Raw genomic sequence first — 57,671 nt, 5'->3', positions numbered from 1 at the left:
CCGGGCGCCAGCGTATGCACGCGGTCGCCATCGTCAGCCGCCATGCCGATCATGCGTGCCGCCACCTCGGCCGCGGCCTTGCTCATGGTGTAGCTGAAGAAATCGGGATTGAGGTTGCCGAGCTTCTGATCCGTCACCTGCACCACGCGGCGACCGCCGCTGGCACGGGCGGAGCGGAGAAAGACCTGCGCCAGTATCGCCGGTGCGGCGGCGTTGACGAGCATCGCCCGGCGGTTGGTTTCGGGATCGAGATCGTCAACCGTATCGGCGGCAAAAACCGAGGCGCAATTCACGAGGCAGCGCCAGTCATCCAGCCGCTCGGCGAGATCGCGGACCATCGCCGCCGCGGCATCGAGGTCGGCCAGATCGCATCCCACGCTCTCGGCATCGGGGAGTTCTTCGGCCAGCTTCCGGGCGACATTGCCCGAAGTCTTGTAATGCACGACGACGCGCCAGCCCGCTTCGGCGAACCGCCGGCAGATGGCGGCACCGATGCGCCTGGCACCGCCGGTTACGAGAACGGCTTTCGTCATGGGGGCGCAGAATAGGGCGTGCGCCGCCCCGCGCAACCACCTGCCTTCGTCTAGCTTCGATCGGGAACGTTGTCGCGCAGGTCGGCCAGCCAGACATCGGCCACCGCGTCGCTCGGCGCGCGCCAGTCTCCGCGTGGAGAGAGCGCGCCGCCCGCGCTGACCTTCGGGCCATTGGGCAGCGCGCTGCGCTTGAACTGGCTGAAACCGAAGAACCGCTGGCAGAACTTCTCCAGCCAACCGGCGATCGTCGGGAGATCGTAGGCGTTCTTCGCCCGGTCCGGGAATTCGTGAGGCCAGCTACCTTCGTTCGCATCGCGCCATGCGTGCCAGGCGAGGAAGGCGACGTGGCTCGGCGGCTGGCCGAAGCGGACGATGTGGTGAAGGAAGAAATCGTTGAGCTCGTAGGGGCCGATCAGGGATTCGGTGCTCTGGATTTCGCCGTCTTCGCCGGCCGGCACGAGTTCGGGGCTGATTTCCGTCGCCAGCACCCTTTCGAGCGCACCGTCCACCCTGCCGTCGAACTGGTCGGTGCGCGTGGCCCAGCGGATGAGGTATTGAATAAGCGTCTTGGGAACGCCCGCATTGACGGCGTAATGGCTCATCTGATCACCGACGCCGTAGGTGCACCAGCCGAGCGCCAGCTCGCTGAGATCGCCGGTTCCGATCACGAAGCCGTGGTGGTGCCCCGCAAGACGAAACAGGTAATCGGTTCGCAGACCTGCCTGCACGTTTTCGAACGTCGTATCGTAGACCGGGTCGCCGTCCGCGAACGGATGGCCCATGTCCTTCAGCATGGTTTCGGCGGCGGGGCGGATGTCGATTTCCTCCGCCGTAACACCGAACGCCTCCATCAGCGCCCAGGCATTCCCCTTCGTCCCTTCGGACGTACCGAAGCCGGGCATGGTATAGCCGCGAATGGTGGTCGGGGGCAGGCCGAGCCGTTCGCACGCCTTGGCCGCCACGATCAGGGCATGGGTCGAATCCAGTCCCCCCGATATGCCGATGACGAGCGACTTGCTGCCGGTCGCCTGCATCCGCCGCATCAGGGCATCGACCTGGATGTTGAACGCCTCGTAGGCATCCTGGTCCAGCTTGTCCTGCCGGTTGGGCACGAATGGAAAGCGCCGGATCTTGCGGCGCAGGCCGATATCGCCGGCCTCGTATCGGTGATCGAAACCGATCGTGCGGAACCTGTCTTCGGGCCGCCCGGCATCCTCCACCGCGTCGTTGAAAGTCTGCATCCGCATCCGGTCGTTCAGGATGCGGCGCGTATCGATATCGGTAACGCACAGTTCCGGCTCGAGATCGAAGCGCACGCTTTCCGCCATGAGATCGCCCAGTTCGTAGATCATGCCCTGACCATCCCAGGCGAGGTCCGTCGTGCTTTCTCCGTGTCCGCTTGCCGAATAGGCATAGGCACAGACGGAACGCGACGAACTGGCGCGGCTCAGCAGATGGCGTTCGTCCGACTTGCCGATCGTGATGTTGCTGGCCGACAGGTTCAGGAGGATCGTCGCCCCCGCGAGCGCGGCCATCGTGCCGGGCTGGATGGGGCTCCAGAAATCCTCGCAAATCTCGATTCCGAAGACGAAACCGGGCAGATTGCTGGCAGAGAACAGCAGGTCCGTGCCGAAGGGGATTTCCGCGCCGTTCACCTTCAGCCAAAGGTCGCGGCAGTTGTTGCCGCGCGCGAACCAGCGTTTCTCGTAGAACTCGCGGTAATTGGGCAGATAGCTCTTCGGAACGGCTCCCAGCACTTCGCCGTCGGCGATAACCAGGGCGCAGTTGTAGATGCGTCCGTTCCGGCGCAACGGTGCGCCGATGACGAGGACGGGGACAAGGTCGGCAGTCGCGGCGCGGATTGTCTCGACTTCGCGTTCCACGGCGTCGAGCAGGGCGGACTGCATGACCAGGTCGTCCAGCGCGTAGGATGACAGACACATCTCGGGGTAGAGGACGAGATCGACCGATTGCTCGTGCGCGGCCTTCGCCTGTTCGATGATCGCGCGGGAATTGAACGCCACGTCGGCGGTGCGAACGCGCGGCGTGGCGGTGGCGACGCGCACGAAACCGTGCGTGTGCATGTCGAAGAACGGATGCTCCCGATAGCTCATGCGCGCATGGCGCTTTCCAGCAGGTCCAGTGCCGTCTTCAGGGCCGCTATCCGAACGCCTTCGCGCCCGATGGAACCGAAATGCTTTTCCACGTGGATCGTCTCCTCGCCCTGAACGGCACATCCGAAATGCACCAGCCCCACCTCGTTTTCTTCGCCTGCCGGGCCGGCAAAACCCGTGACAGCAAGCGCCACCCTGGCCCGCGAGCGCCGCAGCGCGCCCTGCGTCATGGCGATCGCAACTTCCTTGCTGACCGCTCCGCAACTGTCGATCTGCTCACGCTCAAGACCCAGCAGATCGCACTTCGCCTCCTCCGAATAGGTCACGAAACCGCGTTCGAAAATGTGGCTGCACCCCTCTATGTCGGTCAGCAGGGCGGCGAGCAGGCCGCCCGTACAGCTTTCGGCGGTTACGATCGGCCGGTCAACGTCGCATGCCAGTTTCAGGACGTTTCTCGCCTGCTCCTGCAAGCGCGTAGGTATGGCTGGCTGAAGGGTGTCGGCCATATTTATCGGTTCTCCTCAGGGAGTTCGACAACGTGGCTTCCCGCCCTCGCGTTCCTGAATCATGCGCTGCACAGACGCAAAGGCACCGCCACTCCCTGCGAAGCGGCGGTGCCCTTTCAGTGATGGCCGCGCGCATCAGGAAGCGGCGGCACGCCCGAAGCGTTCGGCTGGTCCTAGCGGCAGCGGGCCGAGCCGCGGTCGATCTCGCGACCCAGTACACCGCCCAGCGCCGCGCCCAGCAGGGTGCCGACCGTACGGTCACCCCGCGTATCGATGGTCCGGCCGAGCAGCGCGCCGCCGGCGGCACCGATGATGAGTCCGGTCGTGCCGTTCTCGCGCTGGCAGTAGTACCGTCCGTCGCGGCCCTGCCACACACGGTCGTTGCGGCTCACCCGGCGCGGTTCGTAATAACGACCGTACTGGTCGTAGGCCCCGCGGCGGTCGCGGCGGTCGCGATAGCGGTCGCGCCGATCGCGGCGATCATAGCGCGATTCGTACCGGTCGTAACCGCGGTCGTTCTGGGCATGATAACCGTGCGCCGGCGCCCAGGCGGGCGGTCCGCCCTGCGCCATGGCGGGGACGGCAGGAACCGCCAGCGTGGTTGCGGCGGCGAGAGCGAGCATTGTCTTTTTCATGGCGAGTACCTTTCTTTCGATTCGACTCTCTGAATGTCGATGACCCTGTTTTGGTTCATAATACCTAGCCACTTCCTGAACGACGTGACGTCGTGCCGTCAGAGAGACGAAAGGTTGGGTGGGTGCGACGGACGGTGACGCAGCTTTGCGAAAGCACCCGCCGGATGCGGGGAAACAAAATCTATGCCGGTCGCCGGACCGTCAGGGCGATCCACTCGCGCTTCGTGCCGTCCGCGCCTTCGCCAGGCCACGTGCATTCGTTCTCGATGAGGAAGCCCGCCTTGCGGTAAACCGTGCAGATCCATTCGGCTTCGGGGAAATTGTGCCATCGCCCGATCAGGTCGCGGTCCTCGCCGGCACCAAGCTTGAAGCTGGCGAAATGCAGTCCGCCGGGACGAAGTGCGCGTTCGATGCGAAGGAGAATACCGGGCAGATCCGCGCGTGCGACGTGCAGCAGGCACGCGTGAGCCCAAACGGCGTCGTAGCGTTCGCGCGCGACGAGCTGGTCGAACCGCATGACGCGGCCCTCGATGCCGAAGCGTTCCTTCATCTTGCGCAGCATGCCGGGCGTGGCGTCCGTTGCATCCACGACGAACCCTCGCTGTGCCATTCGCGCCGCGTCGCGGCCCGCGCCGCACCCCAGTTCGAGGATGCACGCCTCGGGCGTCAGCCGGTCGAGGAACGGATCGAGGTGCCGGCTGTGCGACTGGCCGGAGTTCAGCGTGAAGCGCGAGGCATTGTGCGCGTAGTAGGCGAGGGTGGCGGGGTCGCTCACTCGCCCGGGAACGCTAGGCCTGCGCCGCCCCGGCCCCCGCCGCGGCTTGCGCCTCGCGGTCGCGCTCTGCACGGCTCTTCTTCTGGGCCGCGGTCTTCAGCTGACCGCAGGCCGCCTCGATATCGCGGCCGCGCGGCGTGCGGACGGGCGCGGATATGCCGCCTTCGAACACGATGTCGGAAAAGCGCCTGATCCGCTCGGGCGGGGAACATTCGTAGGCCGCCCCGGGCCAGGGGTTGAACGGAATGAGATTGACCTTCGCCGGCAGCTTGTAGTGCCTGAGCAGACGAACGAGCTCGCGCGCATCCTCGTCGCTGTCGTTCTTGTCCTTGAGCATCACGTATTCGAAGGTGATGCGCCGCGCATTGGACGCGCCGGGATAGTCGGCGCAGGCCTGCAGCAGCTCCTCGAGCCCGTATTTGCGGTTGATCGGCACGATCTCGTCGCGCACCTCCTTGCTTACGGCGTGGAGGCTTACGGCCAGGTTCACGCCGATCTCCTCGCCGCAGCGCGCCATCGCCGGGACGACGCCGCTGGTGGACAGCGTGATTCGCCGCTTGGACAGGGCCAGGCCGTCGCCGTCCATGACCAGTTGCAGCGCACCCTTCACGTTGTCGAAATTGTAAAGCGGCTCGCCCATGCCCATCATCACGATATTGGTCAGCAGCCGGCCGTCCGCGGTGTAGTCGCCCTCGCTCTCCTCGCCCAGATCGTCCATCCGCCCCTTGGGCCATTCGCCCAGCGCATCGCGCGCCAGCATGACCTGGCCGACAATCTCGCCCGGCGTCAGGTTGCGCACAAGGCGCATGGTGCCGGTGTGACAGAAGCGACAGTTGAGGGTGCAGCCGACCTGGCTCGACACGCACAGCGTTCCTCGATCCGCGTCGGGGATGAAGACCATCTCGAACTCGTGGCCGTCCGCCGTGCGCAACAGCCATTTGCGGGTTCCGTCCGAGGAATGTTGGGCCTCCACGACATCCGGCCGCCCGATCACGAAGCGCTCCGCGAGCCACGGGCGCATGGTCTTGGCGATATCGGTCATCGCCTCGAAATCGGTCACTCCGCGATGGTAGAGCCAGTGAAACACCTGCTTGGCGCGCAGCTTCGCCTGGCGCGGGTCCAGACCGGCCTCGGCAAGGAGCTCCGCGATGCGGGGCTTGGGCAGACCGATCAGATCGACGCGTCCGTCCGCTCGCGGGGTAATGTCGCGCGCGACGGGAACCGGGTCGATCTGCCCGGCGATCGGCATGAGTGTCGTATCGGCCATGAGGTCTATGCATATAGAGCCGGCGCAGCCGATATGCCAGCCGCCCGAAGCAGGACGTCACCCGCCGTGCGCCCGTCGAACCGCTGAACGGCCGGTGAACTCGACTACATTTGTCGATCCTGGTCGGCGTTCCCTCGTTTCGTCGATGCTGCAACGCCGTTCGTCGATCATTATGTGACTGAAATGCAACACGATTGTCGTTGTGCAGCGTTCATGAAACGAAGCCCGTCCCGCGCCATTCCAGCAGTCCACCGGCCGCGGTTCGAGAACCCGGCTGGCGATAACGAAAACGGAGTGACACAATGAAAAAGACGTTTGCCTTCATACTCGCGACGGCCTCCGCCTCGGCGCTCGCGGCACCTGCCATGGCGCAGGACAATTCGGCCTTCACCGGCCCCCGCATCGAAGGCGTGGTCGGCTACGATATCAGCAAGGCCGGCAGCGATGTGGACAACGAACTGAACGACGAGGACGACCAGTCCATCGACGGCTTCATGTACGGCGTGGGCGTGGGCTACGACTTCGCGGTCGGCGGCGCGGTGCTCGGTGTCGAGGCTGAACTCAGCGATTCCACCGCCGAAACCGAGGTCAATGACGGCGATCTCGAGGATCTGGGCTTCAACGCCAATCTCGATACGGGCCGCGACATCTATCTCGGTGCGCGCGCCGGCATCCTCGTCAACCCTCGCACGCTCGCCTACGTGAAGGGCGGCTACACCAATGCCCGCTACAATTTGCAGGCGAGCGACGGGCAGACCGACATCGGCACCGATCTCGACCTCGATGGCTACCGCGTGGGCGCGGGCGTCGAATACGCGACGTCGGAGCGTTCGTTCGTGAAGCTCGAATACCGCTACTCCAACTACAGCGAGGGCGAGTTCGATTTCCAGGATAACGGCTTCTTCGAGGACGATACCGGCGAGAGCGGTCGGTTCGACGCCGATCTCGACCGCCACCAGATCGTGCTGGGTGCCGGGTTCCGGTTCTGATCCTTGCGCAACCGAACGAACGGGGCCGGCGGAAGCGATTCCGCCGGCCTTTTCGTTCGCTCTGCTAACGCCGCGCCCGCGCGCAGCCGACGCTTGCCGCATCCATCGCGGTCGCCGCACCATTCAGGCTGTAGCGATCGGCAAAGCGATTGCCGCGCGTGTCCCTGGCGCTGACGGTCATCGAAGCGGCGGCACGCATGGCGGTGAGGATGGCCGCGTCCTCTTGCGGTCCTGCCGCCCAGACATCGCCTCCGTTGCCGGTCAGGACGAAGCGCTCTTTGCCAACGGCAAGGCTAACCCGTGCCCCTTGCGCCGGCGTGCGGCTCATCCGGATGAAAAGCTGCCCGCGGATCTGCCGTGCGGGCCAGGTTGCGATGCTGGCGAATCCGGCTCGTTCGCGCGAACGGGCGTTCGGTTCTGCAGCGGCAATGGCATAGCAGCGCGGAACCTGCGGATCGCGGAACGCCCCCCACTGGCCGAACACCCCGAGACTGTCCTTCGCCAGCCCCGGCGCGGCGGCAAGGGCAAATGCTAAGGGAAGCGTCGCGGCAAGATAGCGGGCCATCGCCATCCTAATCGTCTGCGCCGCGCGCTGTCACGCTATCTTCGTCGGGGTAGGCGATGGCGAGCACTTCCCATCCCTTCTGCCCGGCGGGCAGGCGGACGGTGCGCAGATCGCCGACGCCTGCGCCGCGCAACGCCCGCGCGATGGGGCTGGACCAGCCGATCCGGCCCGTGCCGGCATCCTGCTCCTTGTCGCCCACGATGGTAACGGTCCGCTGTAAATCGTCCTCGTCCGCGATGGTGACGGTCGCGCCGAAGAATATGCGGGTCTTGTCGGGCTGGCGTACGGGATCGACGACCTGCGCATGTTTCATGACCTTGGCGAGATAGCCCAGTTCGCGGTCGATCTCGCGCATGCGCTTGCGCCCGTAGAGGTAATCGCCGTTCTCGCTCCGGTCGCCATTGCCCGCCGCCCAGCTCACGATCTCGACGATCTCGGGCCGTTCGGTGCCGAGCAGGTGATCGTAGCGCGCCCTCAGGGCCGCGAGGCCCGCGGGAGTGATCGGGCTGGTGTTGCTGGTTGAGGGCATGGGCTTGTCATACCGGAATATCCGGTCGAGGCCACCGCCAAGCCGTCACGACCGCATCACGCTACGTAATCGCCCGCCTGGCCTGCAAACTCCGCATTAACCATGGCCAGGTAGGCGGGCGGGCGGCCCATAAGGGGGCATTGAGAAGGACTGCATGATGACATTTAGGTTTACATTGGTCGCGGGTGCGCTGGCTGCGTTATCTACGCCCACGTTGGCCCAGGATCGCACGGATCAATCCGGATTTCGCATCGAAGCCATTGCCGGCTTCGACACCGTGACCACCGGAGTGGAAAATACCGACGAATATGACGATAGCGGAAAGGGATTCCTGTACGGCGCTGCTGCCGGTTACGATGTGGTTGTCGGCGGTGCGGTGATCGGGCTGGACGCTGAGATTGCCGAATCCTCGGTTGATAGTGGGATCACCTACACCGATGGCATGGACGTAGCAGCCGTGGCCCTCGACGCGTCCGAAGATATATTTCTCGGTGCGCGGGTAGGGGCGAATATCGGCGGAACCGGTCTTCTCTACGTCAAGGGCGGTTATTCGATGGCCAACACCGAACTTACCGCGCGGGGAATTGTCGACGGGGAGCGGTACGACGAAAAGGTCGATATCGACTTCGAAGGCTTTCGCGTAGGCGGGGGATTTCAGGTCAACTTCTCACGAAATCTCTTCGGCAAGGTCGAGTATCGCTATACGTCCTATGGCGACGCGTCGGTCGAGTATGACGGCGTCAGCGAAGACGTCGATGAGGTGTTCGACTACGTCAACCTCGAACGCCATCAGGGCGTCGTCGGTCTAGGCGTGCGCTTCTGACACCTTTCGTCGCAGAGAGGGGGCACGTCATTCGGCATGTCCCCTCTCCATGCTTTAACGGGCGACTAGCGCAGGAAGTCCGTCACCTGGCGAGGCCGGGTGTAGCTCGCCTGCTCGGGATAGAGCGCTTCGTACACGACCGCGTTCTCGATCACGCGCTGGACGTAGTTCTTCGTCTCGTAGAAGCCGATCTGCTCGATCCATTTGAGCCAGTCGACCTCGCCGGTCCGCGGATCTCCGTTTTCGCGCAGCCACTTGTTCACGTTGCCCGGGCCGGCGTTGTAGGCGGCGATGGCGAGCGGGTAGCTGCCGTCGTAGTAGGCGATCAGGCGTTCGATGTGGTTCGAACCGAGCTGCATCGAATAGGCGGGATCGTCGATCAGGCGCTGGGCCGAATAGGGCAGGCCGGCACGCCGCGCCTCTTCCTGCGCCGTACCCGGCATGAACTGCATCAGGCCGCGCGCGCCGGCATGGCTGATCGCATTCTCGGCAAACTGGCTTTCCTGCCGGGCGAGCGCGTGGACCATCGTCCAGTTGGCCCCGGGCGGGGTTTCCAGCCGCGGATAGCCGATGCGGGTGAAGCCAATATGCCCGTCCTCCATCGCCGCGTCGGCGAGGTTCACCGCCAGATCGCGACGCCCGATCCGGCGGGCAAGATCGGCGACGAGCAGGTGTTCGCCAACCGTCTCGGCCTGATCGGCGATAGCGCGGTAGAAGCGGATGCCGGTTGACCAGGGCGCATCGCGCGCCACTTCGGACACGGCGGCGGTGATGGGAGCGCTGGCAAAGGCCTGCCTCTCGGCCTCGGTCGGCTGACCCTGCGGAGCGCCGTCGAGCGCCGGCAACGGACGGCCGAGGCGGGTGAGTGCCATCTGCCCGTAGAACCTGTCCGCATATTGCGCGGCCATCTCGTAATAGCGGCGCGCCTGTTCCTCATCGCCTGCCTGCCGATAGGCTTCGCCGGCCCAGAAGAAGCCCTTGGACCGGGTCGGCGGCGTGCGCGCGGCCGCGCCGTAACGATAGAACAGCGGGGCGGCGGCGGCGGCATCGCCAAGCTGCCACAGCGCGTTCGTGCCCCCCAGCCACATCAGCGAGGTGTAATCGTCGCGCAGGCGATATTCCTTGGCCGAGACATCCTCGTTGGCGCCGAAGGCCTGGTCGATCCGCTGCGCGATCCGGACGGAATCGCGGGTGCCGGCCGAACGGGCGAGGTTGAGCATCTCCGTCGTCCAGGCGGTCTGATCGAAGGGGGTGGTCGCGAGCGCGGGGCCGTCGACGATCATCCGCACCGCTTCGCCGGTCCGGCCCTCCTGTCGCAGTTCGCGGCTGCGATTGTAGAGATAGCCCGGATCGGCGGCCGCGGCCGGATCGTTCGTCGCGCCGTCGCCGCCCTGCAGGATGGCGAGGCGGCTGGCGAAGACGCCGCGCTTCGATGGCGAGACGCGCGGCATCTGCCGGGCCGCCGCCTCCGCGTCGCGCTGCCACAGCAGGGCGTTCATCCGCGCGTCGTGATCGTCCTGGTCGAAGCTGTCGCCGAAGCTGGCCGACAGGGCGGCCTCCGCGGTCGGGCTCATCTCGCCGCCGCGCCAGGCCTCGATGGCGTAACGCCGCGCCTGATCGGGGTTCGGCCCCATGAGCGCGAGCGCATAGTGCGCGCGGGCGTAGTTCGTCACCGGCTCGTGATCGGCGAAGAATGCCATCAGCAAATCGGGGGAGGTGAACTCCTCGCGCAGGCGCTGCTCGGCGCGGGCGCGCAGGGTGGTTTCATCCGGATAGCCGGGATTGGCGATCAGGAAATCGGCATAGGTCCGGAAGGGCAACTGCGCCGACGTATCGCCGAACAGTGTCTCCCAGGTGGAAATCCGGCGCGCGACATTGCTGTCATACGATGCGGCGAGCTGCGCGCGGTTGGTGTCCCACTCCGCCGCCTCCTGAGCGCTGGCGGCGGCGGGAATGGCTGCCGTCGAGGCGGCGAGAAGGGCGAAGAGGGAAAGTCGAACCATGCTGGACATCGTGCCCGCCCCCTCCTTATCAGACGCTGAATACATTCTTCCTCCGTCCGGGCCGGCGATCCGCCTTTGCCCAAGTATTTCAGAGACAACGCGGGAGCGGCACAAATGTTCAAAGGTTCGATCCCTGCTCTCGCCACGCCCTTCGCCGGCGACGCGGTGGACGAGGAGGCCTATCGCCGGTTCGTCGAATGGCAGATCGCCAGCGGATCGACCGGTCTCGTGCCGTGCGGGACGACGGGCGAATCGGCGACGCTCGACAATGACGAGCATCACAAGGTCATCGCCATCTGTGCCGAAGTCGCAGCCGGGCGGGTGCCGGTGATCGCCGGGGCGGGCAGCAACGACACGCAGACCGCCCTGTGGCATATCAAGGAAGCGCAGATCGCCGGTGCCGACGCGCTGCTGCTGGTCGCGCCCTATTACAATCGTCCCAGCCAGGACGGGCTGCTCGCTCATTTCAGCTACCTGGCGGAGCGGGCCGACCTGCCCATCGTGCTCTACAACGTCCCCGGCCGCACCGTGACGGACATCGCGCCCGAGACGGTAATCGAGCTTCATCGCCGCTTTCCGGAGAGGATCGTCGCCATCAAGGATGCGAGCGGCGATCTGTCGCGCGTCGTCACGCATCGCATGGGCGCGCCCGGGTTGTGCCAGCTGTCGGGCGACGATCCGCTGGCGCTGGCGGGATACGTGCTCGGCCAGTCGGGCTGCATCTCGGTGACGGCGAATGTCGCGCCGGAACTGTGCGCCCGGTTCCATCAGGCGGCGGGCGAGGGCGACTTCGATCGCGCCCGCGACCTGAACGAGGTGCTCTACCCGCTGCACCGCGCGATGTTCGCCGACGCCAGCCCGGCACCGGTGAAATACGCGCTCGGCAAACGTCACGACTGGTTCGCCCCCGACACGAGATTACCGATCGCACCGTGCTCCGGCACGGCGAAGAAGGCGGTGGATGCAGCAATGGAAAAGGCAGGAATAGCATGAACAAGATGGTTCGTTCGACGTTCGCGGCATCGCTGGCCGCTCTCGCGCTGGCCGGCTGCGCCACCACGCAGTCTGCGCCGCCCTCGATCGACGAGCTGGCGCGCGATTACCTGGCGGTGCAGCTTGCCATCGGGGAAAAGGATCCCGGCTATGTCGATGCCTATTACGGGCCGGAAGACCTCGCGGTCGCGGCCGAGGCGCAGGACGATGAGACGACGCTGCCCGGGCTCCAGGCACGGGTGATCGCGCTCGACTCCACGCTTGCCATGCTGAACCCTGCACCCGACACGGAGGAAGCGAGCCGCGTGCGCTATCTGCGCGCGATGCTGGCGAGCGCCAAGGTTCGCCTGAGGATGCTGCGCGGCGAGGAGATCCCGTTCCAGGACGAGGCCGAGGGACTGTTCGGCGTGCGTCCCGAACTCGCCAATCTCTCGACGCTCGATCCCGTGCTCGAGCGGATCGAGGCGCTGGTCCCCGGCGATGCGAGCGACGGCACGCTGGCCGAACGCGTCACCGCCTTCCGCGACCGGTTCGTGATCCCCGAGGACCGGTTGCAGGCCGTCATCGATACCGCCGTCGCCGAGTGCCGCGCACGCACCCTGCCGCACATCCCGCTGCCCGAAAGCGAGAGCTTCGATCTCAGCCTCGTTACCGACAAGCCGTGGGGCGGGTTCAATTACTATCAGGGCGATTATCACTCGGTCATCGAGATCAACACCGATCTGCCCACCCGCCTCGACCGGGCGGTGGATGTGGGCTGTCACGAAGCCTATCCCGGCCACCACGTCTACTCGACCCTGATCGAACGTGACCGCGTCAACGAACTGGGCGAGATCGAATACACCCTGCTGCCGCTCTATTCTCCGCGCGCGATCATCTCGGAAGGCAGTGCCGAATACGGGCGCAAGCTGGCCTTCCCGGGCGACAGCCAGCTGGAATTCGAGCGCGACACGCTGGCCCCGCTCGCCGGCATAGATACCGCCGACCTTGCCGCCTATTACGAATTGCGCGAAGCGACCGAAGACCTGTCGCCTGCGTATTACACCATCGCCGCCGGCTATCTCGACGGCACGCTGACGCGGGAACAGGCGATCGAACTGTCGATGAAGTATCGCCTGCTCGATCGCGCCCGCGCCGAACAGTCGTTGCGCTTCATGGATACCTATCGCAGCTACGTCATCAATTACGGGCTGGGGCAGGATATCATCGGCAACGCGGTGGAGGCGGGCGATGCGGACATGCCGACCCGCTGGCAGCGCTTCATCGGCATCCTCAACACGCCGACCCTGCCCGAAGACCTGATGGAATAGCCGGACGCCGGGAGGATTGCGCCGCGCCGCCGTCCTCCCTACATCGCGCCTCCTCATGGCCCGTCCCAAACCCGCAACCTTCGACAAGCAGAAGATCGTCGCCGAGAACCGCAAGGCGCGGTTCAACTATTCGATCGAGGAGACGTTCGAAGCCGGCCTTGCCCTGCAGGGGACAGAGGTGAAGGCGCTGCGCGGAGGGGAAGGGTCCATCGCGGAAAGCTATGCCGAGGTGCGCGACGGGGAGGTCTGGCTCATCAACGCCAACATCCCCGAGTTCAGCCACGGCAACCGCAACAACCACGAACCCAAGCGGCCGCGAAAGCTGCTGCTGCACACGCGCGAGATCGACAAGCTGTTCGGAGCGGTCGAGCGTAAGGGCATGACACTCGTTCCGCTGAGCGTCTACTTCAACGGGCGCGGGCGGGCGAAGGTCGAACTGGCGCTCGCCAAGGGAAAGCAGGCGCATGACAAGCGCGCCACGATCAAGGATCGCGACTGGAAACGCGACAAGGCCCGGCTGTTGCGCGAGCGCGGATAAGTCTCTCGCCCTACCCAAGAAAACCCGCCGCAACGGTTAAGCGAGCGTTGTAACATTTCCGTCTAATCCCACCTATCCCCGGCGGGCGGAATGGGTGTAACGGGCCACGGTAACGGATGGCGAGCAAGGCGATCAGATGGCTCGCGGCGAAGATGCCGCGAATGCCCGAGCGCGAGGAGATGCAGCGCAATCGCTGGCTCGCGCCCATCTCGAATCGCTTCGGCCGGTCCGAACTGTGGCGTTTCACGCGCCGGTCCGTACCGCGCGGCGCGGCGCTCGGACTGTTCGCGGCGTTCATCGTGCCGCTCGGACAGATCTTCCTTGCCGCCTTTCTCGCCCTGCCGGCGCGCGCGAACGTGCCGATCGCGGCGCTTATCACCTTCGTCACCAATCCCTTTACCGTGCCGTTCTGGCTGGTCATCGCCAACAAGGTCGGGCGGTTCGTGCTGAAGGTCGACCCCACCACCTTCGGCACCGCGAAGGCCGCTCTGGAAAAGGGCTGGTGGGTCGAATTCGGCTGGTGGTTGCAGACCGCCGGCGTCACCGCGTTCGGCTTCGTCGTCCTCAGCGTGCTGAGCGCTGCGGTCGGCTACCTCGTCGCCAGCTTCGTGTGGCGGATCGTCGTGGCGCGGCGGTGGTACCGCCGCCCCGGCCACCACCGGCTGCCGGAACCTGCCGAATGACGGACCGGGATTGGCGCCGTTCGGGGGGCGGGGCGCGATGAATCTGGAACGATCCGAGGAATCGCGCAGGCTGGTCGATGTGCTGGCGGTCGCGGCGGCGGTGCTTGCCAGCATCACGCTGATCCAGTTCGCGACCGGCGATACCACCGTTACGCTCGCCTATGCCGGGGGACTTACGGTCCTGGGCTTCATCGCGTTCATGTCCGCCCGCGCGCGCCCCGCTCCCGTTCCCGCCACGAGGGCCGACACGCCCGACTGGTCCGTGACCGTTGCGGCGATCGAGCAGCCGGGGCTCGCCGTTGCCGTCACCGACCGGGCAAACCGGCTGGTCTGCGCCAACGCCACCTTCGAATTGTGGTTCGGATCGAGCAATGCGCCGCCCGGCCTGCCGGTGGATGGGCAGAGCGCCGACGCGCTGGCGCGCGCCGCGCGAACCGCCTGGCGCGACGGCCACGGGGACGGGCCGGTCGGCATCGCGGACGAGGACAAGAGCTGGACCGCCGAGGTCGTGCGCGCCGGGCGCGGCGACGATTACCTCGTCTGGCGCTTCGCTCCGGTCGTCCGGCACGAACCGATGGCGGGCATCGGCAAGCACATCACCGGCCTGTTCGGGCGCGTTCTCGGGGCTGCGGGTATCTCGGTCGCGCTGGTCAGCCCCGATGGCCTGGTTCGCGCCGCGAATCCCTCGCTCGCCCGGCGCGGGCTGGGGGACGAGAATGCGAGCCTCGCCGGCCAGGAATTCGTGCGCCTGCTGCGCTCCGACGACCGGGAGCGCATCTATTTCGCGCGGGAGGGCAGCAAGGGATCGCCGCAGACGCTGTTGCAGATTCCCCTGACCGACCCCGACGAGGCCGGGTCCGATGCGTCGTCCGACCGGACGGAAGCGGACGCGCCGTCGCTGATGCTGCTGATCGACAGCGGGATCGGTCTGGGGGGCTGGGGCGGCGAGAGCAAGGGCCAGGCGGCGCAGCTCGAAGCGCTGCTGGAACGCCTGCCGCTGGGTCTCGCCGCAACCGACCGGGACGGCCATTTCCTGTTCGCCAATCCCGCCTTCCGCCGCGCCGCCGGGCTGGATTCGCGCGAGCTGCCGCCCTACCCCAGCGATCTTGTCGTTCCCCGCGACAAGACGGCGATGTCCGATGCCGTGCGCCGCTACGGGCAGGGGCCGTCCTCGAGCGGGGACATCGCCGTGCGCCTGACCGGCGATCCCGACGAACCGGTGAGCATGGGCCTTGCCGGGGTGCGCGGACTGGGGGACGCGGCGGTACTGCTCAGCCTCGCCGACACGACCGAGGAGGCGCGGCTCAAGCGGCAGGTGGCGCAGGCCACCAAGATGCAGGCGGTCGGGCAACTGGCGGGCGGCGTGGCGCATGATTTCAACAACGTGCTGACCGCCATCATCGGCTATTGCGACCTCATGCTGCTGCGCCACACGCCGGGCGACAGCGATTACGACGACATTCAGCAGATTCGCGCCAATTCCAACCGCGCCGCCAGCCTGACGCGTCAGCTTCTCGCGTTCAGCCGGCAGCAGACCCTCCAGCCCGAGACCATCCAGCTGCCCGATATCCTGTCCGAGGTGTCGCAATTGCTGAAGCGGCTGCTCGGCGCCAAGATCACGCTCACCACGCGGCACGACCGCAATCTCGGGCCGGTGCGTGCGGATCCGCGGCAGCTGGAGCAGGTCATCATCAACCTCGCCGTCAACGCCCGCGATGCGATCCAGGCGAGCGGCGGGGGCGAGGGGGCGGCCGGCACGCTGGCCTTCACCACCCGCCGGGTCGAGGCGAAGGACATCCGCCGCATGGGTTCCGAGATCATCCCGGCGGGCGACTACACCGTGCTGGTGGCCGAGGATACCGGCGGCGGGATCAGGCCCGACATCATCGGCAAGCTGTTCGAACCGTTCTTCACCACCAAGGAACAGGGCAAGGGCACCGGCCTCGGCCTGTCGACCGTCTACGGCATCGTCAAGCAGTCGGGCGGGTTCATCTTCGCCAGCAACGCCAAGGCCGCCGATGGCGGCGTCAAGGGCGCGCGCTTCACCGTCTACCTGCCCGTGCATCACGTGACCGAGGAAGAGGCCGCCCGCGCCGGCAGCCTGCCCGAAGAAAGCGCGCGCGAATGGTCGGGCGGGGGGACCATCCTGCTGGTGGAGGACGAGGACATGGTCCGCGCCGTGGCCGAACGCGCGCTGACCCGGGCTGGCTACGGCGTGGTCACGGCCAGCGACGGGGACGAGGGGCTGGACCTGGTGCAGCAGGGCGGCCAGTTCGATCTCGTCGTCACCGACGTCGTCATGCCGAGCATGGACGGCCCGGCCATGGCCCGCGAGATCCGCAAACGGTCGCCGGACACGCCGGTCCTGTTCATGTCGGGCTATGCCGAGGAACAGTTGCGCGGTGAAATCGACATCGACAACATGCATTTCATTGCCAAGCCGTTCAGCGTGAAGCAGATCGGCGAGAAGGTGGAGGCGGTGCTGCGCGCCGCGCACCGTAGCAGGGTGGACGCCTAGGGAAGGGCGTTCATCGGGGGGAAAGCCATGCGACACAAGATTACATGGATCGAGGGAATCAGGGGGATTTTCGAATGACCGCACGTATCGCAACCGCCGGCCTCGCGCTGCTTTGCCTGGCCACCTCGCCGGCGTTCGCGCAGGAAGGCGATCCGTCCGACCCGACGCCGGCGCGCAGCGCCCAGGGCGACCTTGCCGTCACCATCTACCAGGACGGTGCCGCGCTGGTGCAGGACGTGCGGCGCATCGACATCCCGGCGGGCCGCACGCGGATCGAGTTTCCCGACGTCTCCGCCCAGATCCGGCCCGCCACGCTCAGCTTCAACGCCGATGGCACCGCGATCGTCGAGCAGAATTTCGACTTCGACCTGCTGACCCCGCAAAAGCTGATGGAAAAGGCCATCGGCGAGACCGTCACCCTGATCCGCACCAACCCCGCCACGGGCGCCGAAACCCGCGAGCAGGCCGAGGTGCTCTCCACCGCCGGGGGCGTGGTTCTGCGCATCGGCGACCGGATCGAGGTGCTGCGCGATGACGGCCTGCCGGTGCGCGTCGTGTTCGACGAGGTGCCGCCCAATCTGCGCGCCCGGCCCACACTGTCCGTCACGCTCGACAGCAACCGCTCGGGCCTGCGGCCCGCCTCGCTGCGCTACCTGACACCCGGCCTGGGCTGGACGGCGGATTACGTCGCGCTGTTCGACGATACGACCGGCACGGTCGACATGCAGGGCTGGGTCACGCTGACCAACACCACCGGCACCACGTTTCACGACGCCGATACGCTGCTCGTCGCCGGCAATACGGACCGCGGAAACGGCGGCGGCTACAACGGCCGCGGATACCCCCCTGCGCCGCCACCGCCGGGAACCGGTATGGTCCGCCCGGGCACGCAGACCGCGGACCGGGAGCGGCTGGCCGACTTCTATCTCTATCCGCTGGACGCGCCGACGACGATTGCCAACGCGCAGACCAAGCAGGTCAGCTTTCTCGACACGCAGGGCGTTCCGGCCGAGAGGACTTACTCGATCGAGACCAGCGACTTCGTTTCCGACGACGATTTCCGCCCCGCCGCCAGTGCCGTCAGCTTCTCGTCCAGCCGCGAGGGCGGATTGGGCGATGCGCTGCCGGCCGGAACGGTGCGCTTCTACCAGCGTGACCGGCAGGGCAATCCGCAGTATATCGGCGAAAACACGATCGGTCACACGCCGATGGGCAGCACCCTTTCGCTCGTCACCGGCGACGCCTTCGACGTGTTCATGAAGGCCGAGGTGGAGAACCGCGAACAGATCTCGACCGACGAATGGCGCAGCACGGCCCGCTACCGCGTGACGGTGAACGGGGAGCAAACGCGCGTGATCGAGGTGGAGGAGGACGACGATCTCTACCGTACCACCATGCGTTATACCTTCACCAACGCCAAGCCCGAACCGGTGACGGTCAACCTCTACCAGACCGGCCTCGACGATGGCGCCTACGCCCGCGATTACCGCGTGACGGCGGAGGATGTGCCGGGCGAGCAGATCAACTGGGACCGCCGGCTCTACCGTGTCACCGTGCCCGCCAATGGCGAGCGCGTGGTGCGCGTTACCTACGAGACGCGGTACTGAGGGGACGGGCGGTGACGCGCTCGAGAACTTCCCATCCGCCCCTGCACGGGGCCAGGGCCAGGGCCAGGGCCGGGGCCGGGGGCGGGCAGGCTTCCGCGCGAAGGGGCGGCACCTTCGTTCTGGCCGTTGCCGCCATCGCGGCATTTGCCGCGCCCGCCGCCGCGCAGGATCGCGCCATTGTCGAGGCGTCCGCCCCCAGCGACATCGCCGTTACCGTCTACCGCGATCCGGATCGGCGCGTCGGGCAGGAACTCGACACCCGCTTCCCGCGCGGCTTCGCGATGATTTCGGAAACACGTACCGTCACCCTGCCGCCGGGCGCATCGCGCATCCGGTTCGAGGGCGTGGCAGAGGGCATGATCGCGGTCAGCGCCATCGTCACCGGCCTGCCGGGCGGCACGATCGAGAAGAACCGCAATGCCGACCTTCTCAGCCCCGCCGCGCTGGTCGACGGAACGCTGGGCAACCGCGTCACCATCACCCGCACCAATCCCGGGACCGGCAAGGCGAGGAGCGAGGACGCCATCGTGCGCACGCGCGCCGATGGCGGTCTGGTGCTGGAGACCGAAGCCGGATACGAGGCGGTGCGCTGCTCCGGCCTGCCCGAGCGCCTGACATTCGACAGCGTGCCAGACGGACTTTCCGCCCAGCCGATCTATTCCATCGACACTCGCGATCCGGCCGGCGGAACCTACACCGTCACGCTGTCCTACCTCTCGTGGGGTTTCGACTGGGAAGCGAGCTATGTCGCGACGGTGCTGGACGGCGGTGACCAGGACGATCTGCGCTTCGATCTCGTCAGCTGGCTCACGATTCTCAACGATAACGGTCAGAGCTTTCCCGATGCGGAACTGATGGCGGTGGCCGGGCGGCTCAACGTGGTCAGCGATTTCCGCCGGCTGGCATCCCCCCCGGCGGCGGCGCCCCTGCGGCTGACCTGCTATCCGCTGGGCAGCACCGCGACCGGCTCTCCGGTTCCCACCTTCGATGACAACCTGCAAAGCCGCGCCATAGTGGTGACGGGGTCGCGAGTTTCCGCGGATTCCTACGAAATGGCAATGGCGCCGCCGCCCCCCCCCCCCCCCCCGCCGCCGCCCCCGCCGCCCGCCCAGGTCGCGAGCGAGGAGAACCTCGGCGACCTCAAGCTCTACCGTGTACCGATGGCGGTGGATGTGAACGCCAAGGGGCTGAAGCAGGTCGCGTTCCTGCGCGAGGAGGATATCGAGGGCGAACTGACCTACGAGGCGGCCTGCTATCCGGCATACGGAAGCAAAGGTGATCCGCGTCCGGCGGCACTGCAGATCGAGACCGTGAACGACGAGGATCACGGGCTCGGCGTCGCCCTGCCGACGGGAACCGTCGCCGTCTTCGAACGCGGCGAGGCCGGGGAACTGCTGGTCGCCGAGGAGAACATCCGCGACTACGCCGCGGGGCAGGATGTCGAACTGGCGCTCGGCGCGAGCGGACAGGTTTTCGCCGGGTGCTTCACCTTCGACGGCTTCGATCCACGCGAAAGGCCGGGCGAACCCGTGGCCATGCGCGCCGTGCTGACGAACGCCAATCCCCGTCCCGTCGACGTGCGACTGCTCCTGGGATCGCCTGCAGTCTACGAATTCGACGGGATCGACGCGCGGCTGCGCAACGGTGAACGCGTCTCCAGCGTCCGCGTGCCTGCCAACGGCTCGCGCGAATTGCGCTGGACGGCGCGCGCGATCGCGGACTGAGCCGTATTCGCGAAATAATTATGTTCCTCTCTTGTTCTCATGGAACAAAGTGGGTACATGGTGGCTGTTGGAAATCCCGATTGAACCCTAGCCTAGTGACGGAGGCCGTGTCATGGCAGCGCAGTTGAAGATCGTCGAAAAGGAAAACACCGTGGACCGTCAGAAGGCGCTGGACGCCGCGCTCTCGCAGATCGACCGTGCGTTCGGAAAGGGCTCGGCGATGAAGCTGGGCCAGAAGGAAGCGATGAACGTGGAGGCGATCTCCACCGGGTCGCTGGGCCTCGACATCGCGCTGGGCGTGGGCGGGCTGCCCAAGGGCCGCGTGATCGAGGTGTACGGGCCGGAAAGCTCGGGCAAGACGACGCTGGCGCTGCACGTGCTGGCCGAGGCGCAGAAGCAGGGCGGCACCGTCGCCTTCGTCGATGCCGAGCACGCGCTCGATCCCGTCTATGCGAAGAAGCTTGGCGTCGATATCGACGAACTGATCGTGTCGCAGCCCGATACCGGCGAACAGGCGCTGGAGATCACCGATACGCTGGTGCGTTCCAACGCGATCGACGTGCTGGTGGTCGATTCGGTGGCGGCGCTCGTTCCCCGGGCCGAGATAGAGGGCGAGATGGGCGACAGCCATGTCGGCCTTCAGGCCCGGCTGATGAGCCAGTCGCTGCGCAAGCTGACCGGTTCGATCAACCGCTCCAAGTGCATGGTCATCTTCATCAACCAGCTGCGCATGAAGATCGGCGTGATGTACGGTAATCCGGAAACGACGACGGGCGGCAACGCGCTGAAGTTCTATGCGTCGGTTCGCCTCGACATCCGTCGCACCGGCCAGATCAAGGACCGCGACGAGGTGATCGGCAACTCGACCCGGGTGAAAGTGGTCAAGAACAAGGTCGCCCCGCCGTTCAAGCAGGTCGAGTTCGACATCATGTATGGCGAGGGCATCTCCAAGATCGGCGAGATCCTCGATCTGGGCGTGAAGGCCGGCATCGTGGAGAAGTCGGGGTCGTGGTTCAGTTACGACAGCATCCGCATCGGCCAGGGCCGCGAAAACGCCAAGACCTACCTCAAGGAAAATCCCGAAGTCTGCGAAAAGCTGGAAGCCGCGATCCGGGGCAAGACCGACGAGGTCGCCGAGGAGATGATGGCCGGCCCGGACGCGGATCCGGAAGGCTGATCCCCCGGCGGGCGGGGCGGCGGTTTTCCCCTCCGGGACACTGTCACACCTGTCACACCTTTCCCGCAAGGAGCCGACGCGGCGAGCGCCGGCTCCTTCGTGATTGCGCTTGGCCCCCCATGCGTCCAAGACCGGACCACGGGCCGGGAAGGGGGCTGGGGTGACTGAAGCGAGCGAATGGCGGGGCCGGGTCGGCCGGACATGGGCCGAACAATGGCGGCGGACGGACCGGGCCTTCGGACAACTGACCGACCGTCTGCTCGCCGCCACGCGCGGTCTCGACTTCGCCCATGCCCTCGACATCGGCTGCGGGGCGGGCGAACTGACGCTCGCGCTCGCGCGCAATCGTCCCGACGCCTGCGTCACCGGCGTCGACGTCTCGCCCGACCTGCTCGCCGTCGCTCGCCGGCGCGGCACGAACCGCTCGAACGTTCGCTTCATGGAGGGCGATGCCGCTCAGTGGACCCCCCGGCCGCACCAATCTCCCTCGTTCCTCACGTCGCGTCACGGCGTCATGTTCTTCGAGGATTCCGTTGCCGCCTTCGCCAACCTGGCGGGCCACGCCGCGCCGCGCGCCAGGCTGCTGTTTTCCTGCTTTCGCGAGCGCTCCGACAACCCCTTCTTCACCGAACCCGCCCGCCAGCTGCCCCAAGCCCCGGAGCCCCCCGCCCCGGGCGCACCTGGCCCTTTTGCCTTCGCCGATCGTGCTCATGTCGAGCGCATATTGGGCGCGGCGGGCTGGGGTGATCCCGTATTCGACAGGTTTGACTTTCCGATGATCGCGGGCGCAGGCGAAAACGCGGTGGACGAGGCGGTTGCCTACTTCCTGAACATCGGTCCGGTCGCCTCTGCCACCGCCAGTCTCGACGGCCTTGCGCGAGACCGACTGACCGAGCGCCTGCGCAATCTGGCCGAACGCAGTTGCCGAGGGGATATCGTTTCGCTCCCGGCATCGACCTGGCTGGTCACCGCTACCGCGCTCGCATGACGTCACACATGCGTAACCGGCTTGTCGCAGCTTGCCGTCCGCCCTATTTCGCCTGACATGCAATCGACCAACGACATCCGCCGCGCCTTCCTCGACTTCTTTGGCGAGAACGAGCATACCGTCGTGCCGTCGGCTCCGCTCGTCCCTTACAACGATCCGTCGCTGATGTTCGTGAATGCGGGCATGGTGCCCTTCAAGAACGTGTTCACCGGGTTCGAGACGCCTCCCGCTCCCCGGGCGGCGAGCAGTCAGAAATGCGTGCGCGCGGGCGGAAAGCACAACGATCTCGACAATGTGGGATACACCGCACGTCACCTGACGTTCTTCGAAATGCTCGGCAATTTCAGTTTCGGTGATTATTTCAAGGAACGGGCCATCGAGCTTGCCTGGACGATGGTAACAAAGGAGTTCGGTCTCGACCCCGATCGCCTTACCGCGACGGTCTATCATACGGACGACGAAGCCTACGATTTGTGGAGGCGCGTTGCCGGTCTCCCCGACGAGCGCATCATACGCATCGCGACCAAGGACAATTTCTGGGCGATGGGGGCGGACGGACCGTGCGGACCGAGCTCTGAAATCTTCTACGATTACGGCCCCGATGTCGCAGGGGGGCCACCCGGTTCTCCCGAGGAAGACGGCGATCGCTTCGTCGAGATTTGGAATCTGGTTTTCATGCAGCACGTGCAGGAAGCCGATACCATTACCGGCGACCTGCCTCGACCCAGTATCGATACGGGCATGGGGCTGGAGCGTATCGCATCGGTCATGCAGGGCAAGCGCAACGTGTTCGATACAGACACTTTTCGTACTCTGATCGAATCGAGCGAAGAACTTGTCGGTACGCCCGCGACCGAGACAACGATCGCCAGCCATCGCGTGATTGCCGATCATCTGCGCTCAACGAGTTTTCTGCTGGCCGACGGTGTCCTCCCCTCCAATGAGGGGCGCGGCTATGTCCTTCGGCGTATCATGCGCCGCGCCATGCGCCATGCCCATCTGCTTGGAGCGGAGAAGCCGCTGATGCACCGGCTCGTCCCTACGCTGGTCGAAGAAATGGGGCATGCTTACCCGGAATTGCAGCGGGCGCAGGCGCTTGTGACCGAAGTTCTGGAGCGCGAGGAGACACGCTTCAGGCAGACGCTTGATAAAGGCTTGCGCCTGCTCGAAGAGGAAGCATCCGGCCTGGAACCGGGCGACAGTCTGCCCGGGGAGACGGCGTTCCGGCTCTACGACACTTATGGATTTCCCTACGATCTGACCGAAGATGCACTTCGTTCGCGCGGCGTGAGTGTGGAGCGTGCCGGCTTTGACGTGGCGATGGCCGAACAGAAGGCCGCGGCTCGCGCCGCCTGGAAGGGATCGGGCGCTGCGGCCGATCAGGAAATCTGGTTCGATATTGCCGAACGGGAGGGAGCCACCGAGTTCACCGGCTACAATTCCGTCGAGGGCGAGGGGCGCGTGGTCGCACTGATCGTGGATGGTAAGGAAGTTTCGCGCGCGGATTCCGGGCAGGACGTGATCGTGCTGACCAACCAAACGCCATTCTATGGTGAGAGCGGCGGGCAGGCCGGGGATGCCGGTCGAATCAGCGGGGATGGCAGGCTCGATATCGCCGTGACCGACACCTCAAAACCGCTCGGGCGGCTTCATGCTCATCATGGGACGATCCGATCGGGTACGATCGCTACCGGAGAGACCGTGCATCTCGAGGTCGATGCCGAACGCCGGGATCGTGTCCGGGCAAACCATTCGGCGACGCACCTTCTTCATGCGGCCCTGCGTAACCAGTTGGGCGATCACGTCACGCAGAAGGGGTCGCTGGTTGCCGAGGACCGCTTTCGGTTCGATTTCTCGCATCCAAAGCCCCTGACCCCAACGCAGATCGCCGCCATCGAAGCGGAGGTGAACGCCGAAATTCGCGAGAACGAGAATGTCGTAACTCGCCTTATGAGTCCCGATGAGGCCATCGAAGCTGGCGCGATGGCATTGTTTGGCGAGAAGTATGGCGAAGAGGTGCGAGTCTTGTCGATCGGCAGGCCTAATTGGGAGGGGTCCGGTCGAACCTACTCGGTTGAACTTTGCGGCGGAACCCACGTGGAGGCAACGGGTGACATCGGTGTGTTCCGCATAGTTTCCGAAAGCGCAGTCTCGAGCGGCGTGCGCCGGATCGAAGCCCTGACGGGGGAGGCTGCGCGCGAATGGCTCGTTACACGCGAAGAAGCGTTGAAATCGGTCGCAGCCAAGCTGAAGACCGCTCCCGACGAGGTAGAAGAAAGGGTCGCCGCGCTCGTTGAAGAGCGTAAGCGCCTCGAACGCGAACTCGCGGACGTGAAGAAGCAACTGGCCCTGGGCGGCGGACGTGGGGCGGCCCCGGAGGCGGAAGAGAACGTGTCCGGTGTGGCCTTTTCGGGCCAGGTTCTCGAAGGATTGGACCCGAAGGAACTGCGCGGATTGCTCGACGAGGCGAAGACGCGCCTGGGTTCGGGCGTCGCCGCGATCTGCGCCGTTAACGACGGCAAGGCCGCGTTCGCCGTTGGCGTGACCGAAGATCTGACAACCCGGTTCGACGCCGTCGATCTCGTCCGCGCCGGCGTTGCTGCCTTGGGAGGAAAGGGCGGAGGCGGCCGACCGGACATGGCGCAGGGTGGCGGCCCGGAGGGCGAGAGGGCAGCGGACGCGATCGCTGCCGTTCGGGACATCATGGCGGGAGTAACCGTCTAACAAAAAGGGGAGGCCGAAGCCTCCCCTCACTCAACTCGTTCGGGTCCGCGCGTTCAGACGCGGTTGCTCGAATTGCGACGGCGATCGCCTTCACTGCCACGCGGCACGTCATGCATGTTGCGGGTGGCGCGTCCGTGTTCGTCGTCCGCAGCAACATTCTTGGGCCTGAACTTCTCGTCGTTCTCGATCGGCTTGGTAGGGTCTGTCTTCTCGCTCATGCGGTTTCTCCTTTTCCCCTGACCAACGGGCGAGAGCAACGAAATATCCGAGACAATTCAGCCATTCACCGTCGACGTGCGCAGTTTTGGTTTGTCGGCGAGCGCGCCCTGCTCGCGGATCTGATCACGAAATTGGTCCCGCTTTTCGTGAATGGATGCGATTACCGGACCCATCGCGATACCGAGATCGACCAGCGCTGCTTCGGACAGTTGCAACGAGCTCTCGAGCGTTTCCGGAACGGCCGTGCTCGCACCGCTACGATAAAGTTGCGCGGCATGGTCGCTGTCGCGCGCACGGGCGATAATCGGGAGGTCGGGATAGCTGGCGCGCAACTTGCGTACGAGACGCTGGGCGAAAACGTGCTCGTCCATCGTCAGGATGACGGCCGAAGCGTGTTCGATACCCAGCTTGTCGAGAGCATCGGAGCGCATGGCATTGCCGAAGACCGCATAGTAGCCCTCGCGGCGAGCGCCCTCGATGAGGTCGCTGTCGGCGTCAATCCCGACATAGGGCAGATCATGAGCCTTCAGCATCTGCGCGACCACGCGCCCGACCCGGCCGAAACCGACGACGATGACACGTTGCGTCCCGGGATCATGGCCGGCGTCGAGCGTCGGGGCGGGCTCCACCCGGCGCGCGACCAGCCTCCCGAGCAGCGCCAGCAACGGGGTGATGGTAAGGCCGATAGCCGTGACGATCTGCCAGAACTGCGCCGTGCCCGGTTGAATCAGCAGCGCATTGGTGGCTGCCGCCAGGACGATCAACGTCGTTTCCGAAGGACTTGCCATGAGGATGCCGGTTTCGGTCGCGGTGCCGCTGCGTGCGCCCATCAGGCGAAGCAGTGTGCCCGTGACGACGGCTTTCAGAAGCAGGACGCCGACGACGGCGATAGCGATGGTGAAAAGGTTGTCGTAGATCACGGCGAGGTCGATGCCCATGCCGACGGTGATAAGGAAGATGCCGAGGGCCAGGCCCTTGAACGGCTCCATGATCCCCTCGACCTCCGTATGGTATTCGGTTTCCGCGATCAGCAGCCCGGCGATGAGTGCCCCGACGATGGGCGACAGGCCGACAAAGGCGGTGGCCAGGCTGGCACCGATCACGACCAGCAGGCTGGCAGCGAGGAACAACTCGGGGCTCTTGGTGCGGGCAGCCTGGGCGAACAGGCGGGGTAGCAGGAGCCGGCCCGCGATCATCATCACCAGGACTACCAGCAGACCTTGCCAGACCGTTTCCACCAGGCCCGCAAGGCCTTCGGCTCCCGCGTAGGGGGCGAGCGCACCGAGCATGAAGATGATCGGCACGATCATGATGTCCTCGAACAGCAGCATCGACAGCGCCGCGCGCCCCACCGGGGTTTCCGTGCCCGAGATCGGCAACACCAGCGCGGTCGAGGAGAAGGCGAGCGCCAGCCCCAAGGCGAGCGCACCCGTCCAGTACTGACCCAGCATGGACATGAACGCGGCCAGCAGCGCGCCGATGATGAGCAGTTCCAGCGCGCCCAGGCCGAACACCAGCCGGCGCAACTGCCACAACCGGTTGAAGCTGAGTTCGAGGCCGATGGCGAACAGCAGCAGGATGATGCCGAATTCGGCGAAGGGTTCCAGCCGGTCGGGATCGGTGATGGTGACGTGGGCCAGCCATTCGTACTCGAATACCATGCGCCCCAGCCCGTAGGGCCCGACCAGCAGACCGACCAGGATGAAGCCGATGATCGGCGTCACCCGGAAGCGGGCGAAGAGCGGGATGACGATCCCCGCCGCGCCAAGGATCACGAGCGCGTCGCTCATGATCGGTGAGATGGCTTCGCCCCCGTGCATGACGCGCAGCTATGGCAGACGCGCCGTTGCGGCGGCAATGGGCAATCGCGCCGCCCGCGTGCAAGGTCCGCGGCAAGGTGTGACAGGTGTTACACGGTCCAAGGCGGCAAACCCCCCCTCCGGCCCGCCAGCGACGGCGCCATTCCGTGAGACGCGGTGCACGCCCCGCCGCCTGTAGGAAAGCGTCACACCTTCGCCCTCGCGCCAAATCGGCTGTTTTCCGCCACCCCCTAGCATTGGCGGCCACTTTTGTTATGCACGCGCGCCATGCAGACACCCACACTCGTTTCCCTCGCGCTCTATTTCATCCTCATGCTGGCCATCGGGCTGTATGCGTGGAAGAAATCGACCGAGGATTCCGAAGGCTACCTGCTCGGCGGGCGCGACCTTCATCCGGCCGTCGCCGCCCTTTCCGCGGGGGCGTCGGACATGTCGGGCTGGTTGCTGCTGGGCCTTCCCGGCGCGCTCTATTTGTCGGGTCTGGTCGAGGCGTGGATCGGCATCGGCCTGTTCGCGGGCGCGGTCGCCAACTGGATCATCGTCGCCCCGCGGTTGCGGCGGCAGACGGTGGAATACGGCAACGCGCTGACCATTCCCGAATTCCTCGCCAACCGTTTCCCCGACAAGGCGACCGCGCTGCGTCTGACATCGGCGATCATCATCGTCATCTTCTTCGCCGTGTATTCCGCCGCGGGGCTGGTGGGTGGCGGCCTGCTGTTCGAAAGCAGCTTCATCGACACCAATCTGCTCGGCTTCTCGCCCTACATGGCCGGCGTCCTGCTCACGGCGCTGGTCGTGCTCGCCTATACCATGGTCGGCGGTTTCCTGGCCGTCAGCCTGACCGATTTCGTGCAGGGCTGCATCATGGTGCTGGCGCTCGTCATCATGCCGCTCGTCGTGCTCTACGGGCAGGGCGGGGGCGGTATCGGCCAGATGACGCAGACGCTGGAGACGATCGATCCCGATTTCCTGAGCTGGTTCGGCGGCCTGTCCTTCATCGGCTTCCTGTCCGCCGTAACCTGGGGCCTTGGCTATTTCGGTCAGCCGCACATCATCGTGCGCTTCATGGCCGTGCGCGAGGGGGGCATCCCGGCGGCGCGCAATATCGGCCTGACCTGGATGGCCGTCGCGCTGGTCGGCGCGCTCGGCATCGGCCTTGCGGGCCGCGCCTATGTGGAGCGCAACCCCGGTCTCGCCATCGAGAATTCGGAGACAGTCTTCATCCTGCTGGCGAACACGCTGTTCCACCCCTTCGTCACCGGCTTTCTCCTGGCCGCCCTGCTGGCCGCGATCATGTCGACCATTTCCAGCCAGCTGCTCGTCAGCTCCAGTTCGCTGACCGAGGATTTCTACCGCCTGTTCATCCGCAAGGATGCGAGCGAGCGCGAGATGGTGAATGTCGGGCGCGTATGCGTCGGACTCGTCTCCGTCGCCGCCATCATCATTGCCAGCGATCCCGAAAGCGGCGTGCTGGATCTGGTGGCCAATGCCTGGGCCGGATTCGGCGCGGCGTTCGGGCCGCTGATCGTCCTGTCGCTGATGTGGAAGCGCATGACCGGGGCGGGCGCGGTCGCCGGCCTCGTCACGGGCGCGGCGGTGGTGATTGTCTGGATCGCGACCGGCCTCAACGAGAGCACCGGAATCTACGAGATCATTCCCGGCTTCATCGCATCGTGGCTGGCGATCTGGCTGGTGAGCCGGGCGACGGTGGGGGATGCTGCAGGTGAGCCGCACAGGATTTGACGTCCGACATTCGCTTTGTTCGATTTTATTGCGGATAGTCCGTTTATGATCCGATTGCGGACAGAAATAGAATTGGGCAAAATCCCACGGTGGAGGTCAAACCCATGTCTCTATTGAAAATGCAGTTACTGGTCGTCGGGCTTTTTCTGGCCTCATCGTGTGTTTCGCGGGGTGGCTACGAGCCGCTTTTCTACGGCGATAGTGAATTGATCGAAATTGCTGCCAGCGCGGCAAATCGTTGCGGAGTTGTTGATACTCGCCTTGGCGATTATAAAGGGCAAGCTGCGCTTTATGTCGGGTCGAAGTCAAGCTCACGCTCAGCAAGGAATTGTCTCTATCGTTGGTGGAGAGAGGAACGGCCAGTTGGATTAGGGATGGTCGTGGTTACCTCGTAGAAACCCGAATTCCCCCAAGTTCGAACAACTCATACGTCCGATTTCCACCCTAATTGCAGACCTAGACCCGTCCACAACTTATTGACAAAAGCCGCCGCTCAGCCCCCGCCCGGCCCGTGTTGCCTTACCGGCGGCGGCCCGCTGGGTTCCGTCGCTTCGCTGCCGTCGGCGCCCGACTGGTCCCATTCGATGCGGTAGAGGTCGAAGCGCCTATCGGCTAAATTGCGCACCGTGCCCTCGGCCCGCGCCCAGGCGAGATCGGCGAGGTTCACGTCGCTGATCGTCAGCGTCTCCACGTTCTCCGTCGCCTCCGCCGCGATACCATCGCGCGCGAAGGGGAAGTCGCAGGGCGTCAGGATGCAGCTTTGCGCATACTGGATGTCCATGTTGGCGACGTTGGGCAGATTGCCGACATTGCCGCTCATCACGACATAGACCTGATTCTCGATCGCGCGGGCGGCGGCGCAATAGCGCACACGCATGTACCCTTGCCGACTGTCGGTGCAGAACGGCACGAAGATGATCCGCGCACCCTCGTCCGCCAGGCGGCGGGTGAGTTCGGGAAATTCGCTGTCGTAGCAGATCTGGACGCCGATCGGGCCGCAATCGGTCTGGATGACGTCGATGGAATCGCCGCCGCGAATGTTCCACCAGTACGCCTCGTTCGGCGTGGGATGGATCTTCTCCTGTTCGTGCACCGATCCGTCGCGCAGGCAGACATAGGCGACGTTGTGAATGTCGCCATCCTCCATGCGCGTGGGGTGCGATCCGCCGATGATGTTGATGTTGTACTTGAGCGCCATCTCGCTCAGCGCCTCGCGGATACGCGGGGTGTAGTCGCTGAGCGTCTCGATCGCCTCGATGGGGGAAAGCTCCTCCTCCTCCGCGCTCAGCAGCATCAGCGTGAAAAGTTCGGGAAAGAGGATGAAGTCGCTCTCGTAATCGGACGCGACGCCGACGAAATACTGCACCTGGCGGATGAATTCGTCGAAGCCCGACACGGCGCGCGCCTGCATCTGGCAGGTGGCGATGCGAACCCCTTCCACGTCGCGCGGAACGCGAAACTTGGGGCTTTCCTCCTGGTCGACGAAGGGATTGCGCCAGACCATGTGGACGGCGTTGGCGCGGCTCTTCGTGTCTTCGGGCAGGTAGTTCTTCAAGACACCGATCGGTTCGAACCCGTTGGCGAGCTGGAAGCGGATAACCGGATCGTGAAGCTTTCCGGCGATCACCTGGTCGAGATAGTCCTGCGCGCTGTTGACCCTGCGCCAGTTGCGCTTCAGGTTGGGCATGCGCCCGCCGAAGACGATGCCCTTCAGGTCCAGCCGCTCCGCCAGCTTGCGTCGTTCCTCGTACATGCGCCGCCCGATACGGGTGCCGCGCACCTTCGGATCGACGCACATCTCGTAGCCGTAGAGCCAGTCGCCATTGGGATCGTGGCGGCTGCCGAAGCCGTTGCCGGTGATCTCGTCCCAGCTATGCGGGCGCATGGCCTTGTCGCCGCCGATCCGCATGGACGCGCAATAACCGATCAGCCTGTCGTCGAGCAGGGCCACGAAGCAGCCATCGCGATAATTGTTCAGCTGACCGCGAATCTCGCTGCGGGTATAGGGGACGAAGTCGTCATACACCCGCTTCGCCAGCGCCGCGATCGCGGGAATGTCGCCGATTTTCGCCTGGCGAACCTCGAGGCGGGGCTTGCTGGTGCTGTCGGGCATCGCTCAGATCCTCAAGCGCTCGATGGCGGGCGGGGGCGGCGCCCTGTTGCCACCGCCCCCGCGCCATCATGGGCAGCGTCGCCTCAGGCGAGGCCCTGCTGCTTCATCTCGGCTTCCAGCCCCTCGACGATGGCTTCGAAGAACTGCTCGGTGGTCATCCAGCTCTGCTTCGGGCCGATCAGGAGGGCGAGATCCTTCGTCATCTTGCCGTCCTCCACGCATTTGACGCAGACCCGCTCCAGCGTCTCGGCGAACTTGACCACGTCGGGCGTATCGTCGAACCGGCCGCGATAGATCAGGCCGCGCGTCCACGCGAAGATGCTGGCGATGGGGTTGGTGCTGGTGGCCTTGCCTTCCTGGTGCTGACGATAATGGCGCGTGACGGTGCCGTGCGCGGCCTCGGCTTCCACCGTCTTGCCGTCGGGCGTCATCAGCACGCTCGTCATCAGGCCGAGGCTGCCGAAGCCCTGCGCCACGATGTCGGACTGCACATCGCCGTCATAGTTCTTGCACGCCCACACGAACTTGCCGTTCCACTTCAGCGCGGCGGCGACCATGTCGTCGATCAGGCGGTGTTCGTAGGTGATGTCGGCGGCTTCGAACCTGTCCTTGAATTCGGCGTCGAAGATTTCCTGGAACAGATCCTTGAAGCGCCCATCGTATTTCTTGAGGATGGTGTTCTTGGTCGACAGGTAGACCGGCCAGCCGCGGTCGAGGCCATAGTTGAAGCTGGCACGCGCGAAGTCGCGGATCGAATCGTCGAGATTGTACATCGTCATCGCGACGCCGGGGCTGGGGAACTCGAACACGTCGATGTCGATGTTCTGGCCGTCCTCGCCCTCGAACACCATGCGCAGGCGGCCCTTGCCGGGGATCAGCGTGTCCTTGGCCCGGTACTGATCGCCGAAGGCGTGGCGGCCCACGACGATGGGGTCGGTCCAGCCGGGCACCAGGCGCGGGACGTTGTCGATGACGATGGGCTCGCGGAAGACCACGCCGCCCAGGATGTTGCGGATCGTGCCGTTGGGGGAGACCCACATCTTCTTGAGGTCGAACTCCTCGACCCGCGCCTCGTCCGGCGTGATGGTCGCGCACTTCACGCCGACGCCGTGTTCCTTGATGGCATAGGCCGCATCGACGGTGATCTGGTCCTCGGTCTCGTCGCGCTTCTCGATAGAGAGGTCGTAATATTTCAGGTCCACGTCGAGATAGGGCAGGATCAGCCGTTCGCGGATCCACTGCCAGATGATCTTCGTCATCTCGTCGCCGTCGATCTCCACGATCGGGTTCTTGACCTGAATTTTCGCCATGATGGTCCTGTCTGTCTGATTTGGTGAAGGTTTGGCCGCGTCTTAGGCAGCGCGCGCTGGCGGCGCAAGGTGGGCGGGCGCGTCGATGCGGGCCATTCGCGCCATCATGGTGACGAGCGTCGGGGCGAGCCGGGTCACGGCGATCGCCGCGCGTCCACCGGCGGGGCTTTCCGCCAGCCGCCGGGCGAGCCGCGCGACCTGCACCGGGCGCCGGGCGCGGGCGGCGAAATCGTGCTGGTAGGCACGCGCCGCCGCCTCCCCCGCGTTCGACCAGTGCCGGGCCGCGACAACGCCGCTGGCGACAGCGATGGAAATGCCTTCTCCCGCGAGCGAGGGTATCACCGCCGCCTGATCGCCCAGCCGGAACAGGCCGGGCGCCGTTTCCCGGGCGATCCATCCATAGGGTACCGCGCCGATCGTGTCCGTGCGGCCCGTGGTCCAGTCGTCACCGAACCGTTCGGCAAGGGCGGGGTGCTCGGCGGCGAGGCTTTCGAACAAGGCGTCCGGACTGCCACCGTACCGGGCCAGCGCCGACTTGCGCAGCGCGAGACAGACATTGGCGCTGCCGCCTTCCTGCAACACGATCCCGGCATAGCCCCCGTCGAACAGGTGCAGCTCGATCGCTCCGCCGATCAGCCGCGCGCGTGCGGCGGAGGCGGGCAGCCGCAGGCGCAGGCCGAGCGCGATATCGTCGCCCTCGCGGGGCCGGGTCTGCCCGCGCACATCGTGCTTGCCGGTGGCGAGGAAGATGCTGTCCGAGCGCCATTGCGATCTCCGGCCGATGGCCATTCCCCGTTCCAGCCTCGTCACCGCGTCGAACGCGATCGTCGCGCCCGCGTGCCTCGCGGCAGTGCGCATGGCGGTATCGAGGGCCTGGCGCGAAAGGCCGAAGGCCGCTTCGGGCAACGCGGCGCAGGCTTCGCGACCACCCGCGAACAGTCGCAGCGTCTCGACCCGGTGCGCGCCGAGGGCGGGGGGATCGACGCCGAGTGCGCGCAGTTGCGCGACCGTGCGCCAGCTCAGGAACCCGCCACACAGAGGGTCGCCGACGTTCTCGTCGCGGTCGACAAGCAGCGGCCGCGCCCCTTCGCGCGCCAGCGCGATGGCGGCGGCGCAGCCCGCAGGACCGGCGCCCAGGATCAGCGGATCTTCGATACGCATAGCCGGAAAGGGAAATACCGGGCGATGCGCGCACCGTCGATCTGCGCGTCATCAAGAAACGCGAGCCAGTCCTCCCGCCGGAAGCTGCGCGCGATGGAGGTCTGGCCGTCGGCGCGCACGATGGGATGAAAGCCCAGCAGGCGCGTCAGCACGGGATAACCGTGATAGCTCAGGCCATGACGGTGCAGATCGTTCACGAACCAGCCGGCCCGCCCCTCGCGGTCCATGAAGCGCAGGAAAGCAATCAGTTCGTCATGCGTCATGTGATGGGCGACAAGGCTGGAGACGATGCAGTCGAACCGCTTGCCTGCAAGATCGGCGTAGTCGCCGGTGCGGTAGGTAATCGGCAGATCGGCGCGGGTCTTCCCCCGCGCGATCCCCTCGCTGCGCGGGTTGAGGTCAACCCCGGTCAGGTCGGCACGGATACCGCGCGAGCCGGCCCATGCGGCAATCGCGCGCAGCATGTCGCCATCGCCGAAGCCGACGTCCAGCAACGAAAACGCGCCGCGCTGACCGATGGCCCGGTCGAGGAATGCGAGCGTCGGCCGATGCGCCAAGGTCAGGCGGTTGACCCGCGCCAGGTCGGACAGCACCTTGGCGTAGGTCGCTTCCGGCAGCGCCGGATCGTCCATCAGTTCGGTCGTCTGGCGGCGCTCAGCCAGCATCGCCATCGGTCCAGCCGAAGCGCAGCCCCTCCATCGCCAGACCCGGCCCGAAGGCAAGGGCGACACCCTTTTCCGGATGGTCCGCCATCATCTCGCCCAGCACGAACAGGACCGTGGCCGACGACATGTTGCCGCTCTCGGCGAGCACCCTGCGCGAAGTGTCGAGCGCGTCGTCGCGCAGGTCCAGCCCGCGCTCCACCGCGTCCAGTATGCTGCGACCGCCCGGATGGACCGCCCAGCTGGACGCGCGCTCGTCGCCCTTCAGCGTCGCAGGCAGGTTGCCTTCGCCGATCGTGTCGGCCAGCCGACCCGGAACCGCGCCCGACAGGTGCATGACGAAGCCGGTATCGGTGATGGTCCAGGTAATCAGCTCCTCGCTGTCGTCGATGGTGGCCGAAAGGCTTTCGCCCAGCGCCAGCCCCGCGCCGGTGCCACTGACGATGGCGGCCGCCGCGCCATCGGCGAACTGGCCCATTGCGAGCAGAGCTTCCAGATCGTCCGTTTCCTGCATGTGAAGCGTGCACAGCTCGACGGACAGGGCAAGCACCCTTGCATCGGGCCGGGAGCGGACGATGTGCGCTGCCGTGCGCAGCAGGGTGATCCCGGCGTAGCAGCCCATGAACCCGATGGACACGCGCTCCACCGCCGGGTCGAGGCCGAGCCGCCGCGCCACGACCTGATCGAGGCCGGGCGCCATGAAGCCGGTGCAACTGGCGGTGACGAGGTGGGTAATGCCGTCCAATTCCGGCAGTTTGCGGATCGCGTCCAGCGCGAGATCGGGTGCGGCGTCGGCATAGCGGCGCATCCGTTCAGCCGTCCCCGGCGGGCTTTCTGCGTCGTAGAAGCTGCCGAAGTCGATCCGGGCGTCGGCGTCCGACAGGACGGAATAGCGGTGATCGATGCCGCTGCGCTCCATCATCCGGGCGAAAACGGCGGCCTTGCGATCGTCGTCGATCTGGCGCGTGGCCCAACTGTTATAGGCCGCGTGGACATCGCGATCGGGCAAGGCCGTCGCGATGGCGTTGATGCGCGGCAGTGCCATGTGTGCGGTGCGTCCCATCTCCCCGATCAACGGCGGGAGGGGCGGTTCGTGCCTAGGCAGCGCAGAATTTATCCCGTGCGGCCTGGTATTGCACAATCAGTTCCTCGCACAGTTCCGCCGCCGGGCGGGCGGAGCGGGTCGCGCCGACACCATGGCCGGCGGACCAGATCGTCTTCCAGGCGCGGGCCTCGTCGTTCAACGTCATCTCCCCGCCGTGGTCGGGCAGTGTTGCCGCTTCGAGGCTCGGCGTGAGGAAATTCGCGCCCACGCCCGTCACCTTGTCGGTGTAGGTGATGTCCTTGGCGCTCGCCTCGAACATCATCGCCTTCTGCTCGTCGGGCGCCATGCTTTCGTTCGCGGTGATGAAATGGCTGCCGATATAGCCGAAATCGGCACCCATCAGCTGTGCCGCCGCGACATGGCCGCCCTGCGTGATCGAGCCGGACAACGCGATGGCCCCATCCCAGAACTCGCGGATTTCGCTCACCAGCGCAAAGGGGCTGAACGTGCCCGCATGGCCACCGGCACCCGCGCTGACCGCGATGATGCCGTCGACGCCCGCCTCGACCGCCTTTTCCGCATGCCGGCGCTGGATGACGTCGTGAAAAACGACGCCGCCATAGGAGTGCACCGCGTCCACCAGTTCGGGCACCGCGCCGAGCGAGGTGATGATGAGCGGTACCTCGTGCTTCACGCAGATTTCCAGGTCCGCCTGCACCCGCGGGTTGGACTTGTGGACGATTAGGTTGACGCCATAGGGGGCCGCGCCGTCGCCGTTGCGCTCCTCGATTTCCGAAAGCCAGTCGTCGAAGCCTTCGGTGCTGCGCTGGTTGAGCGAGGGAAACGTGCCGCACAGCCCCGCGCGGCACGTTTCGCTTACCAGATCCGGCCCGGAGACCAGGAACATCGGCGCGACGATGGCGGGGATCGTCAGCCGGTCCGCGAACGCGCGAACGTTCTCGTTCAAAATGCGTCCTCCGGCATGGCCATCATGCTCGACTTGCCGCTCGTGATCGCCATGAAGCGCGCGGTGGCAGGCGGCAGAAGCCGGTCGAAGAAGAACTGCGCGGTGGCGATCTTCGCCTTGTAGAACGCCTCGTCATCGGTGCCTTCGGCAAGCTTGAGATGCGCGATCTGCGCGGCCTTGGCGAAGCAGTAACCCATCGCGACGAAGCCCAGCAGGTGCAGGTAGTCATAGGCGGCAGCGCCCGCTTCCTCGGGATCCTTCAGCCCCTTTTGCGCGATGTGCCCGGTCGAGAGTTGCAGCGCGCCGAAGCTCTGCTGGAGCGAGCCGATCATCTTGCCGATATTCTCGTCCCCGGCATTGTCTTCCAGATATTGCGACACGGGGTGGAAGAAGCTGCGCAGGTTGCGACCCATCCGGTCGGGCAGCTTGCGCCCCACCAGGTCGAGCGCCTGGATGCCGTTCGCGCCCTCGTAGATCTGCGCGATGCGCGCGTCCCTGGCGAACTGTTCGATGCCGGTTTCCTGGATGTAGCCGTGGCCGCCATGCACCTGGATCGCCAGCTGCGCACTCTCGTGGCCGAGATCGGTGAACAGCGCTTTGACCACCGGCGTCATCAGCGCGACGAAATCCTTGGCCCGCTCGCGCACCTCGGGTTCGGGGGAAGCGTGCTCGGCATCGAGCGCGCGGCTGACCCACGCGGTCACGGCGCGGCACCCTTCGTTGTAGGCGCGCATGGTCATCAGCATCCGCCGCACGTCGGGGTGAACGATGATCGGATCGGCCGGACCATCGGGGTTCTTCACGCCCGACAGCGAACGGCCCTGGAGGCGATCCTTCGCGTAATAGACGGCCGACTGGTAGGCGATCTCGCCCACGCCGAGGCCCTGGATGCCGACCGCGACGCGTTCCGTGTTCATCATGGCGAACATGGCTTCGAGGCCCTTGTTGGGCTTGCCGACGAGCCAGCCCTTTGCCCCGTCGAAGCTCATCTGGCAGGTGGCGGAGGCCTTGAGGCCCATCTTGTGCTCGATGGCCGTCGCCTGCGCCGCGTTGCGGTCGCCAAGCGAGCCGTCGTCCTTGGGCAGGTACTTGGGCACCAGGAACATCGAGATGCCCTTCACCCCGGCGGGCGCATCGGGCAGGCGGGCGAGGACCAGGTGGACGATATTGTCCGTCAGGTCGTGGTCGCCGGCGGATATGAAGATCTTGTTCCCGGTGACGAGGTAACTGCCGTCTTCCTGCGGTTCGGCCTTGGTGCGCAGCAGGCCGAGATCGGTGCCGCAGTGGCTTTCGGTCAGGCACATCGTGCCCGACCATTCGCCGTTGGCCATCCGGGGCAGGTAGAAGTTCTTCTGATCCTCGCTGCCATAGGCTTCCAGGCTGACCATCGCGCCCCCCGTCAGCCCCGGATAGAGACCGAAGCTGAGGTTGGTCGAACAGCTCATTTCCTCGACCATCTTGGCGAGCGCGTGCGGCGCGCCCTGGCCGCCCCATTTCGGATCGACCGAAAGGCTGGCCCAGCCGCCTTCGCAGAACTGCCGGTAGGCCTCGGGGAAACCGTCGGGCGTGCGGACCACGCCGTTCTCGATCCGGCAGCCCTGCTGGTCGCCCGGCCAGTTCAGCGGCAGCAGCACGTCGCGGCACAGCTTGTTCGCCTCTTCCAGGATCGCGGCGGTCATGTCGCCGTCGAAATCCTCGAACCCCTCGACATTGCCGAACCCGTCGTCCTCGTGCAGCTCGTCGAGCACGAAACGCATGTCGCGGATGGGGGCTTCATAGACTTGCATCGGTCAGTCCTTTCGAATGGTCAGTTGCGCAGCGGCTTCCCGGTTTCGAGCATATGCTCGACCCGCGCCTGCGTCTTGTCGTTTCGCACCAGGCGCATGAACGCCTCGCGCTCCAGCTTGAGCATCTGCGCCTCGGTCACGGTTTCGGTCATGTCGGTATCGCCGCCGGTCAGCACGCCGGCGAGCTCCTTCGCCACCGTCTCGTCGTGCGGTGTCGCCTTGCCCTGCTTGCGGAAGGAATCGACCGCCAGCATGAGCGCCGCCGCGCCCGTTTCGCCGGGGAGGCGGAATTCGGGCTTCTCCGGCGGTTCGTAGCCCTCGACCATCGACAGCGCCCGTTCCTTGGCATCGTGCAGCAAGCGGTCGCGGTTCATGGTAATGCCGTCCGTCGGACGCAGGAAGCCAAGCTCCTTCGCCTCGCTCGCCGACTTGGCCACGGTGGCGGTGGAGACCGTCTCGAACACCTTGGAAACGGTCGGCATCGGGCCGCCCGGCTGGCGCGGATTGCTGCGCCAGCGATCGAGCATCTCGCCGCAGCCGCCCCATCCGGGAACGAGGCCCACCCCGCATTCGACGAGGCCGATATAGGTTTCGGCGTGCGCCTGCACCGCGTTCGCGTTGAGCGCGATTTCGCATCCCCCGCCCAGCGCCAGCCCCGCGGGCGCGGCAACGACGGGGAAGGGGGCGTATTTCAGCGCCTTGTAGGCGTCCTGCCCCGCCTTGACCAGCTTTTCCACCTCGCTCCACGCGGCGATGTTCACCGCGAACATCGCGAGGCCGAGATTGGCACCGGCGGAAAAGTTGCTGCCTTCGTTATAGACGACCAGCGCCTTGAAGTCGGACCTGACGACCGGGATGGCCTTGCCGATCAGCTTCATCACCTGTTCGTCGAGCGCGTTCATCTTGCCCGTGAACTCGAGGCAGGCGACGCCGTCGCCCACGTCCCACAAGGCCGCCGAACCGTTGGCGACGATCGGGTCGCGGGTCCGCTTGATGTCTTCCAGCAGCAGCACGCCTTCGGGCCGCTCGATGTCGCGATACTCGCCATCGGTGGTGAGGTACTGGCGCTGGCCGTTCTCGACCCGGTAGAAGGACTTGTCGCCAACCGTTTCGAGCAGTGGCGGGACGGGGATGCCATCCTGCTTCATCCGCTCGCGCAGATGCGCGGGGCCGATTGTGTCGATCATCTCGAACGGGCCGAACTTCCAGTTGTAGCCCAGCTTCATCGCGTCGTCGACGCCGACGATGGTGGCGGTGGCTTCCGGAACGATGCTGGCGGCGTAGGACAAGGTCGGGCCGAGGATCGCCCAGGCATACTCGCCCACCTTGCCCTCGGTCTCGATCAGCGCGCGCAGATCGCCCTTGGCCGCAGGCCCGCGAACCAGGCCGGGCCGCGCGGCGGTGCGGTATTCGCCCCCGTCGAGCGGCTTCGCCATCTTCGTGCGCTTGCCGTCCTCGCCCTTGTGCATGGCATAAAAGCCGCCCTTGCCCTTGCGGCCGGTATAGCCCTCGTCGATCATCTGCTCGATCAGCTTCTCGCTACGGGCGATCGCCTGATAGGGATCGTCGGGCGGCAGCGTGCTGGTGAGGCTTTCCATCAGATGCGGCATGAGGTCGATGCCGATGAGGTCGATCAGGCCGAAGATGCCGGTCTTTGGCACGCCCATCGGCCTGCCGCCGATCTCGTCCGCTTCCTCGACCGTCAGACCCATGTCGAAGGCGGAATTGACCGCCTGCTGGATCCAGAAAGTGCCGATGCGATTGGCGATGAAGCCGGGCGAATCCTCGGCCATCACCACGCTCTTGCCCATGCGCCGATCGACGAAATCGACGACGCGATCGACCGTGGCGCCATCGCTGCCCGCACCCGCCACGATCTCGATCAGACGCATGTAGCGGGGGGGATTGAAGAAGTGGGTGATAAGGAAATCGCGCTTGAACGCGTCGGAGCGTCCTTCGGTCAGCTTTTCCAGCGGGATGGTAGAGGTGTTGGACGAAACCGCCGTGCCCGGCGTGCGCACCTCTTCAAGCTTCGCGTACAGCCCCTGCTTGATGTCGAGCCGCTCGATCACCGCTTCCACGATCCAGTCGCACTCTGCGACCTTGTCCAGGTGATCCTCGATATTGCCGGTTTCCACCAGCCTAGCCGGTCGCTTGCCCATGAAGGGTGCGGGATCGGCCTTCAGCATCTTCGCCACCGCGCCCTCGGCAATGGCGTTGCGGTTGTCGCCATCCTTGGGAACGATATCGAGCAACAGGACGGGCACCCCGGCATTGGCGACCTGCGCCGCGATGCCGGCGCCCATGGTCCCCGCGCCGATGACACAAACCTTCTTGATTGCGGTATCGTCCTTGCGATCAGCCATCATGCAGCCTCCAGGATGGTCGCGATGCCCTGACCGCCCCCGATGCACTGGGTGACGAGCGCGTATTTCTTGCCTTCGCGCTTCAGCAGGCTGGCCGCCTTGCCGACGATGCGCGCGCCCGTCGCGCCGAGCGGGTGGCCGATGGCAATGGCGCCGCCATCGAGATTGATCTTCTCTTCCGGGATGTCGAGATCGCCGATACAGGCGAGCGACTGGCTGCCGAACGCCTCGTTCAGTTCGACGATATCGATATCCCCGATGGTCAGGCCAGCGCGTTCGAGCGCCTTCCTCGATGCTTCGACCGGGCCGATACCCATGATCTCGGGCGCGCAGCCGGAAATCGCCATGCTCCTGATCTTGGCGAAGACAGCCAGGCCGTTCGCCTCGGCATAGTCGGCGCTGCACACCAGCAGGGCTACCGCGCCATCGGTGAGCGGAGAGGCGGTGCCGGCCGTGACGGTGCCGTTCTCGTCGAAGGACAGCTTGAGGCCCGCAAGATCCCGGGCAGTCGTGCCGGGGCGGGGGGTGCCATCGGTATCGACGGTCTTTCCGTCAGGAGTGGTGACGGGAACGATCTCGTCCCTGAACGCGCCCGATTCCATCGCCTTGCCGGCCTTCTGCTGGCTCTTCACCGCGAAGGCTTCCTGCTGCTCGCGCGAGATGTCGTATTGCCGAGCCACGTTTTCCGCCGTGTCGCCCATGCCGATATAGGCCGCGCTGTTCTTCGCCAGGTCGGGGTTGGGCATCGGGTTGTAGCCACCCATCGGCACGCGGCTCATCGATTCGACGCCCGCGCAGATGAACGCCTCGCCCGCCCCCATCGCGATCTGCCCGGCGGCATAGTGCACCGCGCTCATCGAGGAACCGCAGAACCGGTTCATGGTGATGCCGCCCACCGACAGCGGCAGGTCGGCCAGCAGGGTGACGATGCGCGCCACGTTGAAACCCTGTTCGCCTTCGGGAAAGGCGCAGCCCATCACGATATCCTCGATATCTTCCGCCTTCACGCCGGTCCGCTCGACCAGGCCGCGAATGGTGTTGGCGGCCAGGTCGTCCGGCCGCACCTTCGCCAGCGCGCCGCGATGGGCGGGATGGAAGGGCGAACGGACATAACCGGCGATGACGATGTCGCGAGTAGGTGTGCTCATTTTCGTGTCTGGCCTTTCTGTCTGACGCGATTGACCTTTTGCGCCGAATGATTACGATAAAGTCTGTGCCCTGACGTAAACGTCAAGCAGCCGCAAATCAAGATGCGTTTTGTCGCATCGAACTGGAGAGAACTTCCGATGACCGAGGCAGCGATCACCTCGCACCCTCTCGACCCGAGCCGCATCCTCGACGCCGACGGGAACATCCGTCCGCGCCTCCTGACCGAGCCGTTCGACCGCGCGGTGTCGCTGCATCCCGATCTCGTCGCGATCGACTTCATGGGGCGCGAATGGACCTATGGCGAACTGGGCGAACTGGTGGACCGGGTCGCAACCGGGTTGCAGGCGCAGGGGCTGGGCAAGGACGACCGCTTCGGGTTGTGCCTTCCCAACACGCCCTATTCGGTCATCCTGTATTATGCCGTCCTGCGCGCCGGCGGAATCGTGGTGAACCTCAACCCGCTCTATTCGCCGAGCGAGGTGGAGTTCCTGATCGTCGATTCGGGGGCGAAGATGGTTGCCGTTCCCGATCTCGAACAGTTGCACGCAAAGGTCGCCGCCGCCTGGGGGAAGGGGGCGATGGAGCGGGTGGTTTTGTGCCCGATGGCCGACGTGCTGCCGTTCTGGAAGTCGGTCGGCATGCGGGCGCTGAAGCGGTCCGAAATGGCGAACCGCCGGCCCGGCGTGGCCTATCTCGATTACGGCGCGCTGGCGGCGCATGATTCATCTCCGCGTGACATGGGGCAGGTGCCATCGGACGTGGCGGTGCTCCAGTATACGGGGGGAACGACCGGCAGGCCGAAGGGTGCCATGCTGACCCATGCCAACCTCGCCGCCAACAGCGCGCAGATGCTGCTGCATATCGGGGAGGAGCGCGACCGGCAGGAACGCACGCTGGGCGTGCTGCCGCTGTTTCACGTCTTCGCGCTTACCTGCGTGCTCAATTTCGGGATCGAGGTCTGCGCCGAACTGGTGCTGCTGCCGCGCTTCGAGATGGACGAGGTGCTCAAGACCATCGCGCGCAAGCCGCCCACGCAGATGTTCGGCGTGCCGACGATCTACAACGCGCTGGGTTCGCTGCCCGACGACAAGGTGCCCGACCTTTCCACGGTGCGCACCAGCATCTCGGGCGGGGCACCGTTGCCGCTCGACGTGCGCCGGCAATACGAGACGCGCACCGGATCGCCGGTGTCCGAAGGGTATGGCCTGACCGAAGCCTCTCCCATCATCACTAGCAACCCGTTGCTCGGTCGCACGCCGGTAAAGGACAATTCGGCAGGGCCGGCCTTCCCCCACACATTTATCGAGATCCGCGATCCGGAAAGCGGCGCGTGCTGCCTCGAACCCGGCGAGCGCGGCGAGGTCTGCGCGCGCGGCCCGCAGGTGATGAAGGGCTACTGGAACAGGCCCGATGCGACGGAAAAGGTGTTCGTCGACGGCGCGCTGCGAACCGGCGACATCGGCTATCTCGACGAGGACGGCTACCTGTTCCTGGTCGACCGGATGAAGGACATCATCCTGTGCAGCGGATACAACGTCTATCCCCGCATGATCGAGGATGCCGCCTACGAGAACCCCAAGGTGAAGGAAGCCGTCGCCATCGGCATTCCCGACGATTACCGCGGCGAGGCGCCCAAGCTGTTCGTCGCCCTGCACGAGGGCGAGAGCCTGACCGAGGAGGAGTTGCGCGCTTTCCTCAAGGGGCGGCTCAATCCCATCGAGATGCCCGACGCCTACGAATTTCGCGACGAACTGCCCAAGACCCTGGTCGGAAAGCTGGAGAAGAAGGCTCTCGTGGCTGAGGAAAGAGCGAAGGCCGAAGCCGCCGGAAGGGCCGGGACATGAGCGAGGATGCCCGACAGGCCATGCTCGACGCCGAGGATGCGCAGGGAGCGGACCTGCGCAGCATCGCCGAGGCGTCCGAACTGCTGGGCGTCACTCAGCGGACCTTGCGCTTCTACGAGGACAAGGGCCTTATCCGTCCGCGACGTGTCGGGTCGATGCGGGTCTATTCGCGGCGCGAGATGGGGCGGATGCAGCTGATCTTACGCGGCAAGCGGCTGGGTTTCAGCATTCGCGAGATCGGCGAGTTTCTCTCGCTCTACGACGATGGTGGCGGGCGGATAGAGCAGATGCGCCACCTGCAATCGCGCATCAACGAACGCCTGCGCGAATTGCAGGATCAGCGTCGCGCGATCGAACAGACGATCGACGAGCTCGTCAAGATGGAGGGCGAGGCGCAGGACAGGATCGACGCGCTGGAGCGGGGCGGCGACTGATCCGGCATCCTTGTTCGGGAAGATTCAGGGAATGGTGGGCGTACCAAGGTTCGAACTTGGGACCCCTACGATGTCAACATAGTGCTCTACCACTGAGCTATACGCCCGCACCATTCACGCGCCGCCCGCATTGCCGGCGGCAGGCGGGCCATCTAGCGCCGGCTCGGCGCGCTGGCAAGAGGGCTTGTCGACGCTCACACGCAGGCGGCGGCGACATCCTCGAACTGCCGCTCCACCTCGGCCACCAGATCCTTCAGGTGAAAGGGCTTGGACAGCATCTTCGCATGCGGTGCCTCGCGGGCCGCGCGTAGCGTGACAGCGGCGAATCCGGTAATGAACATGACCTTCGTCGAGGGGGACAGGTCCGCGCAGCGCTGCGCCAGCTCGATCCCGTCCATGCCGGGCATCACGATGTCGGACAGCAGCAGGTCGTAGATTTCCGTCTTCAGCATCGTCAGCGCGTCCGTCCCGGACGATACGGCGACGACCGAATGGCCGGCCCGGTCCAGCGCCCGCGCCAGGTAGGTGCGCATCGCCTCGTCGTCTTCGGCCAGCAGGATACGGATCATGGTGTCGTTGCCCTTTCGATTTCGATCTGTGCCCTGCCTAACGCATCCCGGCACGCAAGATCATGTCTCTTGCGCGCTGTGCCCAGCTTTGAGACACCGCGTTTGACGCCGGGGATAATCCGCGCCAGCAAGGAACCGATGATGTCATCCGATCGCATCGCAACGACCGGCGGTTCGATACCGGGGGAGGGGGCGCACGCGCCGGCCTTCACCTTCAGCCGACCGGGGCCGGGCGCGAACGCGATACCGGTCCTCGTCGCCGTGCCGCACGCGGGGCGGGCCTATCCCGCAACGCTGACCGCAGCCATGCGGCATCCCGACGAAGCGAAGCTGCGGCTCGAGGACAGGCTGGTCGATCGCATCGCGGATCAGGTGGCGCACGCAACCGGGGCCGCGCTGCTGGTCGCCCACGCCCCGCGGGCCATGATCGACCTCAACCGCTCGCCCGACGATGTCGACTGGGAGATGGTCGCCGACGCCCGCCGCCGCGCCCCGCGGCACAGCACGGGGCGACGGGCGCGCAACGGGTTGGGCCTGGTTCCGCGCCGCCTGCCGGGGCTGGGGGAACTGTGGTCCGGGCGGCTCGCGGCCGCCGACTTGTCGGAACGGATCGAGGCGGTGCACCGGCCCTATCACGCGCGCCTGTCGCAGGGTCTGGAAAGCCTGCGCGACAGGTGGGGCGCGGCCTTGTTGATCGACATGCACTCCATGCCGCCGCTCGGCCCGAAACCGGGCGAGGGGGCGGCGGACTTCGTCGTGGGCGACCGCTTCGGCGCATCGTGCCAGGGCCGGCTGTCCGCCGAGACCCTGCGCTACCTCGCCCGGGAGGGACGCCTTGCGGCCCATAACCGGCCCTATGCCGGCGGTTACGTCCTCGACCGGCATGGAGCGCCGGCGCGCGGAATCGGAGCGATCCAGCTCGAAATCTGCCGGACCACCTATCTCGACGCGCGCCTGCGCGAACCCGGCCCGGGCATGGCGGATGTCGTGACGCTGTTGTCCGGGCTGGTGCGCGCGCTTGCGGACGGGCTGGCGCGCAGCGGCTCGTTGTTCGCCCAGGCCGCGGAATAGGGCGGACATAACGAAAAAACCGCCCCGTGCACGAAGCACGAGGCGGCCAAGGTTCAGGGAGGTGGCGCGCCGTGGCGCGCCAGTCCGACCGGGCCATGAGGGGAGCGCCGACCGGACCTCTCGAAGATAATTTCGATGGTTAAGGTTTCAAGTTCGCCGCTCCGTCCAAGAGCGGATTTCGTGTCGCAACTTGTCGCAAAATCGGAGCGACCGGGCGGGGCGGTCCGGCGCACGGAGCCAAGCCCGGTCGGCAATGCCTCAGGCCGGGGGCATCGTCGCAGCGGCCTCGCCCGCGCCCGCGCCCAGCGGACCCTTGCCCTGTTCGGCCTGCCGCGCGAAGATGTTGCGCATCAGGTCCAGCGAGAACAGGTGCGCGAAGATCAGCGGCAGAAGGCCGTTCTCGTTCCACTTGCGCAATTGGTCGCCGCGCAATTCGCGCAGCTTTTCCTGGTTGACCATCTTGAAGCCGCGATAGGTGAACGGCTCGTTCGGCTTGTCGCGGCGCTGGATGGCGATCTCCCCGTCCATCAGGAGGTCGGCGTTCTTCAGTTCGTCCATGAACATCTGCGTGCGATTGCCCGCCTGTTCGAACTTCTCGCAGAAATCGAGCAGCGCCTGGGTGTGCTGCGTGGGTTGCTTGTCGTCGTCGAACACCCGCTCGCCCTCGTCGAAATCGCCGATCAGGTCGGTTGTCGGATCGAAGCACAGCGAGAGATTGTCCGAGTTCTGATCGATCTTGGCGAGCAGGAACGGATAGCGACGGATATAGGCCGGGATGTAGGGCGCATTCTTGTCGACCGGCGCCCCTTCGTCGTCGAAGAAGACGTTGATGCCTTCGTTGAGACCCATCAGCGCCAGCGGGACCGGGCGATCGCCGGCGGAAAAGACGATCGGGAAATCGCGCTGCGCCGCCGGGAATTCCTCCACCGTCAGCGGGATCGCATGCTGGTTGACCACCCACGGCGCCTTGTCGACGCTGCGCGCGCGCCACGTCGCGTGCTCGTTGCTGTTGAGGGGGACGAGATCCTTGTACAGGACGGGCAAATTACCTTTCGGCGCGCTGGCCATGCAAACTCTCCGCTAGATCCGTGAACGGGGCGGCGTCGCGGCGGGCCGGTGGGCCGTGGCGCGAGGCCGGGTTGATCGCGCGCGGCCTTACTGAATGGGGGCGTCCGGCGCAAGCGGCACGAGCTTGCCGGGATTGAGGATGTTGTTCGGGTCGAGTGCGCGCTTGACCTGCCGCATGATGGCGAGCCGCGCCGGATCGCTGAGTTGGGCCAGTTCGTCGCGCTTGAGCTGACCGATACCGTGCTCTGCACTGATCGAGCCGTCCCATTCGCTGACCATGCGATAGACCTGCGCGCTGATCGCCTTGCCGTCCCCCGTCATCCAGTCCATCGGTTCGACCCCATCGGGCGCAATGACATGAAAATGGACGTTGCCATCCCCCAGGTGCCCGAAAGCGAGCGCTTCGGTACCGGGCCAGTCCCGCTCTATCCGCGGCACCGCGAAGTCCACGAATTCGGGCATCTTTTCCACCGGTACGGAAATGTCGTGCTGTACCGCTGGTCCCTTCTCGCGCTCGGCGGCGGCGATGGAATCGCGCAGCAGCCAGAAGCCTTCCGCCTGTGCCTCGTTGGCTGCGATGACCGCATCGTCAAGCAGGCCGCGCTCGAGTGCCCCGGCGAGCATGGCCTCGGTCCGCTCGCCCAGCGATTGAGCGTCCGCATCGTCCGCAACCAGTTCGATCAGCGCATGCCATGCGTGCCGCCCGGCCAGCGGCTGCCTCGCATCGGGAAGGTGACGGATTACGTCGTCGAGGGTCGGCTGGGCCATCACCTCGAACCCCTCCAGCGCGTCGCCGGCCTCGTCCTGGCAGTGGGTAAGCAGGCGCCGCGCCGCCGCCAGCGAAGGCAGACCCGCCCAGACCACCCGCCGGTCCCCCAGCGCTGGCAACAGGCGCAAGGTGGCGGCGGTGACGATGCCGAGCGTGCCTTCCGAACCGATCAGCAATTGCTTCAGGTCGAAGCCGCGATTGTCCTTCTTGAGCACGGTCAGCCCGTCGAACACCGCGCCGTCGGCCATGACGCCCTCGAGACCCAGGACCTGCGCGCGCATGGAGCCGTGGCGCAATACCTGCGTGCCGCCGGCGTTGGTGGCGATCAGCCCGCCCACCGTGGCCGACCCTTTGCCCCCCAGGGTCAGGGGGAAGCGCATACCCTGCGCTCCTGCGACCTCGTGCAGGGTCTGGAGCACCAGCCCGGCCTCGCACACGATCTGCCGCGCGCTCTTGTCGAAATGGCGAACCTTGTCCATGCGCCGCAGCGACAGGATGATGGCCTCGCCGCTTGCGTCGGGCGTCGCCCCGCCACACATGCCGCTATTGCCGCCCTGGGGGACGATCGGGACACCGTGGCGAGCACACAGCTTCACGAGATCGGCGACCTGCTCTGTCGCGGCGGGAGACGCGAGGGCCAGGGCGCGGCCGGTGAAGCGCCCCCGCCAGTCGGTCAGCCAGGGGTCGAGGAGGTCGGCATCGGTTGTCAGTCCGCGCTCCCCGAGGATGGCGCGGGCTTCGTCCAGAAAGGCGGCGGTGTCGGTCATCGCCCGCTCAATGCCACCGCGGGGCGTGTGTTGCAAAGGCGACGGGGCAGGTTAAGCCGGTATTCAATCCGCGCCGCTAAATCACTGGCGCACCCGGATGGCGCGGCTCCTCGTCCATCCCGACACCGATCTGGTCGCCATGAAACGTCTCTGCCTTCTCGCCGCGTTCGTCGCCCTCGCTCTTCCGGCGACGCTGGCCAACTGGCCGGCGCGGGCGGAGCCGACGGGTGACGGGCCGCCGGCAGGTCCGCAATCGCATGCGCCGCTGGGCTTCGATCCGGCAACCACGCCGCCTTTCGACGTTCTCGAACAGGCGCGCCGACCGCTGGGGCAGAACCAGGTCCGGATCGAGCAGCGCATCATCATCCGCATCTCACCCGCGCCCGCCAACCGGCGGTTGCCGAGCGGGTCGCAAAGCGCGGAACGGCGAAATCCGGTGCGGTTCAGCGAAGTCGATCACGGGGACTGCGTGCCGGTGCGCGACATCGTCGGCTCTCAGCCTACCGGCGACAACCGGCTGCTGCTCTACACGCGCGATCGCGGCATCCTCGCGGCCTCGCTGGAACGGTCCTGCTCCGCGCGGGCGTTCTATTCCGGCTTCTACATCGAGCGCAGCGATGACGGGCAGCTTTGCGTCGCGCGCGACCGGTTGCTTTCGCGGGCCGGGGCGAGTTGCCGGGTAGCCAACTTCAACCGGCTGGTCGCGACCGGCGGATAGGAGCGCGTCGCGGCGCTCTTCCTTGACTTTTCGCCCTGCGGCTGCATAGGCAGCGCGCTGCTGCCGGCCATCGCGACGAATCCCGCGGCGGCAGTTTCCATTGCCAACGCCAAAACCCGGAAAGCTTCCGCCCTTGACCACCTTCGCCGATCTCGGCCTGTCCGAAAAACTGCTGAATGCCGTGTCGGAGGCCGGCTATACCGAGCCGACCCCGATCCAGGCCGAGGCGATACCCGCCGTGCTGATGATGAAGGACATCATCGGCATCGCGCAGACGGGCACCGGCAAGACGGCCGGCTTCGTGCTGCCGATGATCGACATCCTGGCAAGCGGCCGGCGACGCGCGCTGATGCCGCGCAGCCTGATCCTGGAACCGACCCGCGAACTGGCGGCGCAGGTGGCCGAGAACTTCGAGAAATATGGCAAGAACCACGATCTGTCGATGGCATTGCTGATCGGCGGCGTGCAGATGGGCGACCAGATCAAGGCGCTGAACGAGGGTGTCGACGTTCTCATCGCGACCCCGGGGCGGCTGATGGATCTGTTCGAGCGGGGCAAGATCCTCCTCAACGGATGCGAGCTGCTGGTGATCGACGAGGCGGACCGGATGCTCGACATGGGGTTCATTCCCGACATCGAATACATCTGCTCGAAGCTTCCCGAGCAGCGGCAGACGATGCTGTTTTCCGCCACCATGCCGCCGCCCATCGCCAAGCTGGGCAAGCAATTCCTCGACAATCCCAAGCGGATAGAGGTGAGCCGGGCGGCTTCCACCAACGAGAACATCACCGCCTTCAAGATTCCCCTCAAGTCGCGCGAGAAGCGTGAGACCCTGCGCTGGCTGCTGCGCAACGACCACGTCGATACCGCGATCGTCTTCGCCAATCGCAAGACGACGGTGCGCGAACTGAACAGGGACTTGCAGCGGGCGGGCTTCGCCAGCGGGGAAATTCACGGCGACATGGATCAGGCCAGCCGGGTGAAGGAACTCGATCGCTTCAAGTCCGGCGACGTCAACATCCTGGTCGCCAGCGACGTTGCCGCGCGCGGGCTGGACATCAAGGGCGTGAGTCACGTGTTCAACTACGACACGCCCTGGCACCCGGACGATTACGTGCATCGCATCGGCCGCACGGGCCGTGCCGGAAACAAGGGGCGCGCCTTCACCTTCGTCGCCGAGGACGATGCGGAGAACATCGCCAATGTCGAGAAGCTGACCGGTAACACCGTTCCCGTTTTCGGCAAGAAGGACGTTCGGGTCGACCTGCCCGACACCTCGGCCAAAAAGGCCGAAAAGGCGCGTGGCGGCGCTCGCGGCGGGGACCGCGAAGATACGGATGGCCAGAACACCGGGCGCGAGGGTTCGCCCCGCAAGGATCCAAGCGAGAACGCAGGGTCGAAGCGCTCGCCGCGCAAGCCGCGCGACGATGCCGGTCGGTCCGAAGGCTCGCCCCGCACTGACAAGTCGACCGGTTCACGGCGCGAGGAAAACGGCGACGCGGTGCCCGCCGGCGAGTGGAACGGGCCGAAACCCGACTTCCTCGACTTCTCCGCCACCTGAGCGTTTCAGAACCGCAGCAGCGGCAGCAGTGACGCGTTGGCATCGGTCAGCGGGCGGTCCGATGCGGGCGGCAGGCCTTCCCACGCCAGCCCGCCCGAACGCACGACCGTGCGCAGGGACGCAGGCGAGCGCGCGAGAGCGATCCAGTCGGAATCGGTAATGCCCGCGACATCGACCGGTCGATCGCTGCGCATCATGCCGTGCCAGCCTTCGGCCTGCGCAAGAGCCGCGATGGCCGGCGCGAGATCGACGAAGCGGTTCGATATGTGAACCAGCAGGAGACCGTCCGGCGCCAGCGTGCGGGCGTAGGTTTCGAATGCCTCGCGCGTTATCAGATGCAACGGGATCGCATCCGAACTGAACGCGTCGAGCACCAGCACGTCGAAGGTGGCCGGCCCCTCCTGCGCAAGTTGCACGCGGGCGTCGCCGATTTCCACCCTGGCGCGCGGCGCGCAGTCCTTGAGAAAGGTGAACGGCCCTTCGGTCGAGTAGCGTAGCACCTCGGGGTCGATCTCGAAGAAGGTCCAGTCCTGCCCCTGCCGGCGATAGCAGGCCAGCGTTCCGACGCCGAGGCCGACCACCCCGACAGAAGCGCGGGGCGAAGCGGCAGCTAGCGCGATGCCGACACCCGATGTCGGCCCGTAATAAGCGGTCGGCTCGTCTGCGCGCGCCGGGTCCGTGAACTGTTCGCCGTGCATGGTGGTGCCGTGCGTCAGCCGCTGGATCGTGGCGCCGTTCTCCTCGATCCTCTGGACGCCGTAAACGCCGAAATAGCTGCGCGAGCGTTCGCCCCCCAGGCTCGATTGCAGGGTCGACAGGCCTCCGAGCGACAGGAGAAGGAAAGCGAGAGTGGCGGCATAGGCGTAGCGCTTGCCGATCAGTACGATCCCGGCAGCCATAATGGCGACGGCGAGAAGCAGGATGTCAGCCGCGTCCGCCCGGTCCACCGCGCGCACCAGTAACCAGGCCAGTCCGGCCGACAGGACGACGAGCGCCGCGGAAACGGTGCGGCCTGCGGACCTGCGTTCCCAGAGGCGAGCGAGTGGAGGGATGAGCGCCCTGTGGGGCAGCAGCAGGGCGGCGGCGAGCAGCAGGACGACATGCTCGTACACCCAGTCGAACAGCAGCGGCGCAAGGATGGCGACGAACGCACCCCCCAGCGCTCCGCCGATGGAGACGACGAGGTAGAACAGTGTCAGTCGCCGTTCGACTGGGCGAGAGAGGTAGAGGCGGCCGTGCAGCACGACCGACAGCACGAACAGCAGCCCGACCATCGCGATGGCGATGATCGTGTTCAGCTGCCCGCCGGACACCATCGCCAGCCCCCCGATGACCAGGAGCAGGACAGGTGCATAGATACCCAGGATCCCGCGCCAGTTCCCGTTATCCGAGAAGGCCACGGTGAAGCTCAACAGGTAGACGCCGAGCGGTATGACCCACAGGAGCGGCATCGCCATCAGATCGGTCGTCAGCAGCGTGGTGGTGGACAAGGTCAGGCCTGACGGGACCGCCGACAGGGTCAGCCACAGCCATATTCGGGACTTGGCGAGGGGATCGTCCGGCCGACCGTTTGCCGGGGGCGGGGCGTCGTCCGCCTGTCGCTGGGCGAGCGCCAGCCAGGCAAGAACAAGACCGACGAGCACGAAGCCCGCCGACCAGATCAGGCTTTGCGCCGGAAGATCCAGCAGCGGTTCGATGACGAGCGGATAGGCGGCGAGGCCGGCGAAACTGCCAAGATTGGATATGGCATAGAGGCGGTAGGGATTGCCCCCGTGCGGATCGTTCGCATACCAGCGTTGCAACAGCGAGGATTGCGACGACAGCAGCAGGAAGACCGGTCCGATGCTGGCGACGAACAGCAAGGGCACCCAGATCACCTGCCATCCGCTCGCCGCGGCCGGCATGTCCGCCAGTCCGACCGGCAGGGTGAAGGCCGCCAGCGCCAGCAGCACCAGATGGATCGTAGCCTGGCGTCGCGGGGCGAGGCGCGAGAGAAGATGCGCGTAGAGATAGCCTCCCAGCAGGAGGAGCTGGAACACCAGCATGGCGCTGTTCCACACCATCGGCGCTCCGCCCAGCAGCGGCAGCGCCTCGCGCGCGATCAGCGGCTGGACGACGAACAGCAGGAAGCTCCCGGCGAAGATCGCAACGGCGTAGAGCAACCGGGGCGGCAGGGATGGGCGGAGCGGCGACACGTGGTTCTGGCGTTGCAGCCTATTCGCCCGTCAAATACAAACGGAAACCGGCGCCGCCTGCGCGCCGGGTCAACCGATCGGCTGCATGTCCTGCCGCGTCAGGGCCATTTGCACCTTCTCGTCCGCTTCCATCCGTTCGCGATGCCGCTTCAGCGCGGGATAGTCTTCGATGTCGAGCGGCGTCTGGTCGAGCCATCGGGTCAGCACGTAGAGAAAGGCATCGGCAAAGCTGCGCTTGCCCAGATACCACTCGCCCCCGGCATCAGCGAGTTTGCTGTCCATGCGCTCGTAATGGCTGCGCAGGGTATCGTAGGCAGCCTGCTTCACCTCCTCCTGCGCGGCGTCGCTGCTGGCGAAGCGCTGGGGGGCGAAATGGGGGCCGTAGGCGGCGTGAACCTCGCTCGTCATGAAGGACAGCGCTTCCGCTTCGCGATAGCCCAGCCGCACGTCGCGCGAATAGCCCTGGCTCCCGAACTCGGCCCCGAGCCAAGCCATGATCGCGGTCAGTTCGGTCAGTACCTCGCCATCGTCGAACCGTAGCGCCGGCACTTTCCCTTTCGGATTGATCGCCAGGTACTCCTCGGAATTCTGATCGCCATACGCGATGTTCTTGATACCGACGGGTGCATCGAGCCAGGCGATCGCGATGTTGCAGGCGAGCGAGCAGGTTCCGGGCATGGTGTAGAGCGTGGTCATGGGGCATTCTCCTTCGCCACAACCAATGCACCGGAGGCCATAAGGGTTCGCGCAGCGTCGGGGTTGCAGCCGGCACGGCGGTTGTGCCGGCGGGGCGGTGTCAGTCCGCCGCCTTCACGAAGCTGTCGATCACGCGCTTGGTGCCGGCCTTGTCGAACTCGATCTCGAGCTTGTTGCCTTCCTGGCCAATCACCTCTCCATACCCGAACTTCTCGTGAAAGACGCGGGCGACGGTGGCAATGTCGGTGCGGGGCTTGGCGGCGAAACTGGCGGCGCTGCGGCCCGGTTCCGGCACGCGCTTCTGCTTCGTCTCGTAGCCGGTGGCGAGCGCGCGTTGCCAGCCCGGACCACGGGCACTCGAACGCTCCGGCCGGCTTTCGGAAAGATGCGCGAAGGGATCCTCGCTCTCGGTCCAGTTCGCCTGCCACAGCGATCGCCCGCCCGTCATCGTCGTCTCGCTCTCGACATGCTCGTCGGGCAATTCGTCGATGAAACGACTGGGTATCGAGCTGTTCCACTGCCCGAAGATGCGGCGGTTGGCGGCATGGAGGATGGTGCATCGGCGTCGCGCCCGCGTAATCGCGACATAGGCGAGCCGACGCTCCTCCTCCAGGCTGGCGAGACCGCCTTCGTCGAGCGAGCGCTGTGACGGGAAAACGCCCTCTTCCCAGCCGGGCAGGAAGACGTTGTCGAATTCGAGGCCCTTGGCCGCGTGCATCGTCATGATCGTGACCTTCTCCTCCTCGTCGGAGGCGTCGTTGTCCATGACGAGCGAGACGTGTTCGAGGAAGTCGCCGAGCGTCTCGTACTCCTCCATCGCGCGGGCCAGCTCGACGAGGTTGTCGGCGCGTCCGGCGCTTTCGGCGGAGCGATCGGCCTTGAGCATGTCGTCGTAGCCCGATTCCTCCAGCACCGCGCGCAGCAGATCGGACGGGGTGACGGCCTCGGCCATCTCGCGCCAGTTGTAGAACAGGCGCATGAGGTCGCCGATCGTATTGCGGGCGCGGGCCGGCAATTCGTCACTGTCGGCCAGTTCCAGCGCCGCGGCGGCGAGCGGCATCTCGCGGCGCCGGGCGTGCTGGTGCATCTTCTCCAGCGTCTTCGCGCCCAGACCGCGCTTGGGCTGGTTGTAGATGCGTTCGAAGGCGAGATCGTCCTGCGGCTGCGCGATGACGCGGAGATAGGCCAGCGCGTCGCGTATTTCGGCCCGTTCGTAGAACCGGAATCCGCCGATGATGCGATAGTTCATGCCGATCTGGATGAAGCGATCCTCGAACTCGCGGGTCTGGTACTGCGCGCGCACGAGGATGGCGACCTGTTCCAGGCTCGCCCCCTCGCGCTCGATCCGTTCGATTTCCTCGCCCACCCGTCGCGCTTCCTCCGGCGCGTCCCACACGCCGATGACCCGAACCTTCTGGCCTTGCGGAAGTTCGGTCCAAAGCGTCTTGCCGAGCCGCTGGGAATTGGAGGCGATGAGGCCCGACGCGGCGGCGAGGATCTGCGGGGTGGACCGGTAGTTCTGTTCCAGCCTCACGACCTTGGCGCCGGGAAAATCCTTCTCGAACCGCAGGATGTTGGCAACTTCCGCCCCGCGCCACGAATAGATCGACTGGTCGTCGTCACCCACGACGCAAATGTTCTTGCGTTCCTGCGCCAGCAACCGGAGCCACAGGTACTGGACCGCGTTCGTATCCTGATACTCGTCCACCAGCACGTATTTGAAACGCGCCTGATACTGCTCCAGCACGTCGCGATGCTGGCGGAAGATGTTGAGCATGTGCAGCAGAAGATCACCGAAATCGCATGCATTGAGCCCCTTCAGCCGATCCTGATAGACGCGGTACATGCGCTGGCCCTGCCCGTTGGCGTAGGTTTCGTTCTCCACCTCGTCGAGATCGTCCGGATTGAGGCCACGATTCTTCCAGCGGTCGATCAGGCCCGCCAGCTGGCGCGGCGGCCAGCGTTTCTCGTCGATCTCCGCCTCGCGTATGAGGGCCTTCAGCAGACGTAGCTGATCGTCGGTGTCGATGATCGTGTAGTTCGATTGCAGCCCCACCAGCTCGGCGTGACGACGCAGCATGCGTGCGCAGATCGAATGGAATGTGCCGAGCCACGGCATTCCCTCCACCGCGTCACCGATCAGATGCCCGACCCGCTCGCGCATCTCTCGGGCGGCCTTGTTGGTGAAGGTCACGCACAGGATCTCGCTCGGCCAGGCACGGCGCGTGGCGACCAGGTGCGCCAGGCGGGCGGTGAGCGCCGCGGTCTTCCCCGTACCGGCACCCGCCAGCATCAGCACGGGCCCCTCCGTCGTCAGCACTGCCTCGCGCTGCGGCAGGTTGAGCCGCGCCGCATAGGGCGGCGCATCCGCGTTTTCCGGGGCGGCGGCGAGTGGATGGCTATCGGTCATGCGTGCTTGAACAGGTAGGGAACATGGGCCCGTATCTCAAGCGCGCCGTTCGTCGCAAGGGATGAACCCGTGGGCGCGGTTTCGGAACCTTGCCGGGGGGAAGGCTGTTCATGAAGCAAGATCGAACCGAATTCCGCAAACACGGAGAGACGAAAATGAAGACCTTCCTTGCAGCGACCGCCGCCGTCGGCCTCGCGCTCACCGCCGCCCCCGGCATCGCCCAGGACATGGAGATGACCACGCAGCAGCAGACAATGTATGATGGCTGGAGCGCAGAACAGCAATCGACCTACGATGCGTGGCCCATGAACGCCAAGACCTATTACTGGACCCTCGATGCGGGACAGCAAGAGATCTGGTGGAACAATTTGAACAACGAACAGCGGGTTCGCATCGTCGGCATGACCCCCGCACAGCAGACGCAGACCTGGGCGTCCATCAACAGCCAGTTGAACGGCAATAGCGCGATGGCGAACAATTCGGGCCACATGTCGAACAATTCCGGCATGTCGGGCAACACGACCGCTACCTCGCGCAGCACCACTTCGGGTAATGTGCGTTTCGTTAGCAACGAAGTCGTGCAGAACGCTCCCGCGCCCCACAACGGTGAATACCCCGTGTGCTCGTCCAGTCGTCAGGACAATTGCATGAACCCCTGGGAGGCCGGACGTCGCGGTCCGGGCGTACCGCGTCCGCTGCAGAACTGGCCGGGTCAGCCCGCCAGCTCCATGTAAGCAGACCAAATCGCTGACTGTCGAGAAAGGGTCGTCGCTTCGTTGCGGCGGCCCGTTCTCATTCCCCCCGCAAGGCTGCCGATCCCGGCGAGGTGAACAGGGTGATCCGCGCCGAGCCGACGAGGCGGGTGCTTTCCTCTTCCAGCACGCGGACCTTCACATCGTCCGTCCGGGCGGTTTCGAGCGCCACCCAGGTTGCCGGACCGATCCATCCAAGGCGGGCAAGCCTGTCGATGGCGACCGCGCCGGCACTGGTGCCGTATGGCGGATCGAGCAGGATAAGGTCATGCGGCGTCTTCGCCGGGCCGAGCGCCATGACCGAAGCCGCGCGAACCTCGCTCCGGGTCTGCGCCCCAAGCGCTGCGATATTGTGCCGCAACGCACGGATGGCGGCGGCGTCCTGTTCCACGAACAGGCAGCTTTGCGCGCTCCGCGACAGGGCCTCGAGTCCCAGCGCGCCCGATCCGGCAAACAGGTCGACCACGCTCAACCCCTCGAAACTGCCGAGCCGGCTGGTCAGCATGGCGAACAGTGTCTCTCGCGTGCGGTCGGCGGTGGGCCGGGTGTTCCCGCCTTCGGGCGCGCGCAATTGCCGCCGCCGCCACTCGCCCGCGATGATCCTCACTTGAGCGAGCTCCTGAACCGCTCGACATGCTCCTTGGGTATTTCCTGCGCCTGGCCCCGCCGAAGCTCGGACAGGCCGAACGGACCGTAGGCGGTGCGGATCAGGCGGCTGACCTGTAATCCGAGATGCTCCAGCACTCTGCGCACCTCCCGGTTCTTGCCCTCGGTCAGCGTGACCTCGATCCACTGGTTCGCGCCCGTGCGCCGTTCCATGTTCGCGTCGATCGGACCGTATCGCATGCCGTCGATCTCCACCCCGTCCATCAGCGCCTCGAGTTGGTCCTGGCTGATATCGCCGAAGGTTCGAGCGCGGTAGGTGCGCGGCACTTCGGAGGATGGCAGCTCGAGCATTCGCTTGAACTCGCCATCGTTGGTCATCAGCAGCAACCCCTCGGTATTGAGGTCGAGCCGTCCCACCGGCATCAGGCGCGGCGCGTCCTTCGGCAGGGCGTTGCGCAAGGCATCGTAAATCGTCGGTCGACCGGAAAAATCACGCTCCGCCGTCAACAGGCCGACCGGCTTGTGAAAGGCGAACAACCGGGTTCGTTCGGGCCTAGAGACAGGCTTGCCGTCGACCGTGATCCCGTTCAGGCCGGTGAGGAAGGTCGCGGGGGTCCTTACGGTTTCACCGTTGCGCGCCACGCGCCCGGCTTCGATCATCCGTTCGACCTCCCGCCGGCTGGCGACGCCGGCGCGGGCCAGCAGCTTGGCGATGCGATCGCCTTCGGGACGGTCTTGGTCGGGCATGGAGCGCCCATAGGCGTTGACGCGCCGTTCATCCAGCCTTCCAATGCGCGTCAGTAGGTCTAGACCGGACCGCCAGAGTTACCGGAGCGAGAATTACATGGCCGAAGCCGCCGCCGACGCG

The 57,671-nt window shown here is 65.8% G+C and carries 48 protein-coding genes and 1 tRNA gene (2 of these 49 running past the window's edge); 20 read left to right on the top strand and 29 right to left on the bottom strand.

Features of this window, described 5'->3' with window-relative positions; translation table 11 throughout:
- From EG799_RS02835 to rlmN, 6 genes are all read right to left on the bottom strand, one after another.
- A protein-coding gene (locus EG799_RS02835) for an SDR family oxidoreductase (RefSeq protein WP_123878379.1) crosses the window boundary here: on the bottom strand, window positions 1–533 show its 5' portion. The gene continues 223 nt to the left of window position 1, outside the view; only the first 533 of its 756 coding nucleotides appear in the window; its start codon is at window positions 531–533; its stop codon lies off the left edge, out of view.
- A 50-nt stretch (window positions 534–583) separates the two neighbouring features.
- On the bottom strand, window positions 584–2,647 hold the full coding sequence (locus EG799_RS02830; RefSeq protein ID WP_123878377.1) for an NAD(+) synthase: 2,064 nt from the start codon (window positions 2,645–2,647) through the stop codon (window positions 584–586).
- Window positions 2,644–3,153, bottom strand: coding sequence for a CinA family protein (locus EG799_RS02825; protein ID WP_123878375.1), 510 nt, complete (start codon window positions 3,151–3,153; stop codon window positions 2,644–2,646). The genes EG799_RS02830 and EG799_RS02825 overlap by 4 nt, the downstream gene beginning before the upstream one ends.
- A 173-nt stretch (window positions 3,154–3,326) precedes the next feature.
- Complete coding sequence (locus EG799_RS02820; protein ID WP_123878373.1) at window positions 3,327–3,788, bottom strand: glycine zipper 2TM domain-containing protein; 462 nt, start codon at window positions 3,786–3,788, stop codon at window positions 3,327–3,329.
- 181 nt (window positions 3,789–3,969) lie between these two features.
- Window positions 3,970–4,563, bottom strand: a complete 594-nt coding sequence (locus EG799_RS02815) for a class I SAM-dependent methyltransferase (RefSeq protein ID WP_123878371.1) — start codon at window positions 4,561–4,563, stop codon at window positions 3,970–3,972.
- Window positions 4,564–4,576: 13 nt separating this feature from the next.
- Window positions 4,577–5,830, bottom strand: a complete 1,254-nt coding sequence (gene rlmN, locus EG799_RS02810) for a 23S rRNA (adenine(2503)-C(2))-methyltransferase RlmN (protein ID WP_123878369.1) — start codon at window positions 5,828–5,830, stop codon at window positions 4,577–4,579.
- 302 nt (window positions 5,831–6,132) lie between these two features.
- Here rlmN and EG799_RS02805 point away from each other — a divergent pair, with 302 nt between their 5' ends.
- Window positions 6,133–6,819, top strand: coding sequence for an outer membrane protein (locus EG799_RS02805; RefSeq protein ID WP_123878367.1), 687 nt, complete (start codon window positions 6,133–6,135; stop codon window positions 6,817–6,819).
- A gap of 64 nt (window positions 6,820–6,883) precedes the next feature.
- Here the strand turns inward: EG799_RS02805 and EG799_RS02800 are convergent, their stop codons facing one another.
- Entirely contained in the window at window positions 6,884–7,384 is a 501-nt protein-coding gene (locus EG799_RS02800; protein WP_123878365.1) for an invasion associated locus B family protein, read from the bottom strand.
- Window positions 7,385–7,391: 7 nt separating this feature from the next.
- Window positions 7,392–7,913 carry a GreA/GreB family elongation factor gene (locus EG799_RS02795; RefSeq protein WP_123878363.1) on the bottom strand — a complete coding sequence of 174 codons (522 nt, stop codon included), beginning with the start codon at window positions 7,911–7,913 and terminating at the stop codon, window positions 7,392–7,394.
- 175 nt (window positions 7,914–8,088) lie between these two features.
- Here EG799_RS02795 and EG799_RS02790 point away from each other — a divergent pair, with 175 nt between their 5' ends.
- Window positions 8,089–8,736 carry an outer membrane protein gene (locus EG799_RS02790; protein ID WP_158610999.1) on the top strand — a complete coding sequence of 216 codons (648 nt, stop codon included), beginning with the start codon at window positions 8,089–8,091 and terminating at the stop codon, window positions 8,734–8,736.
- 65 nt (window positions 8,737–8,801) lie between these two features.
- Here the strand turns inward: EG799_RS02790 and EG799_RS02785 are convergent, their stop codons facing one another.
- Window positions 8,802–10,748, bottom strand: coding sequence for a lytic transglycosylase domain-containing protein (locus EG799_RS02785; protein ID WP_123878359.1), 1,947 nt, complete (start codon window positions 10,746–10,748; stop codon window positions 8,802–8,804).
- Between the two features lie 105 nt (window positions 10,749–10,853).
- Between EG799_RS02785 and dapA the strand changes: the two genes are divergently transcribed.
- The 10 genes from dapA to alaS all read left to right on the top strand — a co-directional run bounded on the left by dapA (window position 10,854) and on the right by alaS (window position 25,001).
- Window positions 10,854–11,732 (top strand): 4-hydroxy-tetrahydrodipicolinate synthase, encoded by an 879-nt coding sequence (gene dapA, locus EG799_RS02780; protein ID WP_123878357.1) that lies wholly within the window; start codon window positions 10,854–10,856, stop codon window positions 11,730–11,732.
- Window positions 11,729–13,042, top strand: a complete 1,314-nt coding sequence (locus tag EG799_RS02775) for a hypothetical protein (RefSeq protein ID WP_234028983.1) — start codon at window positions 11,729–11,731, stop codon at window positions 13,040–13,042. Before dapA ends, EG799_RS02775 begins: the two co-directional genes overlap by 4 nt.
- 55 nt (window positions 13,043–13,097) lie before the next feature.
- On the top strand, window positions 13,098–13,580 hold the full coding sequence (smpB, locus tag EG799_RS02770) for an SsrA-binding protein SmpB (protein WP_123878355.1): 483 nt from the start codon (window positions 13,098–13,100) through the stop codon (window positions 13,578–13,580).
- A 152-nt stretch (window positions 13,581–13,732) separates the two neighbouring features.
- Window positions 13,733–14,263: a DUF2062 domain-containing protein gene (locus EG799_RS02765; RefSeq protein WP_325051091.1), complete on the top strand. Its 531-nt coding sequence runs from the start codon at window positions 13,733–13,735 to the stop codon at window positions 14,261–14,263.
- Window positions 14,264–14,300: 37 nt separating this feature from the next.
- Entirely contained in the window at window positions 14,301–16,781 is a 2,481-nt protein-coding gene (locus EG799_RS02760; protein WP_123878353.1) for a hybrid sensor histidine kinase/response regulator, read from the top strand.
- 74 nt (window positions 16,782–16,855) lie between these two features.
- Complete coding sequence (locus tag EG799_RS02755; protein ID WP_123878351.1) at window positions 16,856–18,388, top strand: DUF4139 domain-containing protein; 1,533 nt, start codon at window positions 16,856–16,858, stop codon at window positions 18,386–18,388.
- An 11-nt stretch (window positions 18,389–18,399) separates the two neighbouring features.
- Entirely contained in the window at window positions 18,400–20,112 is a 1,713-nt protein-coding gene (locus tag EG799_RS02750; protein ID WP_123878349.1) for a DUF4139 domain-containing protein, read from the top strand.
- A gap of 112 nt (window positions 20,113–20,224) precedes the next feature.
- The gene (gene recA, locus EG799_RS02745) at window positions 20,225–21,289 is read left to right on the top strand and encodes a recombinase RecA (protein ID WP_123878347.1); all 1,065 of its coding nucleotides are present in this window, start codon (window positions 20,225–20,227) and stop codon (window positions 21,287–21,289) included.
- A gap of 160 nt (window positions 21,290–21,449) precedes the next feature.
- Complete coding sequence (locus EG799_RS02740; RefSeq protein WP_123878345.1) at window positions 21,450–22,277, top strand: class I SAM-dependent methyltransferase; 828 nt, start codon at window positions 21,450–21,452, stop codon at window positions 22,275–22,277.
- Window positions 22,278–22,334: 57 nt separating this feature from the next.
- A complete protein-coding gene (gene alaS, locus EG799_RS02735; protein ID WP_123878343.1) occupies window positions 22,335–25,001 on the top strand; it encodes an alanine--tRNA ligase in 2,667 nt (888 codons plus the stop codon).
- 53 nt (window positions 25,002–25,054) lie between these two features.
- On the opposite strand, the gene EG799_RS13945 is transcribed toward alaS, so the two are convergent.
- Together EG799_RS13945 and EG799_RS02730 are read right to left on the bottom strand one after the other, a co-directional pair.
- The gene (locus tag EG799_RS13945) at window positions 25,055–25,219 is read right to left on the bottom strand and encodes a hypothetical protein (protein WP_158610998.1); all 165 of its coding nucleotides are present in this window, start codon (window positions 25,217–25,219) and stop codon (window positions 25,055–25,057) included.
- A gap of 57 nt (window positions 25,220–25,276) precedes the next feature.
- On the bottom strand, window positions 25,277–27,040 hold the full coding sequence (locus EG799_RS02730; protein ID WP_123878341.1) for a cation:proton antiporter domain-containing protein: 1,764 nt from the start codon (window positions 27,038–27,040) through the stop codon (window positions 25,277–25,279).
- Between the two features lie 267 nt (window positions 27,041–27,307).
- Between EG799_RS02730 and putP the strand changes: the two genes are divergently transcribed.
- Window positions 27,308–28,783, top strand: a complete 1,476-nt coding sequence (gene putP, locus EG799_RS02720) for a sodium/proline symporter PutP (RefSeq protein ID WP_123878337.1) — start codon at window positions 27,308–27,310, stop codon at window positions 28,781–28,783.
- Between the two features lie 493 nt (window positions 28,784–29,276).
- Here putP and EG799_RS02715 read toward each other — a convergent pair whose 3' ends face one another.
- The 9 genes from EG799_RS02715 to EG799_RS02675 form a co-directional block, all read right to left on the bottom strand.
- The gene (locus tag EG799_RS02715; protein ID WP_123878335.1) at window positions 29,277–30,896 is read right to left on the bottom strand and encodes a bifunctional GNAT family N-acetyltransferase/carbon-nitrogen hydrolase family protein; all 1,620 of its coding nucleotides are present in this window, start codon (window positions 30,894–30,896) and stop codon (window positions 29,277–29,279) included.
- 83 nt (window positions 30,897–30,979) lie between these two features.
- Entirely contained in the window at window positions 30,980–32,206 is a 1,227-nt protein-coding gene (locus EG799_RS02710; RefSeq protein WP_123878333.1) for an NADP-dependent isocitrate dehydrogenase, read from the bottom strand.
- 42 nt (window positions 32,207–32,248) lie between these two features.
- Window positions 32,249–33,367, bottom strand: coding sequence for an NAD(P)/FAD-dependent oxidoreductase (locus EG799_RS02705; RefSeq protein WP_123878331.1), 1,119 nt, complete (start codon window positions 33,365–33,367; stop codon window positions 32,249–32,251).
- Window positions 33,346–34,038 (bottom strand): methyltransferase domain-containing protein, encoded by a 693-nt coding sequence (locus EG799_RS02700; protein ID WP_199798261.1) that lies wholly within the window; start codon window positions 34,036–34,038, stop codon window positions 33,346–33,348. The genes EG799_RS02705 and EG799_RS02700 overlap by 22 nt, the downstream gene beginning before the upstream one ends.
- The gene (locus EG799_RS02695; protein WP_123878329.1) at window positions 34,022–35,092 is read right to left on the bottom strand and encodes a type III polyketide synthase; all 1,071 of its coding nucleotides are present in this window, start codon (window positions 35,090–35,092) and stop codon (window positions 34,022–34,024) included. Before EG799_RS02695 ends, EG799_RS02700 begins: the two co-directional genes overlap by 17 nt.
- Window positions 35,093–35,126: 34 nt before the next feature.
- A complete protein-coding gene (locus tag EG799_RS02690; RefSeq protein WP_325051090.1) occupies window positions 35,127–36,041 on the bottom strand; it encodes an NAD(P)H-dependent flavin oxidoreductase in 915 nt (304 codons plus the stop codon).
- Window positions 36,038–37,828: an acyl-CoA dehydrogenase C-terminal domain-containing protein gene (locus tag EG799_RS02685; RefSeq protein ID WP_123878327.1), complete on the bottom strand. Its 1,791-nt coding sequence runs from the start codon at window positions 37,826–37,828 to the stop codon at window positions 36,038–36,040. The genes EG799_RS02690 and EG799_RS02685 overlap by 4 nt, the downstream gene beginning before the upstream one ends.
- A gap of 20 nt (window positions 37,829–37,848) precedes the next feature.
- On the bottom strand, window positions 37,849–40,197 hold the full coding sequence (locus EG799_RS02680; RefSeq protein ID WP_407641216.1) for a 3-hydroxyacyl-CoA dehydrogenase/enoyl-CoA hydratase family protein: 2,349 nt from the start codon (window positions 40,195–40,197) through the stop codon (window positions 37,849–37,851).
- Window positions 40,194–41,342 (bottom strand): thiolase family protein, encoded by a 1,149-nt coding sequence (locus tag EG799_RS02675; RefSeq protein ID WP_123878323.1) that lies wholly within the window; start codon window positions 41,340–41,342, stop codon window positions 40,194–40,196. The genes EG799_RS02680 and EG799_RS02675 overlap by 4 nt, the downstream gene beginning before the upstream one ends.
- A gap of 138 nt (window positions 41,343–41,480) precedes the next feature.
- Between EG799_RS02675 and EG799_RS02670 the strand changes: the two genes are divergently transcribed.
- Entirely contained in the window at window positions 41,481–43,187 is a 1,707-nt protein-coding gene (locus EG799_RS02670; RefSeq protein WP_123878321.1) for a long-chain-fatty-acid--CoA ligase, read from the top strand.
- Window positions 43,184–43,621, top strand: a complete 438-nt coding sequence (locus tag EG799_RS02665; RefSeq protein WP_234028982.1) for a MerR family transcriptional regulator — start codon at window positions 43,184–43,186, stop codon at window positions 43,619–43,621. Before EG799_RS02670 ends, EG799_RS02665 begins: the two co-directional genes overlap by 4 nt.
- 32 nt (window positions 43,622–43,653) lie before the next feature.
- Here EG799_RS02665 and EG799_RS02660 read toward each other — a convergent pair.
- Both EG799_RS02660 and cpdR read right to left on the bottom strand, forming a co-directional pair.
- A tRNA-Val gene (locus tag EG799_RS02660) sits at window positions 43,654–43,728 on the bottom strand.
- Window positions 43,729–43,815: 87 nt separating this feature from the next.
- Entirely contained in the window at window positions 43,816–44,190 is a 375-nt protein-coding gene (gene cpdR / locus EG799_RS02655) for a cell cycle two-component system response regulator CpdR (protein WP_123878319.1), read from the bottom strand.
- Window positions 44,191–44,331: 141 nt separating this feature from the next.
- Here cpdR and EG799_RS02650 point away from each other — a divergent pair, with 141 nt between their 5' ends.
- The gene (locus EG799_RS02650) at window positions 44,332–45,261 is read left to right on the top strand and encodes an N-formylglutamate amidohydrolase (RefSeq protein WP_234028981.1); all 930 of its coding nucleotides are present in this window, start codon (window positions 44,332–44,334) and stop codon (window positions 45,259–45,261) included.
- A gap of 258 nt (window positions 45,262–45,519) precedes the next feature.
- Here the strand turns inward: EG799_RS02650 and EG799_RS02645 are convergent, their stop codons facing one another.
- Window positions 45,520–46,329, bottom strand: coding sequence for a SapC family protein (locus EG799_RS02645; RefSeq protein WP_123878315.1), 810 nt, complete (start codon window positions 46,327–46,329; stop codon window positions 45,520–45,522).
- Between the two features lie 87 nt (window positions 46,330–46,416).
- On the bottom strand, window positions 46,417–47,865 hold the full coding sequence (locus EG799_RS02640; RefSeq protein ID WP_123878313.1) for an FAD-binding oxidoreductase: 1,449 nt from the start codon (window positions 47,863–47,865) through the stop codon (window positions 46,417–46,419).
- 97 nt (window positions 47,866–47,962) lie between these two features.
- Between EG799_RS02640 and EG799_RS02635 the strand changes: the two genes are divergently transcribed.
- Together EG799_RS02635 and EG799_RS02630 are read left to right on the top strand one after the other, a co-directional pair.
- Entirely contained in the window at window positions 47,963–48,583 is a 621-nt protein-coding gene (locus tag EG799_RS02635; protein ID WP_123878311.1) for a hypothetical protein, read from the top strand.
- Between the two features lie 133 nt (window positions 48,584–48,716).
- Window positions 48,717–50,144, top strand: a complete 1,428-nt coding sequence (locus EG799_RS02630; RefSeq protein ID WP_123878309.1) for a DEAD/DEAH box helicase — start codon at window positions 48,717–48,719, stop codon at window positions 50,142–50,144.
- Window positions 50,145–50,149: 5 nt separating this feature from the next.
- Here the strand turns inward: EG799_RS02630 and EG799_RS02625 are convergent, their stop codons facing one another.
- The 3 genes from EG799_RS02625 to EG799_RS02615 all read right to left on the bottom strand — a co-directional run bounded on the left by EG799_RS02625 (window position 50,150) and on the right by EG799_RS02615 (window position 55,445).
- Window positions 50,150–52,339 (bottom strand): spermidine synthase, encoded by a 2,190-nt coding sequence (locus EG799_RS02625; RefSeq protein WP_181950865.1) that lies wholly within the window; start codon window positions 52,337–52,339, stop codon window positions 50,150–50,152.
- 69 nt (window positions 52,340–52,408) lie between these two features.
- Entirely contained in the window at window positions 52,409–53,035 is a 627-nt protein-coding gene (locus EG799_RS02620) for a glutathione S-transferase family protein (protein WP_123878307.1), read from the bottom strand.
- Window positions 53,036–53,135: 100 nt separating this feature from the next.
- A complete protein-coding gene (locus tag EG799_RS02615; RefSeq protein WP_123878306.1) occupies window positions 53,136–55,445 on the bottom strand; it encodes an ATP-dependent helicase in 2,310 nt (769 codons plus the stop codon).
- Between the two features lie 110 nt (window positions 55,446–55,555).
- Between EG799_RS02615 and EG799_RS02610 the strand changes: the two genes are divergently transcribed.
- Window positions 55,556–56,179: a hypothetical protein gene (locus tag EG799_RS02610; RefSeq protein ID WP_181950864.1), complete on the top strand. Its 624-nt coding sequence runs from the start codon at window positions 55,556–55,558 to the stop codon at window positions 56,177–56,179.
- 58 nt (window positions 56,180–56,237) lie between these two features.
- Here the strand turns inward: EG799_RS02610 and rsmD are convergent, their stop codons facing one another.
- Window positions 56,238–56,804: a 16S rRNA (guanine(966)-N(2))-methyltransferase RsmD gene (gene rsmD / locus EG799_RS02605; protein WP_123878304.1), complete on the bottom strand. Its 567-nt coding sequence runs from the start codon at window positions 56,802–56,804 to the stop codon at window positions 56,238–56,240.
- Window positions 56,801–57,550, bottom strand: coding sequence for a pseudouridine synthase (locus EG799_RS02600; protein ID WP_123878302.1), 750 nt, complete (start codon window positions 57,548–57,550; stop codon window positions 56,801–56,803). Before EG799_RS02600 ends, rsmD begins: the two co-directional genes overlap by 4 nt.
- Before the next feature lie 97 nt (window positions 57,551–57,647).
- On the opposite strand from EG799_RS02600, the gene EG799_RS02595 reads away from it, so the two are divergent.
- Window positions 57,648–57,671 carry the start of an MFS transporter gene (locus EG799_RS02595; RefSeq protein ID WP_123878301.1) on the top strand. It continues 1,728 nt past the right edge of the window, so only the first 24 of its 1,752 coding nucleotides appear in the window; the start codon lies at window positions 57,648–57,650; the stop codon falls past the right edge of the window.

Origin of the sequence: Aurantiacibacter spongiae, from assembly GCF_003815535.1 — a bacterium.
GTDB lineage: Bacteria > Pseudomonadota > Alphaproteobacteria > Sphingomonadales > Sphingomonadaceae > Alteraurantiacibacter > Alteraurantiacibacter spongiae.
The sequence above is the reverse complement of the archived record's forward strand: the minus strand, read 5'-3'. Positions and strand labels throughout refer to the sequence as shown.

Bases quoted from the DNA above. Each gene is read 5' to 3' on its own strand.
- EG799_RS02730 (WP_123878341.1), bottom strand. From the start codon at position 27,040: ATGCACGGGGGCGAAGCCATCTCACCGATCATGAGCGACGCGCTCGTG.
- EG799_RS02820 (WP_123878373.1), bottom strand. From the start codon at position 3,788: ATGAAAAAGACAATGCTCGCTCTCGCCGCCGCAACCACGCTGGCGGTT.
- putP (WP_123878337.1), top strand. From the start codon at position 27,308: ATGCAGACACCCACACTCGTTTCCCTCGCGCTCTATTTCATCCTCATG.
- EG799_RS02695 (WP_123878329.1), bottom strand. From the start codon at position 35,092: ATGGGACGCACCGCACACATGGCACTGCCGCGCATCAACGCCATCGCG.
- EG799_RS02755 (WP_123878351.1), top strand. From the start codon at position 16,856: ATGACCGCACGTATCGCAACCGCCGGCCTCGCGCTGCTTTGCCTGGCC.
- EG799_RS02775 (WP_234028983.1), top strand. From the start codon at position 11,729: ATGAACAAGATGGTTCGTTCGACGTTCGCGGCATCGCTGGCCGCTCTC.
- EG799_RS02635 (WP_123878311.1), top strand. From the start codon at position 47,963: ATGGCGCGGCTCCTCGTCCATCCCGACACCGATCTGGTCGCCATGAAA.
- EG799_RS02675 (WP_123878323.1), bottom strand. From the start codon at position 41,342: ATGAGCACACCTACTCGCGACATCGTCATCGCCGGTTATGTCCGTTCG.
- smpB (WP_123878355.1), top strand. From the start codon at position 13,098: ATGGCCCGTCCCAAACCCGCAACCTTCGACAAGCAGAAGATCGTCGCC.
- EG799_RS02825 (WP_123878375.1), bottom strand. From the start codon at position 3,153: ATGGCCGACACCCTTCAGCCAGCCATACCTACGCGCTTGCAGGAGCAG.
- EG799_RS02685 (WP_123878327.1), bottom strand. From the start codon at position 37,828: ATGCAAGTCTATGAAGCCCCCATCCGCGACATGCGTTTCGTGCTCGAC.
- EG799_RS02800 (WP_123878365.1), bottom strand. From the start codon at position 7,384: ATGGCCCGCTATCTTGCCGCGACGCTTCCCTTAGCATTTGCCCTTGCC.
- rlmN (WP_123878369.1), bottom strand. From the start codon at position 5,830: ATGGCCGATACGACACTCATGCCGATCGCCGGGCAGATCGACCCGGTT.
- EG799_RS13945 (WP_158610998.1), bottom strand. From the start codon at position 25,219: ATGAGCGAGAAGACAGACCCTACCAAGCCGATCGAGAACGACGAGAAG.
- dapA (WP_123878357.1), top strand. From the start codon at position 10,854: ATGTTCAAAGGTTCGATCCCTGCTCTCGCCACGCCCTTCGCCGGCGAC.
- EG799_RS02785 (WP_123878359.1), bottom strand. From the start codon at position 10,748: ATGTCCAGCATGGTTCGACTTTCCCTCTTCGCCCTTCTCGCCGCCTCG.
- EG799_RS02710 (WP_123878333.1), bottom strand. From the start codon at position 32,206: ATGGCGAAAATTCAGGTCAAGAACCCGATCGTGGAGATCGACGGCGAC.
- EG799_RS02615 (WP_123878306.1), bottom strand. From the start codon at position 55,445: ATGACCGATAGCCATCCACTCGCCGCCGCCCCGGAAAACGCGGATGCG.
- EG799_RS02680 (WP_407641216.1), bottom strand. From the start codon at position 40,197: ATGATGGCTGATCGCAAGGACGATACCGCAATCAAGAAGGTTTGTGTC.
- EG799_RS02610 (WP_181950864.1), top strand. From the start codon at position 55,556: ATGAAGCAAGATCGAACCGAATTCCGCAAACACGGAGAGACGAAAATG.
- EG799_RS02650 (WP_234028981.1), top strand. From the start codon at position 44,332: ATGTCATCCGATCGCATCGCAACGACCGGCGGTTCGATACCGGGGGAG.
- EG799_RS02700 (WP_199798261.1), bottom strand. From the start codon at position 34,038: ATGGCGATGCTGGCTGAGCGCCGCCAGACGACCGAACTGATGGACGAT.
- EG799_RS02715 (WP_123878335.1), bottom strand. From the start codon at position 30,896: ATGCCCGACAGCACCAGCAAGCCCCGCCTCGAGGTTCGCCAGGCGAAA.
- EG799_RS02705 (WP_123878331.1), bottom strand. From the start codon at position 33,367: ATGCGTATCGAAGATCCGCTGATCCTGGGCGCCGGTCCTGCGGGCTGC.
- EG799_RS02665 (WP_234028982.1), top strand. From the start codon at position 43,184: ATGAGCGAGGATGCCCGACAGGCCATGCTCGACGCCGAGGATGCGCAG.
- EG799_RS02600 (WP_123878302.1), bottom strand. From the start codon at position 57,550: ATGCCCGACCAAGACCGTCCCGAAGGCGATCGCATCGCCAAGCTGCTG.
- EG799_RS02640 (WP_123878313.1), bottom strand. From the start codon at position 47,865: ATGACCGACACCGCCGCCTTTCTGGACGAAGCCCGCGCCATCCTCGGG.
- EG799_RS02645 (WP_123878315.1), bottom strand. From the start codon at position 46,329: ATGGCCAGCGCGCCGAAAGGTAATTTGCCCGTCCTGTACAAGGATCTC.
- EG799_RS02830 (WP_123878377.1), bottom strand. From the start codon at position 2,647: ATGAGCTATCGGGAGCATCCGTTCTTCGACATGCACACGCACGGTTTC.
- cpdR (WP_123878319.1), bottom strand. From the start codon at position 44,190: ATGATCCGTATCCTGCTGGCCGAAGACGACGAGGCGATGCGCACCTAC.
- EG799_RS02620 (WP_123878307.1), bottom strand. From the start codon at position 53,035: ATGACCACGCTCTACACCATGCCCGGAACCTGCTCGCTCGCCTGCAAC.
- recA (WP_123878347.1), top strand. From the start codon at position 20,225: ATGGCAGCGCAGTTGAAGATCGTCGAAAAGGAAAACACCGTGGACCGT.
- EG799_RS02795 (WP_123878363.1), bottom strand. From the start codon at position 7,913: ATGCCCTCAACCAGCAACACCAGCCCGATCACTCCCGCGGGCCTCGCG.
- EG799_RS02760 (WP_123878353.1), top strand. From the start codon at position 14,301: ATGAATCTGGAACGATCCGAGGAATCGCGCAGGCTGGTCGATGTGCTG.
- EG799_RS02670 (WP_123878321.1), top strand. From the start codon at position 41,481: ATGACCGAGGCAGCGATCACCTCGCACCCTCTCGACCCGAGCCGCATC.
- EG799_RS02765 (WP_325051091.1), top strand. From the start codon at position 13,733: ATGCCGCGAATGCCCGAGCGCGAGGAGATGCAGCGCAATCGCTGGCTC.
- EG799_RS02805 (WP_123878367.1), top strand. From the start codon at position 6,133: ATGAAAAAGACGTTTGCCTTCATACTCGCGACGGCCTCCGCCTCGGCG.
- alaS (WP_123878343.1), top strand. From the start codon at position 22,335: ATGCAATCGACCAACGACATCCGCCGCGCCTTCCTCGACTTCTTTGGC.